Origin of the sequence: Corynebacterium tuscaniense (genome assembly GCF_008693065.1) — a bacterium.
Lineage (GTDB): Bacteria > Actinomycetota > Actinomycetes > Mycobacteriales > Mycobacteriaceae > Corynebacterium > Corynebacterium tuscaniense.
In genome coordinates, this window is record NZ_VXKH01000004.1 from 1 (window position 1) to 57,671 (window position 57,671).

Genomic DNA, 57,671 nt, shown 5'->3' on the forward strand with positions numbered 1-57,671 from the left:
CGCAGCCACCAACACCACAACCGCCGGCACCGCAGCCACCAACACCACAACCGCCGTCTCCGTGGCCGTGGCAACCGGCACCGACACCAACGCCGACGCCCCCGCCGACTAAGCCGAAGCCGCCTAGGGATGACTGGGACGACTGGGACAATTGGGACGATTGGGATGACTGGGATAGCTGGGATCCTTGGAAGGGCTTGAACCCGTGGCCTCGGTTCCCGTGGGTTTTCCGCCCATAGATGATTGATTCACTCGTCTAATTCCACAGAAGGACGGGGCACCCCTAGTAGTGGGGTGCCCCGTCTACTGCATTAAAAAGCTGTTTAGTTAGGACTCTCGATTTCTCCGAACCATTCACCGAACGCACTACAGGAAAACGTCAACGCTCCGAAGACTGTTTAGGCCCGGCGTCTGCCTGTGCACCCCGCTTTCAGCGATCGCCCCGTTGCTCCGGTTTTACTCCAGGATAGCGGAGCTTTGTGCTGTAATAATCCATGCTTGCCCCGTGATGCTGCCACGGGCTGGAGGAGGGACATGGTGCATTTGGCGGCGGAAAGGCCTAGAAGCACATGGCGCTGCGCGTTGGACAACCGCCATCCGCGGGAGCCAGGCTTTTCTTTGAGCGTGCTTTTTCAGGCAGCAGCCGAAGATCCGGAGCGATTCAACCCTACGGATCCGTTCGAGCAATCCCGTCGGCTTGATATGCCGGCCATTCGGCAGCTCTTTGGGGTCAAATACAGCCTGATCATCCTCGGCGTGTTTCTAGGTTTCATGATTATCTTCAATGTGGTGGGCATGATGGTCGTTGTGGGGCGCGAGAACTGGCTGTTTGCGGGCCTCAATACAGCGGTGGTTGGGTTGAGCCTCTTTTACTACCTTCGCCTCGACAGTGGCGGAAGAAACGGCGCGCATTCTCAGCTGGGAGCTTGGAGGCGTTGCGTCCTCTTGTAAGGCAGGTCCAGCGCGACACATTCAATGGCTTCGACGCGTACCCATATGCCCGGACGTTTGCGGAGGCCACATATCGCCGGCAGCAGTTGGGGCTGGATCTAGAGAATGCTTTACCCTTTGAGGTGCAGATCTGCCATGACGTCGGGGTACTCCTGCGGAGTAGGGCATCAGTCAGACGTGCCCACGAGAATGACGTGCGGGCAGTAGACCCGATTATCTTCTCTGGCCTCGATTTTTCCACCGACAGAAGACAGGAGCGGAATCGCTTCCTCGGCTCTCTTCTGGAGCAAGCTCAAAAGGAAGAAGCACTGCGGGTGGGAGAGATAATTTCCACCTGTGGCGGAGTGGTCGTCGCTGATATTAAGTGGTGGAACGGCACGCTGAGCTTAACGCGGGACGGCACCATCGTGGATGACAACCTCGGTTCGGAGGAGCTGTCCCGCTACCGTTCGATCTGCGCGCTGGCGGATGCTGCCCGCCTTGTGGGCGGTGGGGATATCGAGTTCGTACTCGTCATCGTTTCTGGCGGCAACGTCAAGGGCGGAAAACTGGAGACCAAGATAAGAAAGCAGCGCGTTATCGTCGCCGAGTGGACTGAAGCTATGGGGGAGCTCATTCACCTGGATGCCCGCAAGTCGGTGGTGCCCCCGATCACAATCGATGACATCTTGGAGCGCACACCCGTTGCGAGGCCAGAGCATTAGCACGGCCGGAACGCTCTAGTTATACGCTTGGTTGCCATGAGTCTTGATTTCTCCCAACCATTCACCGAGCGCACCCCGCGCGTGGTCAACGCCGCTAAGTTAAACCGGGCTGCGGGCAGGAAGAAAGCAAAGGCTTTCCTGGCGGAAGGGGAGAACTCCGTGGAGGCCGCTGTGGCCACCGGTGCGGCCACGGACCTGTTTGTCACGGAAGCCGCCGCTGACCGCTTCGCCGACATTGTCACCACCGCCGGCTACATGGATGTGTACAGCCACGCTATTACGGACAAGGCTGCGCAGTCCCTCACGGACACCGTGCGCACTACCGGTATCTTCGCCGTGTGCAAGCCGGTCACGTGGACGCTCGGCTCGATCCTCAAAGGTCGCCCCAAGCTCGTCGCCGTGTGCGTGGAAACCAATGATCCCGGCAATGCCGGCACGATCATCAGGCTTGTCGACGCACTCGGAGCCGACGCCGTTGTCTTCGCCGGCGACACGGTTGACCCGGAATCACCGAAGGTTGTGCGCTCCTCAGCCGGCTCACTGTTCCACGTTCCCGTCGCTCGCGAGCGCGACATCAAGGGAGTCCTCGGTCAACTCCGGGCAGCAGGCTTATCGACGTTGGCCACCACCATGAACGGCAACCTCGATCTGACCAATCCCGGTGACGCACTGAACAAGCCCACCGCATGGCTGTTCGGCAACGAAGCCCACGGTCTGCCTGATGGCATCCTCGCCGTGGCCGACGACACTGCCTCCGTCCCGATCAAGGGCTCCGCCGAATCGCTCAACCTGTCCACCGCAGCCTCGATCTGTTTGTGGGAGTCTGCCAAGGCGTTGAACCAGTAATAGCCGAACGAACAGAAAACTAAGATCCCCGCCCAGAATTGTGATGCGGAGCACATTTTCCCCGTTATCATTCACCTATGGCAGACACCGTTAAAGAAGGGGCGGGAAGAGTCCTCCTCTTTGGCATGTTCCAGGTGGTGCTGGGCAGCACCGTGCCGTCTGGCCTTTACGCCATTTATGAACGTGAGTGGGATCTCGCGCGCATCCAGACAACGCTCGTCTTCGCCGCGTATGTGGCCGGCGTCCTGTTCAGTCTCATCTTTCTTGGTGGACTAGCCGATCGGTTCGGCAGAAAACCCGCGATCCTTTTCTCCGTTGTCGTTGGTGGCCTATCCAGCATCGCCTTCCTAGTGGCATCAGGATTACCCTTACTCGTCTTAGCTCGCTTCCTCAGCGGTGTATCTGTTGGCGCATGTACAGGTGCCTTCACCTCAGCGTTGAACGACTACTACGGCCGCACTCATGGCTCGGCGTTGAGCGCGATTATCACCTCTGCTGCTCTCGCCTTCGGACCACTGGCCTCCGCAATATTGGCCGTGACACTCCCACTCCCACTGCGTCTACCTTTCATGGTGCATCTAGCGATGATCGCCATCGTTCTAATCAGCTGCCTGCTGCTACCGGAAAGGCCGCAACATGAGGAGCATGTCCACGCTCACGAATCAACAGAGCATAGTCGGGGAGTGTTCCCAACGCGGTCTGCTCTCTTTGTATTCTTGGTCTGCGCATCAGTCATTGGCTGGGCATACGGGGCAAATGGCATGTGGCAGTCGGTGGTGCCTTTGTCCATGCACGTGGTGGACAATCAACTGCAGATCGCATCAATCACTGCCTTGATGTTGGGAGCTTCCGCTGTGACGCAGTGGTTGACACTCAAGCAAACGCCAGAAAAAATCCTGCCGGTTGGACTGGTTCACTTGGCCGTTGGTTTAGCAACCACCGCGTATGGCGTTCATGCTCAATTGGTGTGGCTTGTCATCGCTGCCACTTGTCTCGTCGGTGTCGGGCAGGGCATGTCTTTTAGGAGTTCGCTTGGCCTCGCCGCCAACAGCGCCTCTCCCCACAAACAGGCAACCGCAATCTCTATGTACTACATCTTCGGCTATCTCATGACGGCTGTGCTGCCCCTTCTCACCAACGCGGGCGGTGTCATCGCCGTCCTGTGCATCATGGTGGTGCTGACGGTGGGGAGCCTGGTGGCATCGCGTTTCATAGCGAAGGTGCGGCTTGATTAATCCCACGGGTTGAAACGAATAGGCTAAGAAGGTCGCCCAGGAAGTTGCAGTTCACCAGTCGCTTCATGAGCTACAACGATCTGATGAAGCCGACGCAGCGGATTCTGGGGTCTGACTCCCTTGAACAAAATCTCCTTGACCTCTGCCTCCAAAGTGCGTCCGTTGAGCGCTGCCCGCTCGGTGAGCGCGTTTAGAAGATGGTCATCGATATTGCGTATGACGAGTGATTCCATTCTCCTGACCTCCTGCACGCTGGTTAGAAGCATCGTATGGCTAGTGCGGGTTCTGGGGCAATGGTCAATCCTTCATTTCAGAACGTATGGCATCCCGTCGAGTAGCAAAAGCTATGGTGCTTTCCGCAGGCCTTGCCGTGGGAAGTTGGAGGTGCACGGGTATGCTGGTGACCGTTTTGAAAACGTCTATCTGGAAAGGCGCGGGTGAACGGTAGCGTGGCTGATCAGAGCAACCCCACACCGGAAATTGAATTGACCGAAGAGGGCTTGAATGCTGCTGCAGATGCGGCGATTGCTGCCTTTGAAGCAGCAGCTGATCTGGCCACGCTTGAGGCAGTGAAGCGCGCTCACCTGGGCGAGCAGTCGCCGATCATGCACGCTCGGAAGTCCCTGGGTTCGATTCCGAAGGATCAGCGCAAGGATGCCGGTCGCTTCGTGAATATGGCGCGTGGGCGTGCAGAAAAGCGTTACAGCCAGTTGTATGCAAAGCGAGAAGCGGAGCATCGTGAGCAGCAGCTGCGTGCGGAGACGGTGGATGTCACGCTGCCGACGACGCGTGCACAGGCGGGTGCGATGCACCCGATCACCGCGTTGAGTGAGCAGATCGCGGACATCTTTGTTGGTATGGGTTGGGAAGTTGCGGAAGGCCCGGAGGTCGAGGCCGAGTACTTCAATTTCGATGCGCTGAACTTCATCCCGGATCACCCGGCGCGCACCTTGCAGGACACGTTTTACGTGAGCAAGGAAGGCTCGCGCCAGGTGATGCGCACGCATACGTCGCCAGTTCAGGTGCGCACGATGCTGGAGCGGGACCTGCCGATCTACATTGCGTGCCCGGGCCGTGTGTTCCGTACCGATGAGCTTGATGCCACGCACACGCCGGTTTTCCACCAGGTGGAGGGTCTTGCAGTGGACAAGGGACTGACTATGGCGCACCTGCGCGGCACGCTAGATCACCTGGCCAAGGTGCTGTTCGGGCCGGAGACGAAGACGCGTATTCGCACCAACTACTTCCCGTTCACGGAACCGTCCGCTGAGGTAGACGTGTGGTTCCCAAACAAGAAGGGTGGCGCCGGCTGGATTGAGTGGGGTGGCTGCGGCATGGTCAACCCGAATGTGCTTCGTGCGGTTGGTATTGATCCGGATGAGTACCAGGGCTTCGCCTTCGGTATGGGCATTGAGCGTACGCTGCAGTTCCGCAATGGTCTGACGGACATGCGTGACATGGTTGAAGGCGATGTGCGCTTCACACAGCCGTTCGGCGTCCAGGCGTAGCAGGGAAAGGTTCAAGGAGAGTAGAAAATGCTGATTTCTCAGAAGTGGTTGACGTCCCTGCTGAACAACGCTGGTAACCCTGGCTGGTCTGTCAGTGCAGAGGAGCTGGACGCTGGGTTTGTGCGTGTCGGTTTTGAAACCGAGGGCTATGAGCCCCTGCCGGAGACCACCGGCCCGCTCGTCATCGGTCGCGTAGAAGAAATTGAGGAGCTCACGGAGTTCCGGAAGCCAATTCGCTACTGTCAGGTGAACGTCGGCAAGGCGAATGGCACTGGTGAGCTGCAGGGCATTATCTGTGGTGCGCGCAACTTCAAGGAGGGGGACTACGTTGTGGTGTCCCTTCCGGGTGCCGTGCTGCCTGGTGGTTTTGAGATCTCCGCGCGTGAGACCTACGGCCACATTTCTAACGGCATGATGGCGTCTGAAGCTGAGCTTGGGTTTACGTCCAAGAGCGATGGCATCATTGTGCTGCCTGAGGGTGCAGGCGAGCTGGGCCAGGATGCCCACGAGGTGCTCGGTGGTCCGGACACGATCTTCGAGGTCAACATCACGCCGGACCGTGGTTACGCTCTCTCCGCACGTGGCTTGGGTCGTGAGGTCGCGTCTGCCTTTGATCTTGAGTACAAGGATATGGCGGATGATCCGTCGATTGCGGGTATTGATGTCGCCGGTGTCCCGGCACCGACGGGTGATCTTATTTCGATCACCCTGGAGGAGTCCGCGAAGGTCCAGCGTTTTGGCTTGCGCAAGGTGGAGGGCATCGATCCTGCGGTGGAGGCACCGTTCTGGATGAAGCGCGTGCTCATGCTCGCTGGTGTGCGTTCTGTTAACGCCGCCACCGATGTGACCAACTACGTCATGCTTCTCCTCGGCCAGCCGATGCACGCTTTTGATGCGGACAAGGTCGCTGGTGGTCTGCGCGTGCACAATGCGCAGGGTGGGGAAGAGTTTGAAACCCTCGACCACATCAAGCGCACGCTCACCCCAGGTGATGTGGTCATCTCCGATGACACCGGCATCCAGTCACTCGCAGCCATCATGGGGGGTACGACCTCGGAGATCAGCGAAGACACCACGAACGTCTACTTTGAGGCTGCTTCCTGGGATGCACTCACCGTTGCTCGTTCCGCACGCCACCACAAGTTGAGCTCGGAAGCTTCTCGGCGCTTCGAGCGTGGCGTCGATCCCACCATCATTGAGGTAGCCCTGGACATGGCGTGTGCTTTGCTGGTGCAGATCGCTGGAGGAACCATTTCCGATAAGCGCACTCTCGTTGAAGGCGCTCTTCAGAAGCGTGAGCCGATTAACCTGCGCGTGAAGCACCCGTCCGAACTCATTGGTGTGGAGTACTCCAAGGCGACCGTGATTAAGCGCCTACAGGAGGTCGGTTGCGAGATCACGGATAACGGTGATGTCCTCGTAGTCACTCCGCCAGCGTGGCGTACGGACCTCAATGAGCCGGTGGAGCTCATCGAGGAGATCGTCCGCCTAGAAGGCCTGGACGATATTCCGTTGGTGCTGCCTACTCCGCGCGGTGGCCGTGGACTCTCCCCAGTACAGCGTCGTCGCCGTGCAGTGACGCATGCTTTGGCCTACTCCGGCTATGTGGAGATCATCCCGACCCCGTTCATGTCCAACACCGTTGTGGATACGTGGGGCCTGGATGCAGACGATCCGCGCCGCAACACCGTTGGTGTGCAGAACCCGCTCGATGCGGATTATGCAGTGCTGGCCACCACGCTGCTGCCAGCCATGCTGGAAGCCGTCGGCCGCAATGTCGCCCGTGGCCGCCATGACCTCAGCCTGTACTCCGTGGCACAGACCGCGGAGAAGACTGCTGATGAATCGCCGATGCCAAGCGTGGCGGAGCGTCCGAGCGACGCCGTGGTGGAGGAGCTCGTTTCCTCGCTGCCGGTGCAGCATCTGCACGCAGCCACCGTGGCTATCGGCAATATTGAGCCCGAAGGTCCGTGGGGCGATGGCCGCGCATACACGTGGGCTGACGCCATTGAATCCGCGCAGGTTGTTGCACGCGCGTGTGGCGTGACTCTGGACATTGAGTCCGTTGACCACCTTCCGTGGCACCCGGGCCGTTGCGCCCAGCTTTCTGTCGATGGCGTTGTCGTCGGCTACGCCGGTGAGCTGCACCCGCAGGTCCTGGAAGCCCTTGGCCTGCCGGAGCGCACCTGCGCGATGGAGATTGATCTCACCGCCGTGCCCTTCAACCAGACCCTGCCGGCACCGGTGCTGTCATCCTTCCCGGCTCTGCACCAGGACATCGCATTGGTTGTGGATGAGGCAGTGCCGGCGGAGTCCGTGCGCCGCACGATCGAGCAGAATGCTGGGGACTTGCTTGAGGCAGTTGAGCTTTTCGACGTCTACCGGTCCGAGTCCCTCGGCGACGGCAAGAAGTCTCTGGCTTTTGGTCTGATCTTCCGTGCGCCTGACCGTACGCTGACGGATGATGAGGCATCGGCCGGACGTCTTGCGGCAGCAGAAGCTGCTGAAAAGGAGTTCGGTGCGCAGATGCGTGCTTAGGGTTACGGTCCCCCGCCATAAATTTATAAAATAAAACTCACGGAATAGTTTACATTCGTGCGCTTGGGGGAGTAGCCTGTCCGCTATGGCTATTTCTGTCGCTGTGGCGGGTGCTACCGGTTATGCCGGTGGCGAGATCCTGCGCCTGCTGCTGAACCATCCGCGGTACCTTGACGGCACCTTGAGCATTGGTGCACTGACCGGCAATTCTAATGCCGGTCAAAGTGCTGCGGTGGTGCTCCCGCACCTTCCGCAATTGGCGGATAAGACGATCCAAGAAACGACCACAGAGATTCTCTCCGGTCATGATGTTGTCTTCCTGGGGCTCCCGCATGGCTTCAGCGCATCGATCGGCGCTGCTCTTCCGGAAGACACTCTTGTTCTGGACTGTGCCGCTGATTTCCGTCTGCGCTCTGCGGATGATTGGGAGAAGTACTACGGCAGTGACCATGCTGGCGCCTGGCCCTATGGCATCCCGGAGATGCCCGGCCACCGTGAGCAGATTGCGGCTGCTCGCCGCATCGCCGTACCTGGCTGTTTCCCCACTGGGGCAACGCTGGCCGCGTTGCCCGCTGTTGCCGCCGGTCTCATCCAACCAGCCCTGAACGTGGTATCCGTGACCGGTGTTTCAGGTGCCGGCAAGAAAGCGAACGTGGACCTGTTGGGTTCGGAGATCATGGGCTCTTTGAAGGCTTACAACACGGCTGGCAAACACCGCCACACCCCAGAGATGGTGCAGAACCTCAGCGAGGTCACCGATGAGGATGTGACGGTGAGCTTCACTCCGGTACTTGCACCGTTGCCCCGCGGAATTCTCACTACGATCACCACGCCTTTGAATGGTGATGTCACTGAGGAAGCAGCACGCGCTGCTTATGCAGAGTTCTATGCCGATGAGCCGTTCATGTACCTGCTTCCGCAGGGCATCCAACCGCAGACGCAGAACGTGGTTGGCTCCAACATGTGCCACATCCAAGTTGAGGTCGATGAGGGGGCAGGTGTTCTGGTGCTCACCTCGGCTATTGATAATTTGACCAAGGGCACGGGAGGCGCTGCCGTCCAGTGCATGAATATCGCGCTTGGTTTTGAAGAAACAGATGGTCTGCCACGTGCAGCCGTCGCGCCATAACCATTAACTAATCACTACTGAAAGAGAGTCCGATCACTATGGCAACCACAGGCGTGACTGCCCCAGCAGGTTTTGTGGCCGCAGGAGTTACAGCAGGTATTAAGCCTTCGGGCAATCCGGACATGGCCCTCGTCGTCAACACTGGCCCAGAGTATGTGGCAGCTGCTGTGACCACGCGCAACAAAGTTGTGGCTGCGCCCGTGAAAGTAACCCGCAAGGCTGTAGCCGACGGTGTGCTCAGGGCAGTGGTGTTTAACTCCGGTAACGCTAATGCCTGTAATGGCCGACAGGGCGATGAGGATGCGGTGGCGATGCAAGAGCACACCGCGGCCGCCCTTGGTGTTGCCGCCGATGATGTGGCTGTGTGCTCCACCGGGCGCATTGGTGATCTGCTGCCCATGGATATCATCCGCAAGGGTATTGATCAGATGAGTACATCGCTGGGTGATGATGGCACGGCTGCCGCTACCGCAATCATTACCACGGACACCGTGGCAAAAGAAGCAGTTGTTGTCCGTGACGGCTGGACCGTCGGCGGCATGGCTAAAGGCGTGGGCATGATGGCACCATCCTTGGCCACGATGCTCACGTGTATTACTACTGATGCGTTGGTCACTCCGGAGGTACTGGATCGTGCGCTGCGTGCGGCGAGTGCCGTCACCTTTGACACCCTGGACATCGATGGCACAACCTCCACCAACGACTCTGTGGTGATCATGGCCTCCGGCGCATCTGGTGTGACGCCTTCCGCGGAGGATCTTGCGGACGCGGTGCTGGACATCAGCCGTGATCTGGCACGCCAGCTGCAGTCAGATGCTGAAGGTGTAACCAAGCGCGTGTCCATCACCGTGGAAGGCACCACTACTGATGAACAGGCGCTCAATGCGGCCCGCACGATTGGTCGGGACAACCTGTTCAAGTGCGCGATGTTTGGTTCTGACCCGAACTGGGGTCGCGTTCTCGCCGCCGTCGGTATGGCCGAGGCCGACATGGACCCAGACAACATCAGCGTGTACTTCAACGGCCAGCCAGTGTGCGAGGGAAGCACTGGTGCTCCGGGCGCACGAGAAGTGGACTTGAGCGGTGCGGACATTGAGGTCCGCGTGGACTTGGGCACCGGTGGCTCCGGTATCGCGACCGTGAGTACCACCGACTTGTCCTACGCCTACGTGGAGATCAACTCAGAGTACTCGACCTAAAAAAGCTGGGGAATAGACAATGGACAGCAGTATGAACGCAGTAGCGGAACTCACCCGTGGTTTGACCAACCAAGACCGAGCCCATGTGTTGGCGGAGGCTCTGCCGTGGCTTCAGCACTACCGCGACAAGATTGTTGTGGTGAAGTACGGCGGTAATGCCATGATCGATGATGACCTCAAATCGGCATTCGCAGCTGACATGGTCTTCCTGCGCACCGTGGGCGCCAAGCCGGTGGTGGTGCACGGCGGTGGTCCGCAGATCACCACCATGCTTGGCCGGCTCGGTCTTGACAGTGGTGAATTTATTGGTGGATTCCGCGTGACCACGCCAGAGATTCTGGACGTTGTTCGGATGGTTCTCTTCGGCCAGGTCGGGCGTGACCTCCTCGGGCGCATCAACTCCCACGGCCCGTACGCGGTGGGCACCTCAGGAGAGGATGCTGGTTTGTTCACTGCTGAGAAGCGCCTGGTTGAGGTCGATGGTCAGCTGAAGGATATCGGCCTTGTCGGTGAGATTGTGGATGTGAACCCCGCCGCTGTGATGGATATTATCGACGCTGGCAGGATTCCCGTTGTCTCCGGTATTGCACCTGGTGTGGACGGCAATGTGTACAACATCAACGCCGACTCCGCTGCGGGTGCGCTCGCGGCAGCGCTGAAAGCAGAGCGCCTGGTGGTACTCACCAATGTCGAGGGCCTGTACACCGACTGGCCGAATAAGGATTCGTTGCTATCCAAGATCGAAGTCAACGAACTGGAAAAGATCGTGCCCAACCTCGATTCGGGCATGATCCCCAAAATGGAAGCATGCCTCACCGCCGTGAACGGGGGAGTGGCAGCAGCACATGTGATTGATGGGCGTATCCCGCACTCGGTTCTCTTGGAGCTGCTCACCATGGGTGGCATCGGCACCATGGTGTTGCCGAATGACTATGAGCGGGAAAACTACCCGGATGGCACCGTGTTCAGGAAGGACGATGTGCAGTGAGTAACGCAGTGTCGAACACTTCGCTTTCTAACGCGAAGGCGCTGGCCGAATGGTCGGGCGTGTTCATGGATTCCTACGGCACCCCACAATTGCACCTTGTATCGGGCAATGGCGTCACCGTGACGGACGCGGATGGCAAAACCTACATCGATATGTTGGCGGGCATTGCCGTGAATTCCTTGGGGCATGGGCACCCGGCGGTTGTGGGGGCCGTCGAGAAGCAAGTGCGCACCCTCGGACACATTTCTAATTTCTTTGGCTCTTACCCAGCTCTGGCGGTGGCTAAGGAGCTGCGTGCGCGCTTTGGTGATGATCAGGCGCGGGTGTTCTTCTGCAATTCCGGTGCAGAGGCTAATGAGGCGGCATTCAAGCTATCGCGTTTGACGGGGCGCACTCGGGTGCTGAGTGCCGTGCATGGGTTCCATGGACGCACCATGGGTGCGCTGTCTTTGACCGGGCAGCCAGCGAAGCAGAAGCCCTTCGAACCGCTGGTGCCGGGCGTGGAGTTCTATACCTACGGGGATATTGAGAACCTGTGTGAGCTCGTAGAACAAGACCCAACGAGCACTGCTGCTATTTTCCTGGAACCGATCCAGGGCGAGACCGGTGTGATCCCGGCGCCGGAACGCTTCCTGGAAGATGTCCGCGCGCTGTGTGATGAGCACGGGATACTCATGGTGGTGGATGAGGTGCAGACGGGTGTGGGTCGTACCGGAGACTTCTTTGCTCACCAGGCAGCGGGGATCACCCCGGACATTGTCACCATGGCTAAGGGGCTGGCCGGCGGCATGCCTATAGGCGCGGTGATCGCCCGCGGTGAGGCGGCGACGCTGTTTACCCCTGGCTCCCACGGAACGACTTTCGGCGGGAACCCGGTGTCCTGCGCCGCGGCGAAAGCAGTTCTGGGCGTTGTGAACGATGAGTTCTGCCAGGCGGTAAGGATGAAGGGGGAGAGGCTCGCACGGAGCGTCGAAAAGCTATCTGGCATTAACCACGTGCGGGGCCGCGGGCTCATGCTTGGCGTTGTATTGGACGCGCCTGTGGCAAAGAAGATGGTGGTGCGGGGACTGGAAAACGGCGTGATCCTCAACGCACCCACGGACAACGTTGTGCGCCTGACCCCGCCGCTGACCATCACGGATGAAGAACTGGATGCGGCAGTAGAAGCATTCGCAACAACCCTGACGGAGTGCATCCGCGCGGAAGCTGGAGGAGAGTAAACATGATTCATGCAGCACCACGAAACTTTCTGGCGGACGATGATCTTTCGCCCGCTGAGCAGGCAGAAGTGCTCGCTCTTGCGGCAAAGATGAAGCAGGACCGCTACGCATATCGCCCGTTGGAAGGGCCACAATCCGTCGCCGTGCTCTTTGACAAAACCTCCACGCGCACCCGCTTTTCGTTCATGACGGGTATCGCGGAACTTGGCGGATTTCCCATCGTGGCGGAAACTGGCAATTCGCAGATGGGCAAAGGCGAGACCTTCCAGGACACAGGTGCAACCTTGTCGCGGTACGTCTCCGCGATAGTGTGGCGCACGTACGCGCACTCCAACTTCCTGGAGATGGCGCAGGGATCCACCGTGCCCATCATCAACTCCCTTTCAGATGACTTGCACCCCTGCCAGATTCTTGCTGATCTGCAGACCATTATTGAAAACCTCTGCCCTGAGGAAGGGGCCGCGGGTCTCGCTGGTAAAAAGGCTGTGTACCTCGGTGATGGGGATAACAACATGGCCAATTCCTACATGATTGGCTTTGCCACAGCAGGGATGGATATTTCCATCGTTGCGCCGGAAGGTTTCCTGCCCAAGCCGGAGTTTATTGATCGTGCACACACCCGTGCACGGGAGACCGGTGCCACGGTCACGGTGACGACCGATTTGGCTGAGGTTGACGGCGCTGATGTTGTGATCACCGATACATGGGTGTCCATGGGTATGGAGGAAGACGGCAAGGATCGTCGCACGCCTTTCATGCCATACCAGGTCAACCAAACGGTCATGGATCGCGCTGCCAAGGATGCGATCTTCCTCCACTGCCTTCCGGCGTACCGCGGCAGTGAAGTCACCGCTGAGGTCATTGATGGCCCGCAGTCGCGTGTATTCGATGAGGCGGAAAATCGCCTGCACGCACAGAAAGCCCTCCTTACCTGGCTTCTGGAGAACCAGTGACATGACCACACCGAATTCACGCGCCGTGCGCCAGGCAAAAATCCTGGCCATCTTGGATCACACTCGAGTCTCCTCCCAGGTGCAGTTGTCGGAGTTGCTTCTGGACGAAGGCATTGACATCACCCAAGCCACCCTGTCCCGTGACTTGGATGAGCTGGGGGCCCGCAAGGTCCGCCCGTCCGGTGGTGGTCGCTCATACTACGCGGTAGGGGAGGAAGCACAGTCCTTCCAGGCTGCGCCTAAAGGTCCACGGGACAAATTGCGCCGTATGCTCGCTGAGTTGGTAGTCTCCATCGACCACACTGGCAACATCGCAGTGCTGCGCACGCCGGCCGGTGCGGCACAGTATTTGGCCAGCTACATTGATCGCGTGGCGCTCGACCAAGTGGTGGGTACCATCGCGGGTGATGACACGGTGTTCGTGTTGGCCCGAGAACCCCTTACCGGCAAAGAATTAGCCGAGGAGTTCATGGGGGACCGGGACGAGCATTCCGACGGCGATGAGCCCGGGGCCGGGTAGTACGCTGTCATACATTCTTTACTAAGCATTCAACAGAGCTAAGGAGCCCTTAAAACATATGACCAATCGCGTCGTTCTTGCTTATTCCGGCGGCCTGGACACGTCCGTCGCAATCCCGTACCTCGCTGAAATGACCGGCGGTGAGGTGGTTGCTGTTTCCCTCGACCTCGGCCAGGGCGGCGAGGACTTGGAGTCCGTGCGTCAGCGCGCCCTTGACTGCGGTGCGGTGGAGTCCATCGTTGTGGATGCCCGCGATGAGTTCGCCGAAGAGTACTGCCTGCCCACCATCAAGGCGAACGGCATGTACATGAAGCAGTACCCGCTGGTGTCTGCGATTTCCCGCCCGCTGATTGTCAAGCACCTCGTCGAAGCTGCTAAGGAGCATGGTGGCACCCACGTTGCACACGGCTGCACCGGTAAGGGCAACGACCAGGTGCGTTTCGAGGTTGGCTTTGTCAACATGGATCCGAACCTGGAGATTATCGCTCCGGCACGTGATTACGCATGGACCCGTGACAAGGCGATCGAGTACGCCGAGGGCAAGGATCTTCCGATTGAGCAGTCCGCTGCATCGCCGTTCTCCATTGACCAAAACGTTTGGGGTCGTGCGGTTGAGACCGGCTTCCTCGAGGATCTGTGGAACCCGCCGACAAAGGACCTGTACGCCTACACCGAGGACCCGGCCCTGGGGAATGCTCCGGACGAGGTGATCATTTCCTTCGAGGGCGGCAAGCCCGTTGCCATTGACGGCCGCAAGGTGACCATGCTCGAGGCCATCGAGGAGATGAACCGCCGCGCTGGTGCGCAGGGCGTTGGCCGCCTGGACATGGTGGAGGACCGCCTGGTGGGCATCAAGTCCCGCGAGGTCTATGAGGCTCCGGGCGCTGTTGCACTCATCACCGCACACGAGGCACTTGAGGATGTCACCGTCGAGCGTGAGCTTGCACGTTACAAGAGGCTTATCGACGCACGCTGGTCCGAGGAAGTCTACGACGGCCTCTGGTTCGGCCCCTTGAAGCGCTCCTTGGACGCTTTCATTGAGTCCACTCAGGAGCACGTCACCGGCGATATCCGCATGGTTCTGCACGCAGGCTCCATCACGGTCAACGGCCGTCGTTCCAGCCACTCGCTGTATGACTTCAACCTGGCTACCTACGACACGGGCGATACCTTCGACCAGTCCCACGCCAAGGGTTTTGTCAAGCTGCACGGTTTGTCTTCCGAGATCGCTAACAAACGTGACCGCGAAGCTGGGAAGTAAACAGAGCACGGTCAAAAACACGCTCAAGGACGCGAGGGAAGGACGATAGGAATGGAACAGCACGGTACGAATGAAGGTGCGCTGTGGGGTGGCCGATTTTCCGGTGGCCCATCGGAGGCAATGTTCGCACTGTCAGTGTCTACCCATTTCGACTGGATCCTCGCTCCATATGACGTATTGGCGTCCAAGGCTCACGCCAAGGTGCTCAACCGCGCGGGCCTTTTGACCGATTCGGACTTAGAAGCGATGCTCGCTGGCCTGGATCAGCTTGGCCGTGATGTAGCTGATGGCTCTTTCGGCCCAGAACCCTCCGATGAAGATGTGCACGGAGCGATGGAGCGTGGCCTCATTGATCGGGTTGGCCCCGAACTCGGTGGCCGTCTGCGCGCTGGACGTTCCCGCAATGACCAGGTTGCAGCCATGTTCCGAATGTGGCTGCGCGACGCCGTGCGCGCTATCTCCCTCGATGTCACAGACCTCGTGGATGCCCTGAGTAAACAGGCGGCAGCTCACCCGGATGCCATTATGCCGGGCAAGACCCACTTTCAGGCAGCCCAGCCCATCCTGCTAGCCCACTCACTGCTGGCCCACGCACAGCCTTTACTTCGTGATCTTGAACGCGTCCGCGATCTAGACAAGCGGCTGGCAGTCTCGCCGTACGGTTCTGGTGCGCTCGCCGGATCTTCGCTGAAGCTCGACCCCGAAGCCATTGCCGAGGAGCTCGGTTTCGACTCCGCTGCGGATAACTCCCTGGATGGCACCTCCTCCCGCGATTTTGTGTCGGAGGCAGCATTCGTCCTTGCTCAGATTGGGGTGGATATTTCTCGCCTTGCTGAGGAGATTATCGCGTGGTCAACGCCAGAATTCGGCTACATCACGCTTGATGACGCGTGGTCAACGGGATCTTCGATCATGCCGCAGAAGAAAAACCCGGACGTTGCAGAGCTTGCTCGCGGTAAGTCCGGCCGCCTCATTGGTAACCTGACAGGTCTTCTGGCTACGTTCAAGGCCATGCCGCTGGCCTACAACCGTGACCTGCAGGAGGACAAAGAGCCGATCATTGACTCAGTCAATCAGCTTCGGATCCTCCTACCAGCCATGACTGGTTTGGTGTCCACCCTCGTTTTCCATGAGGATCGCATGAGGGAGCTCGCTCCGGCGGGCTTCACCCTTGCTACAGATCTGGCGGAGTGGATGGTGCGCCAAGGCGTTCCGTTCCGTGAAGCACACGAGGCGACTGGTGCCTGCGTTCGCATTGCGGAGTCTCGAGGAGTTGATCTTGTGGATTTGACGGATGAGGAGCTCGTTAGCGTCGATAAGCGACTCACCCCTGACGTCCGTAAGGTGCTCACTATTGATGGTGCCGTGGCCTCCCGTTCTACCCGTGGCGGCACAGCTGGCGTTCGCGTTGCGGAGCAGCGCCAGCGTGTTGATGAGGCGAATGCACAGGCCCGCGCATGGGCCCGATTCCGTCCCACGGGGGCTTAATTAGCACGACGCACCCCCTCAGCCTGCAAAGTTAACAAGCGCACCTTAAACTGAGAACATGTCCACACAAAAGCCTTACGCCGACCTCGGAAGAAACAGTCCCTCCAGCTTTGGGGCACACCGTGCTGCTAGCCCAAGAAGTAGTTCATCCGGAAAGAGTCGTCAGAGATGGTCCATCGGCCTCGGTAGTTTGCTCGTGATTGTTGCGGTTATCGCCGTGCTCATGGGCCGCGGCATCATTCCCGGATTTACCGGCGCCACCGATCGTTTCGGTCCTGGCGGAAATGGGAGCGCTGGCCCAGCCAAGGGCACACAAGCGGTACACGGTGTCGTGGGTTCTGAAAAGCGGGAGTACTTTGAGGATCCGGCCGTGGTGGAGCGTCTCCGGGAGCTTGGCTACACAGTCACGGTTAACACTGCTGGCTCGCGACGCATCGCAACTGAAGTAGACCTCAAAACAGAGGACTTTGTTTTTCCGTCCTCGAGCCCCGCGACCCAGAAGATTACGGATCAAGGCTTAGGCTATTCCGCCGATTACCCCTTCTTTTCCCCCATGGCGGTGGCCACTTTCCAGCCAATCGTGGACTTGCTTGTTGGGGCTGAAGTGGTGCGAAAAGAAGGGGACACCTACGTCCTGGATATGAACAGGTTCATCGAGATCACCCAGGAGGGGAAACGTTGGCGCGACTTCGGCGATAGTTTCCCTTCACCGCGCAATGTCCAGATTTCCACGACGGACATACGCTCCTCAAATTCCGCGGCGATGTTCTTGTCTATCTTGGCGTGGCAGTTCGGTGAACGTGAACCGGACAAGGCAAACGATGTTGACTGGCTCACGCAGCAGGTCGCTCCGTTTTTTACCGATCAAGGCTATACCCAATCTTCTTCCGCAGGGCCCTTCAATGACTACTTAAGCCAAGGTATGGGGTCCTCGCCGATGGTGCTTGTCTACGAGGCCCAGTTCCTTGGGGAGCAAATGAAGCCGAACTCCCGCATCAAAGACGATATGGTGCTTGTCCAGCTAGACCCGACGGTGCTGGCTAACCATGGCATCGTAGGAATTAGCCCAGAAGGCAAGGAGCTCGGTCGTCTCTTGTCTACTGATGAGACTTTGCAACGGCTGGCTGCTCAACATGGCTTCCGGCCAGCTAGCCACGATTACCTCACGGAAATTCTGGGAGAAAAGGGCTTCCCGCCACCATCGAGTTATGTGTCGTCGGTTGACCCACCGAACTATGACCGGTTGGAAGCACTCATTGAAGGGACGGGTAAACGCTTTGGCTCCATCCCGCCGCGGCAGTAGGAGGAGCAGGAGAAATGAAAAAATTAGTAGCACTGCTTGTCGCTTCGCTCATGAGTTTGACGCTCACCGCGTGCGAGTTGACAGAAGAAGCAAGCCAATCGTTGGGGTCCAACTCAGATACTCCATTGAGCATTGTCGCTGCAACTGAGTTGGAGGACTTGGAACCCCTAGTCCAGCAGGCCGCCGAAGAACTTGGATTTCCCATTAATTTGGAATTCCATAAAGGCACGCTTCAGAACTCCCAAGACCTAAGGGACGGGAAATTTGATGGCTCAGTAGATGCCACGTGGATGGCCACCAACCGCTACGTTGACCTCATTGGTGCGCGTGGTGCGCTTGCGAATGAGACGAAGATAGCCACGAGCCCTGTCGCCTTCGGTGTGCAAAAGGCAAAGGTCCGCGAGCTTGGCTGGGATCAAAAGCAGCCCACGTGGAGTGAATTCGCAGCTGCTGGCCGCGAAGGTAAGTTCACATTCGGTATGACGGACCCGTCAGCGTCTAACTCAGGCTTCTCCGCGCTCGTCTCCGTAGCCACTGCAATGGCTGACACTGGTTCCGCGCTGACGGACCAGGATATTGAGAATGTGGGACCAAGCCTCCACGAACTTTTCCAGGCTCAGTCTCTGGTTTCTGGATCATCTGGGTGGCTCGCTGATTCTTTTCTGGAGGATCCGACAGAGGCAGATGCGATTATCAACTATGAGTCCACATTGCATCAGATGCGCGCCGAAGGAGCTGATATTGATGTCATTGTTCCTGCTGATGGGGTGATTTCCGCAGATTATCCGTTGTCCACGCTAGCTAATCCAGTTAGTGACGATGGTGCGGAGAAGGTTAAGGCACTCGCGGACTGGCTGCTTGACCACCAGCAATCTATCGCGGACTCTTACCGTCGCCCCGTACACGATGTGGAGAATATTCCGGCTGAGCTGCAGAGCCAAACCGTTATTGAACTGCCATTTCCAAGCAACTACGGAACGGTGCAGCACCTCGTCCAGCGCTACAACAATGAGTTCCGTACAAAGGGCAACACCACATTCGTGTTGGATATCTCCGGTTCGATGGAGGGTGAGCGCCTTGATTCGCTCAAACAAATCATGACGTCTCTGGTGGATGGCACTGCAGCAACGACCATTGGAAACGTGTCGTTGCGCGATGGGGAGACGGTGACCTTCCAGAAATTCTCCGCAGAACCGGGAGAGTCATTTACCGGCACGTACAGCACGACTGATCCGGCAGTGCAGCAGCAGTTCCTGGACTATATCAATAGCCTCGTCGCTTTTGGCGGAACGAACATCTACGACACGATTCTGGATGTGACGGAGACGGCGGACCCTAATGCGGGCATCACGTCGATCGTGTTGTTGACGGACGGGGAAGTGACGGCCGGGCGTGGCATGGCTCAGTTCAAGGACGATTACGCGAGGGTGACCGCGGATAAGGGGGTCGTCCCTGTGTTTGTCATCCAGTACGGTGAAGCCAACGTGGAAGAAATGAAAGAACTGGCGGACATGACCGGCGGCGCTGTGTTTGATGCGATTAACGGTGACCTCGCTGACGCGTTCAAGGAGATTCGTGGGTACCAGTAAACACTCCGCCACACCCGCACGCGGCGATAGCTTCTTCACCTCCAACAAGAACTTGGTGGGAATGGGCCTTGCCATTGCGGTTATCGGCGCGCACGTGATTATTGGCCTTGGCTTCCTATGGCCGATTGTTGCGGCCGCTGCTTGGGGCGCTGGCGTGATGCTGACACCTGCGCCATCGCAGAAAACTCTTCCGTCCGTCGCTTCACCACCTCTTCCATCGGGGGAGCAGTTGGAACAAAAGCTCACGGAAAACCTTAGTTCTCTCTATAACGTAGATCCTCCGGTACCTGTTGCTGTACAGGCGATGAAGTTAGAGAACACGCTGAGATTTGTCTTTGAGGAGTGGGATGACCTGGAATCGGCCCCGCAGCACCAGCAGACCATTTGGAGCATTGTGAATATCTACCTCCCTGAGGTGATCACGACTTATCTGGATGCGCCGCAGTACCGAAGCCCAGAAGCCGCCGATGTGGTCACTGGCTCACTAGCCACGTTGACCACCGCTGCCGCGAAAGTGAAGCGGGGCATCTTGGACCAGAACCTGCGTGCTTTGGATTCTCAGGCCCGAATGTTGCGGGAAGCCTTCGGCGACCTGCCTGGGTTGGATAAGAATTAGACAAGGTACGATGAGGCACCATGACGTCCAACACTCCAACGCTTGACCCACTGCTTCTTGACATCCTTGCATGTCCGAAGGACAAGGGGCCCTTGGAGTATCTCAAGGACGAGCAGTTGCTGGTCAATCGTCGTCTTGGCATTGCCTATCGTATCGATGAAGGCATTCCAGTTTTGCTTATCGACGAAGCTGTGCCGTATCCCGCCGAGTAGCACCCGAATTCTGGCTATTTAACCTTGCTAAAGTAATTCCATTTAAAACTCAACGAGGCTTGAAAGAACTGTTCTATGGCTGACAGTGCAAACATTATTGATGAACTAGAGTGGCGCGGACTGATCAATCAGTCCACTGACTTGGATGCCCTGCGGGAAGTCACGGCAGCGCCGATCACCCTGTACGCAGGATTTGACCCGACGGGACCGTCCTTGCACGCCGGCCACCTCGTCCCGTTGCTCATGCTGCGTCGTTTCCAGGAGGCTGGTCATCGTCCGATCGTGCTCGCTGGTGGTGCTACAGGCATGATAGGGGATCCACGTGATGTGGGGGAGCGCTCCATGAACTCGGCCGACACTGTCGGTGATTGGGCGAAGCGTATCGCTGGTCAGCTCGAGCGCTTCGTCTCCTTTGAAGGTGAGAACGCCGCGATTATGGCGAACAACGCTGACTGGATCAATGAAATGTCCGTGATCACCTTCTTGCGTGATGTGGGTAAACACTTCTCCCTGTCCACCATGTTGTCTCGTGACACGGTGAAGCGTCGTCTGGAAAATGACGGCATCTCCTACACCGAGTTCTCCTACATGCTGCTGCAGGCAAACGACTACGTGCAGCTGCGTCGCCGCTACGACTGTGTGTTGCAAGTTGGTGGCTCTGATCAGTGGGGCAATCTTGTTGCTGGTGTGGACCTGAACCGGCGCATTGACAGTGCGTCCGTGCACGCTCTGACTGTGCCGCTAGTGACGGACTCTGAGGGCAAGAAGTTTGGCAAGTCCACCGGTGGGGGCTCTCTGTGGCTCGACCCGGAGATGACCAGCCCATACCGCTGGTACCAGTACTTCATTAATACTGCCGATGCTGACGTGATTCGCTACTTGCGTTGGTTCACCTTCTTGACCAAGGAGGAGCTGGATGAACTCGAAGTTGAGGTCAAGGAGCGCCCATTTAAACGCGTCGCGCAGAAGAGGCTTGCGCAGGAAATGACGGATCTGGTCCACGGGCCGGAGGCTACAAAGAACGTTGAACTGGCATCCCAAGCTCTCTTCGGCCGTGCCGAGCTGACGGACCTCGATGAGGCAACCCTGGCTGGTGCAGTGTCTGAGACCGATGTGTTTGAGATTGGTGCGGGCGAACCACGCGGAATCGTCGATATGCTCGTGGGAACTGGTTTGGCCGAGTCCAAGGGCGCTGCACGCCGCATCATCAAGGAAGGTGGCGCATACGCCAACAATCAGCGTATTGATTCAGAGGACTGGGAGCCGACAGCCGCGGACTTGCTCCACGGTTCCTGGATTGTGCTGCGCCGCGGTAAGAAGAATTTCTCCGGCGTGAAGGTGAATGGGTAGGTGACGCAATGAGCGAGGACAACAACCAGACACACGGGCGCGTGGGCCGTGAAGGCCGCCCACGTCGTACGCACGCGAACCGTGGTGGCGCCGGACGCGACGGCAGCAACGGCAAAGTGCGCCATGATCGCTCCAACCCTTATCGCCAGGGTTTCCGTGAGGACCGTATGGCACAGAAAGAAAATGAGCCGGCATTGCCGGACGATATTGATGCGTCCGACCTTGACCCTTCGGTGCTGCAGGACCTGCGCGTATTGGCTAAGGACAACGCAGACAAGGTGGCCAAGCACATGATCATGGCGGCATCCTGGATGGCCGATGATCCGCAGTTGGCTCTGAGGCACGCGCGTGCAGCGAAAAACCGCGCCGGACGTGTTGGTGTGGTCCGCGAAGCAGCAGGTATTGCTGCGTACCACGCTGGTGAATGGAAAGAGGCTTTGTCGGAGCTGCGAGCCGCACGCCGCATGAGCGGTGGCCCAGGCCTCTTGGCTGTTATGGCGGATGCGGAACGTGGACTCGGTCGGCCGGAGAAAGCAATTGAGATCGGGCGTAGCCCGGAAGCGAAACAGCTGGATCCCGATTCCCGGATTGAACTGGCCATTGTGGTTGCTGGTGCACGCCACGACCTGGGTCAGCACGAATCTGCGTTGGCAACGTTGCAGCAGATGAACCCGTCGTTAAGTGCCCAAGGTTTCGCGCAGACCCGTCTTGCCTACGCTTACGCGGATGCGTTGCAGCAAATTGGTCGTACGGACGAGGCGCGCCACTGGTTTGAACACGTCGCCGCGGTGGACGAGGACTCGTGGACTGACGCCAGCCAGCGTCTCAAGGAACTGAGCTAGGGGGCTGCGATGAGCGTGATTGCGCCATATGATGCGCTGTTGCTCGATCTTGATGGCACCGTATGGGCTGGTGGTAGCGCTATCCCGCACGCGGTTGAGAACATCAATGCGTGTGCGGCGTCGCAGTGCGCCGTGGCCTACGTGACGAATAATGCGTCCAAAGGCCCGGATGAGGTAGCTGGCAAGCTCCAAGCCATTGGTCTTGAGGCCACCCCGGCTGATGTATTGACCTCAGCGCAAGCTGCCGTGGTGCTTGCACAGCGTCACGCGCAGCCCGGCGCGAATGTTCTCGTGGTTGGGGCAGATTCTTTCAAGGAGTTGGTGCGCGACGCAGGGTTTGTCGTTGTGGACTCCGCTGACGACAATCCGGCGGTGGTTTTGCATGGGCACAATCCGGACACCGGGTGGCGGCAGCTCTCCGAAGCGGCCTTGGCTATCCGCAAGGGCGCGGTGTACCTGGCCAGTAACTTGGACTCGACTTTGCCTGCGGAGCGTGGATTCATGGTGGGCAATGGTTCCATGGTCGCCGCGGTGACTAATGCCACCGGTGTTGTGCCTGAAGCTGCCGGCAAACCAGGGCGCGCCATGTTCGATCTGGCGCAGGAAAAGCTTGGCGGGCACAAGCCATTAGTGGTGGGGGACCGCTTGGATACGGACATCGCCGGTGGTGTGGCAGCGGGGATGGATACCTTGCACGTGCTTACCGGCGTGTCCGGTCCGCGGGCGCTCATTTCTGCACCGATGGAACAACGCCCAACATTTATCGCTGAGGATCTGCGTGTGTTGAACAGCTGTGCAGGAGACTTTAGCTCTTTGGCTCCGGCTGCTCAGGGTGGTTTCACCGCAGAGGTTGAGCAGCAGACTGCCGATGGCGTTGTTATCGTTCTCGATGGTGGCAATGCGGACGCTACATGGCTCCAAGCGCTACGCACTGTTCTGAGTGTGGCTTGGTCTCTTGAGGGCGCGCCCACAATCATCGATGTGAGGTCAGCTTCCCCTGTGGCAGGTACGGCGATAAAGGCGTGGTGGTAATCCTCATGCAACCTCATAACACCCCGGTTCCGAAACCGCGCGATCCCCGTAAGCCTGAGATAACACCGGATGAGTTGTCCACGCGTTTTGAGGCGGTGCTCTCCCGTCCGATGGATGATCTGGCTGCCGAGTTGGTTGAGTATGAGGCGGCGTATGAGGTGCTTGCAGAAGCACTCCAGGACCGGGCTTGAAGGGGACAGGCATGACGCCAGGGCGGAGACGTTTGGACGCGGAACTCGTGCGCAGAAAGATCGCACGTTCACGCGATCAGGCTGTGGAGTGGATTAAAGCTGGCCGAGTTGAGGTTGGCGGTTTTGTGGCTCAGAAGCCGGCCACCGTTGTGGAACCGGATGTGTCCATCAAGGTTGCGGAGGCTGACGGAGATGATTGGGCTTCACGCGGAGCCCACAAGTTACTTGGGGCACTAGATGCCTTCGAACCCCTTGGCCTCAGTGTTGCTGGTAAACGAGCCCTTGACGCTGGTGCCTCCACCGGCGGGTTTACCGATGTGCTCCTGGACCATGGTGCAAAAGAAGTCATTGCTGTGGATGTGGGGTATGGCCAGTTAGTGTGGCGTCTGCAAAACGATGAACGCGTGACAGTGTTAGACCGCACCAATATCAGGCACCTCACCCCAGACATGATGGGCGGGCCCGCGCAGGTGATGGTGGGTGACCTCTCATTCATATCCCTGGAGTTGGTCCTTCCGGCTATCACGAACTGCCTAGAAGACGGTGCTGACCTGCTTCCTATGGTGAAGCCACAGTTTGAGGTGGGAAAGGAGCGCCTGGGCAGCGGGGGAGTTGTGCGCTCCCCGGAACTGAGAGCAGAGGTGACCTTGGGGGTCGCGCAATTCGCTCATACTTTAGGCCTAAGTTGTCGCGCTGCAGTGGCTTCTCCGCTTCCTGGGCCGAGTGGGAACGTAGAATACTTCCTATGGCTGGTTAAGGATGATGTCCACAGCGCCCCGAGCGATGGCGAGTTGGCCGCTATGATTCAGCGGGCAGTAGAGGAAGGACCGAAAAACTAATGGCTACAAGCAGTGACCGTGCTGTTCTTTTGGTGCCCCATACTCGCCGTGAAGGCAACATTGCTTCTGCTGCCCGAGCAACTGAGCTGCTGCTTGAGGCCGGCTTCACTGTCCGTTTGTTGGGTGATGAGGAATTGCCTTACGCCGGTAACTACCCGGCTTTGGATGAGCTATGCCGAGTTGAACCGGATGATCATGCTGCGGAAGGGTGTGAGCTTGTCCTCGTCCTTGGCGGTGATGGAACGTTCCTGCGAGCTGCTGGTTTTGCCCGCGCCCAGGATGTGCCTGTCTTGGGCATCAACTTGGGCCACATTGGCTTCTTGGCAGAGTGGGAAGAAGATAGCCTGGAAACCGCTATCCGTCGCGTCATCGACCGCGAGTACTCGCTAAATAGCCGCATGACCATTGATGTCACTGTTCATGACCATAACAATGATTTAGTGGGCACTGGTTGGGCTCTGAACGAGGCTAGCTTGGAGAACTTGGATCGTCGTGGTGTCCTGGATGCGATCCTTGAAGTTGATCTTCGCCCGGTGAGCTCCTTTGGTTGCGATGGTGTGCTGATTTCCACCCCGACGGGTTCAACGGCCTACGCGTTCTCCGCCGGAGGCCCTATTTTGTGGCCAGAGTTGGATGCAATTCTGGTCGTGCCGAATAACGCGCACGCGCTGTTTACTAAGCCCCTCGTGGTGTCGCCTAGTTCCAAGGTCGCGGTTGAGTCCCTGATCACTACCACGCCAGCCGATGTCGTGCTGGATGGTTTCCGCCACCTGGAAATGCCACCTGGTTCGCGCCTTGAAGTTGTTCGTGGCGAGCGCCCGGTGCGTCTCGTGCGCCTGGACGATAGACCATTCACGGACCGTTTGGTGAGCAAGTTGCACCTGCCGGTCAATGGCTGGCGCGGTCCTGTGGTCAAGGATGATTTCTCTTACGCCGATAACGTGACGCAACGGTAGGTCTATGCTCACCGAAATCACTATCGATAACCTTGGCGTTATCCCGCATTCATCCGTCGAATTCTCACCGGGTCTCAATGTCCTCACCGGTGAGACCGGTGCGGGTAAAACAATGGTTGTTACCGGTTTACGTTTGCTCACCGGGGGCCGTGCAGATGCGTCGAAGGTGCGCACTGGGGCTGCGCAAGCCACTGTTGAAGGTGCCTTCAGCACGAACATGCTTATCGACGATGCTCTGGCCGCCATCACCGCCATCACCGACGAGGCCGGGGCGCAACCGGATGAGAACGGTGAATACCTTATAGCCCGCTCGGTGAAAGCTTCTGGCCGTTCCCGTGCGCACCTTGGTGGCCGAACAGTCCCGGCGGCAACTCTGGCAGAGTTCACCTCGCACTTATTGACTATTCACGGTCAGAATGATCAGCTCCGCCTGCTTGCGCCAGCAGAACAACTCGCTGCATTGGATGCGTTTGACCCGGCGATTGCTCCGTTGAAGGAGCGCTACCGTAAGGCTTACACGCAGTGGCGCGCGACGTCGAAGGATCTGCGAGAAAGAACAGAGAAGCGCCGTGAGTTGGCCCAAGAAGTTGATCGGCTCCAATTCGCCGTCGAAGAAATTGATGGCATTGATCCCCAAGAGGGGGAAGACACCGATCTGGTAGCAACGATCAACCGCTTGCAGGACGTGGATGCGTTGCGCGCATCTGCGCTTGGTGCACTCGTGGACATCGATGGGGCGGAGGCTGCTGGCGACTACGGGGCTGGTGCTGAAAGCACCGATCCTGCTTCCACGCTTATTGGCCAAGCTGCATCATCTTTGCAGCAAGCAAGCGATGGTCATCTGCGTGAGCTAGGGAGCCAGTTGGCGGATGTCGCGGCGGTGCTTACGGATGTCTCCGGTGAACTCGGTACGTTCTTGTCTGATCTGCCGAGTGATCCGGATGAGTTGGAACGGTTACTCCAACGCCAGCAGGAGCTTAAAACCCTCACACGTAAATATGCCCCCGATATCGCAGGTGTGCTCGCTTGGCGTGCGAAGGCAGCAAAACGCTTAACCTCGATTGATACCTCTGCGGAGGCGATCGAGGAGTTGAAGAAGCGCGTTGCAGCCAGCGAAAAAGAAACGACTACTGCAGCGAAAGCCCTCACTAAAGCGCGTACCTCCGCAGCGAAAGCGTTGGAAAAGGCGGTGACCGAGGAGCTGCGTGGGCTGGCGATGCCGAAAGCGCGGATAACCGTGGCCGTCGATAAGCAAGAATTCGACCGTAACGGTGCGGACAGCGTTGAGTTGCGATTAGCGCCGAATGATGCGCTTGAGCCACAACCCTTGGCATCCAGTGCTTCAGGTGGTGAGCTTTCTCGCGTCATGCTTGCCTTGGAGGTCATTCTGTCCAGCAAACAGGGTGGTGCAACGTTGGTTTTTGATGAGGTGGATGCCGGTGTCGGTGGCCGTGCTGCTGTCGAGATTGGGCGACGCCTAGCCCGCTTAGCGCAAAACAACCAGGTCATTGTGGTCACACACCTGCCACAGGTTGCCGCATATGCCACAACCCACCTGCATGTGTCCAAGAACGTGGGGGATGAATCCGTGACTTCGGGCGTAGACGTCCTTGAAGGTGATGCCCGGATCGATGAGCTCGCTCGGATGCTCGCCGGCATGGATGATTCTGAGACGGGTCGTGCACACGCTACCGAGCTTATGAAGCGAGCCCAGACTGAGATCGCTTCATTCTAAAAAGAGGGCAGTTCTTACAGCGCGCCTCCACCAATAAAGCTGGTTGATGCAGCAAGATCGCGTGTTATGAGCTCTACTTCCAACGCCTCCGCGACGAAAGAACCTACCCCTCAGAAGGTTGGCTTTCCCAATGTCTCAATCCATGCACACCTGCGCGATTGCACACCGCAGGGAAAGGGCCTGCGCAAGTTCAACGCGGGCGATATTGCCGTGGTGGATGCGCCGGACTTGACTCGTCGTGAGGCGCAGGCGCTGCTTCGGAAGCGCCCGGCAGCTGTTGTGAACATTGGAAAGTTCTCTACCGGCAACATTCCTAACTATGGGCCACAACTCTTGCTGGACGCCAACATCCCGCTGTATGAGGAGGCTGGCGCTGCTACGCGCGAGTACTTCCGTGATGGCAAAAAAGCAACGCTTGCCCCTAACGGTGATGTCATCGTGGGTAAGAAGGTGATCGCGCAGGCGACGTATCTGAGTCGCGACAACGCTAACAAAGTTTTTGATACCGCTCAGCGCACCCTCGTTGACAATATGGAAGCTTACTTTGGCAACAGCATCGAGTTCATTCATTCCGAATCGCCGCTGCTTGTCGACGGCGTCGGAGTCCCCGAGCTCGGCGATGTCATGGATGGCCAGAAAGTCCTCATTGTTGCTCCCACCCCCGATGCGCGTGAGCGAGTGAGGAATCTACGAAACTTCATCCGCGAGTACCGTCCCGTAATCATCGGTGTTGGTAGTGCTGCTGACACGTTGCTGGATTTGGGTTACGCCTGCGAGTTCATCGTCGGCGATCCGGCCGATATCTCCACGGATGCGCTGCGTGGCGACGCACGTGTGATCCTGCCGGCAGACCCGGACGGGCACGCCGCTGGGCTTGAGCGCATCCAGGATCTTGGCGTTGGCGCGGTGACATTCCCCGCAGCCGCTGATTCGGCTATGGACTTGGCTATTTTGCTGGCTGTCTTCCACGACGCTGAAACAATTGTCACCGTCGGTGACCTCGTCGATCTGGACCGTATCTTCGCCAACGACTTAGCAGCCTCCCCAGCCGCAATGCTCACTCGCCTCAAAGCGGGGAATCGCATTGTGGAATCCACGGTGGTTGAGAACCTGTACAAGACCAGCTCTGGTTCTGGTGCGGCATGGGCCTGGGCAATTCTTGGCCTGTTCGTGGCAATCGCAACAGTGGTCCTCATTGTCGGTTTCATGGGTAACGGCACGTTCGTTGACAACCTCGCCGACACGTGGGACAACTTCGCCCTGACCGTCCGGAACCTTTTTAACCGCTAGAAGGGGTGCAACAACATGTCGAAAAAGAAGACAGGCAGTGCTGGATTGGTTGCCAGTGGCCTCGCATGGGGGCTTGCGGGTGGACTCGCACTGGGCACCCTCGTGGTTGCTCCCTCCCTAGCACCGATTTCTGATTACGCGTTTAACAACATCGACTCCACCAGCGGGGGCGGCGCCGAGAAAAACGAGCAGGAGGGCGAGGCCCCAGGTAACCCGGAGGCGAACTCCGCTAACGCTCTTCTGGCCGGCCACTCCACGCGCATCGTGGAAAGCACGTTGGAGCAGCGCCCCTACATCATCGTACGTGCCCCGAACGCAGATGAGGAGGATGTGAAGGCCATCGAAGCTCTCGCTCAGCAGGCGGGCGCCACGGCTGCGGGAGAAATCTTCCTGACGGACAAGTTCCTCTCTCAAGACGGAGCCGATGAGCTGCGCTCCATCATCGCGAATACTCTTCCAGCCGGTGCTCAGCTGTCAGTGGATAATCAGGCACCAGGCATCCATGCCGGTGAGTCCCTGGGGAGCGCGTTGATGTTCGATGTAGAGAAAAATGAGCCGATTGCAACGGTTGAAGACCGTGCTTTGGTTTTACACGCGCTGCGTGATGCTGGATTCATCGAATACGCTGACGGCACCATAACCCCGGCGCAGGGCATCATCGTGGTAACCGGCGGGAGTGTTGAGGAAGGCGAGGGCACCCAGGACGATGCGGAAGCCTTTGCCGCCACAGTCCTGGCTGATTTTGTCCAGGGGTTGGACTCCCGCGGGGGTGCTGTTGTGCTCTCTGGTCGCCGCGGGGCAGCAGCGCCGCATGGTTCCATTGAGCTCATTCGTTCCAATGCTGAGGCGAGTGCTGCAGTATCTACCGTGGATTCGGTCGACACCGAGACCGGGCGCATCTCCACCATCCTCGCACTAGCGGAGCAGCTCAACGATAAGTCCGGTGCCTACGGGGCAGCCTCGAATGCGCAGGCACCAGCGCCGGAACGTCCGCGCACTGAGCCAGCTGAATAAAACAAAGGATCCGGCCCGAACTGTGCCTCCGCGCTGGGCTTAGATTGGTGTTATGACTTCCCACTCACAATCACAGCGACACGAATTCAGTGTGACTAGCTCTGAGCTGCTGGTGGACGCACCTATTGTGGCGCTCCGCCGTGACTCCGTGACCATGCCGGGTGGTGGCAGCGCTCACCGCGAGATCGTAGAACATTTTGGGGCTGTTGCTGTTGTCGCTGTGGATAATCAAAATCGCATTGCACTCGTGGAGCAATACCGTCATAGCGTAGGTCGGCGTTTGTGGGAACTTCCCGCAGGTTTGTTGGACGTTGCGGGTGATAGCGAATTGACCACAGCGAAACGTGAACTGGTGGAAGAAGCCGGACTCAAGGCGCAGGACTGGTCACTCCTGCTTGACCTGGCCACCTCCCCGGGTTTCGCCGAGGAAGCTGTACGTGTATTCATGGCTACTCGTTTGAGTGAGGTTGAACGCCCACCAGCTGAAGATGAAGAAGCAGATATGGGCTTCACGTGGATGCACATTGAGGACGCACGAGAAGCCGTCATGTCCGGCCGGATTGTGAACTCGATTGCCGTTGCTGGGATTCTCTCTGCGGCAGATGTACTTTCAGGACAGTCCAAAACCCGGCCCATCGACACACCGTTTGAGGTGCGACCCACGCATTTGGCCAAACGGCGTCAGCGCCAAGGCGTACAACCGGACATGAAAAAGATCGGACAGTAGTGAAAGCACAGGCTGTTGGTCAACTGTGGCTTGATCACCTCGCTGTGGAGAGAGGTGTTTCGGAGAACACGCTGAGCAATTACCGTCGTGATGTTAAGCGCTATGTTTGTTGGCTCGAGCACGCCGGTAAAACGGACCTCGTATCGGTGACTACAGCGGATCTCGAGGCCTATGTCGCGGATCTGCGCCGCGGCGATGAGCACCGGAAACCACTCGCGGCATCCTCCACGAACCGGGCGCTCGTTGTTGCCAGAGGCCTGCACAAATTCGCCACCGTTGAAGGCATCGTTATTGCGGACGTTGCGGCACGCGTGTCTCCGCCGAAACAAGGTGACAAGCTGCCAGACACTTTGAGTATTGATGAGGTGAGCAAACTTCTCGACGATTGCCCGACCGATACCCCCATCCAATTGCGGGACAAAGCGTTGTTGGAGATTCTTTATGCCACGGGAGCGCGTGTTTCGGAGGTGCTGGGGTTGGTTGTGGATGATGTCTCCCAGATGCCTGGGTACATCAAGGTCACTGGAAAAGGGGATAAGCAACGCATCATCCCGGTGGGGCGCACAGCGAATCACGTTTTAGATGCCTACTTGGTGCGCGGACGTCCTGCGCTATCGCAGGGCAAAACTCATGCGTTGTTTTTGAATAAGCGTGGGGGAGCGCTGTCACGTCAGAGCACGTGGACAATTATCAAGGATGCGGCTTCACGCGCGGGGATTGCAAAGGAAGTCTCACCACACACGCTGCGCCATTCCTTTGCAACACACCTTCTTGAGGGTGGGGCAGACGTCCGTACGGTCCAGGAGCTACTCGGTCACGCCAGTGTGACAACAACGCAGATCTATACTCATGTCACTCCAGAGAACTTGCGTGAAGTCTGGCGCACCGCGCACCCGCGTTCCTAAACCACTCCGAAAACACGGCGATCAGACGCATTACGCGGTAAATAACACCTGTGTAAGATGACGGACAGTAATGTTTTGGTCGACCTGATGATGAAGGGCGGGACCGTGGCAGACGAAGGACTCTTCGATGCGGAGCAGGCGGCAGTCGGACTGACTGGACGCCCACTGCGCGATCTCCCTCAGCCGGAGCCACTGGAGAAGCATGGCCCGGCCACGATCATTTCTATGGTCAACCAAAAAGGTGGAGTGGGTAAGACCACCTCATCCATCAATCTCGGTGCCTGCCTTGCGGAGCAGGGCCGAAAGGTTCTACTAGTTGACCTGGACCCGCAAGGCGCTTTGTCCGCTGGTCTTGGAGTCACTCAAGATGAGGATCAAGTCACGGTATATGACTTGATGTTGGACAATACCTCCACAATCCACTCCGCTATTAAGCACACGAATGTGCCTGGCCTCGATCTCGTGCCGGCCAATATCGATCTGTCAGCGGCTGAAATCCAGTTGGTTAATGAGGTTGGCCGTGAACAAACCCTCGGCCGTGCACTGCGCCCGGTGCGCGGGGAGTATGACTTCATCATCATTGACTGCCAGCCGTCGTTAGGTTTGCTAACCGTGAATGCGCTTGCGTGTTCCCAAGGCGTCATCATCCCGATGGAGTGCGAGTACTTCTCCCTGCGTGGGTTGGCTCTACTGGCGGATACCGTGGAGAAAGTCCGTGACCGTATCAATTTTGACTTGGACATCGTAGGCATCCTGGTCACCATGTTTGACCGCCGTACCACGCATGCTCGTGAAGTCATGGAACGTGTAGTAGAGGTCTTCGGCGACCGTGTCTTTGACACAGTGATTACCCGTACCGTTCGCTTTCCGGAAACCTCAGTTGCCGGTGAACCAATTATTACGTGGGCGCCTAACTCCCCGGGTGCGGAACAATACCGGCGTCTGGCGCTAGAGGTCATCGAGCGCGCGTCCCAGCACTAGTAAGGGAGCCGTTGATCGGGCATGACAACAACGCACACAAATCAACCGGTGGATGGTCATGAGGGCTATCAGCCAGAGATTACTGGTTTCACCATTGTCCTTAACAACTTTGAGGGCCCTTATGACTTGCTGCTAAATCTCATTGGTGCCAGGAAACTCGATATCACCGAAATTGCTCTGGCTGAAGTCACCGATGAGTTCATTGAATATGTACGTTTGTTGGGGGAGACGGCACAGTTAGATGAAGTCACTGAGTTTCTGGTCACGGCAGCAACGCTGTTAGCGCTGAAAACACAGCGGCTCTTGCCACGCAGCGGTGAGGACGAAGAGGAAGATCTGGAGCTTCTGTCATCCCGTGACCTCCTGTTCGCCCGCTTGTTGCAGTACCGGGCCTACCAACAGGTGGCCGACCGTTTTGAGAAATGGCAGGCGAATGCGCGGCGGCGCTACCCCCGTGCGGTGGGAATAGAGGAACAGTTCCTCGACCTCATTCCACCAGTGGATTTGGGGCATTCAGCGGGCAGTTTTGCCGAGTTAGCGGCATCTGTTTTTCGTCCTAAGCCACCAGAAACGGTGCGTACTGACCACGTGCATGCCCAAGCAGTATCTGTGCCGGAGCAGGCCGGCAAAATCTTGGACACGTTGAAACTCGCCGGCCCGGATCATTGGCTGACCTTCACCGCACTGACACGTGACTGCACCAAAACAATGGAAATTGTTGGTAGGTTTTTGGCGGTCTTGGAGCTATATAAAGCTCATGCGATTGATGCGCAACAGGAGGAAGCCCTTGGACAACTGGACATCGCGTGGACCGGTAAAAATGTTGATCCCGCGGTGGTAGCCGCACAGAACTGGGAGTAGGGACGATGGAGAGTTATTCAGACCAGCCCATGGTGTCGCAGCTGCGTTCACAGATTGAATCCATCCTCCTGGTGATCGATACACCCGCCACCGTTGCGGACCTGGCTGGTGCTTTACATGCCGTCCCAGCAGATATTGCCTTAGTTCTGAAAGAGTGGGCGGAAGAACTGGATCACCGCGGTTCCGGGATGGACTTGCGTGAAACCGCCGAAGGTTGGCGGCTGTACACCCGGCCAGAGAATGCAGATGCTGTAGAGGCATTCCTGGTGGATGGCACCCAAACCAGACTCAGTCGCGCCGCGATGGAGACACTGGCGGTGGTTGCGTACCGGCAACCGGTCACCCGAGCCCAAGTAGCGGGTGTCCGCGGAGTGAACGTCGATGGTGTCATGCGCACGTTGACCCTGCGAGGGCTTATTGCGGAAGTGGAACCTGATGAATCGTCTGGCGCTCACCGCTACGTCACTACTGAACTGTTCTTGGAGCAATTAGGCATTGACTCTTTGGACAAGTTGCCGGACTTAGCTCCGCTGCTTCCGGAAATCGATTCCATAGAAGATGCCTGGTAGGTTCGGGGACTATGAAACCTACCGCTCGCCGAGAAGGCTCACCGGATAAGGGGCCTAATAAAGGCCACAAGAATCAACCTGAACGGGGCAAGGACCAAAAGTTCTTGCTCTCAAACGCAAAGCCCGCCAAGCACCAGAACGTTAGCTTGAGCGAGCGACGCGCGGCCGCTGGGAAATCCGCAGAAGAACCACACCCGCTCGCTGACAATTGGTGGGACCATCGTGAAGATCCCGTTGCCCCGGAGGGCAAGTCCATCGAACTGGGTGGCCCAGGTAACCAGGAGAATCACTGGGGGGCGGGCAGGAAACGTCGACAAGCAGAAGGCGTGCGCTTGCAGAAGGTCCTGGCGCAGGCCGGCGTGGCATCGCGTCGGAACTGTGAGGTGATGATCGATGAGGGCCGCGTTGAGGTCAACGGCAAGATCATTCGCCAGCAAGGCGTGCGGGTGGACCCGAACGTGGACATCATCCGCGTTGACGGTGTACGTGTGAATGTGAATGAGGAACACCAGTATTTCGCACTGAATAAGCCACGCGGGATGCACACCACGATGGAAGATGAATTCGGCCGCCCGTGCGTGGGCGATGTTGTGGCAGACCGTGTTGTAGCCGGCAATCGCCTCTTCCACGTGGGGCGCCTGGATGCGGACACGGAGGGCCTGCTCATCCTCACCAACGATGGTGAATTGGCTAATCGCCTCATGCACCCGCGTTACGGCGTGTCCAAGACGTACCTGGCCACTGTGCTCGGTGAAGCGAAGCCGGCGCTGGTACGCGAGCTGAAGGACGGTATCGAGCTCGATGACGGTGTAGCCAAGGCTGACTACGCGCAGATTGTGGATACACACCAGGGACAATCGCTCATCCGCCTGGAGATTCATGAGGGCCGCAAGCACATTGTGCGCCGCATGCTCAAAACGGCCGGTTACCCAGTCCAACGTCTCGTCCGCACCAAGGTGCACACGGTGCAGCTGGGTGAGCTGAAGCCGGGCGCGATGCGCGCGCTCAATGATTCGGAGCTGACGGCCCTGTATAAGGCAGTGGAGATGTAAATGGCTAGCACTGAGAGTTTGACAAACATGCCCGATGGCGGCTTGATCCTCGCTGTCGATGGGCCTTCAGGGACCGGCAAATCAACAACGTGCCGTGCGCTGGCTAAACTGCTCAGCGCTAAGTATGTGGACACAGGAGCAATGTACCGTGTGGCCACCTTGGCTGTGCTGCGTGCTGGCGTGGATCCTGCTGATACCGCTGCGGTCATTGACGTGACCCGCAATCTTCCGCTTGAGGTTTCCGATGATCCGGATTCCACCGAGGTGATCCTCGCGGGTGAGGATGTCTCGCGTGAGATCCGTGAACGCGACGTCACGCAGAATGTTTCTGCCGTCTCAGCCATTCCGGACGTGCGCGTGAACCTCGTGGAATTGCAACGCAAGCTCGCACGCGATGCGCATCGCGCCATCGTGGAGGGCCGCGATATCGGCACCGTTGTACTTGTAGACGCCCCGGCGAAGGCCTACCTCACCGCCTCACCGGAGGTCCGTGCGCAGCGCCGCTACGACCAAGATGTCGCTGCAGGCCGGGAAGTCGATTTTGACACGGTGCTCGCGGACGTCATTCGTCGCGATGAGCTGGATTCCTCACGTGAGACAAGTCCACTGCGTCCTGCTGAGGACGCGGAGATCATTGATACTTCCCAGATGAGCAAGGATGAAGTCCTGGCTACCCTTATCGCGTTGATTGAAAGGAGTGCATGATGGCTGACCAGCGCAGTAACAACGAGTATTCAGATGATGCGCCCACACAGTTCCAGTACACCGAGTTCAACCCCGCGGATTATGAGGGTGAGGAATACTTCATCTCCGAGTACGGGGAGGAAGCTGAGCAGCTTTTCGACGACTCGGGGTTCGGCCCCGCTGATTACGGCGACGATGCTGGTGCAGCCGAACTGCATGACGATATGTCGGAGGAAGACTGGGCCGAGGTCGAGGCAGCCTTCGGCATCCAGCGTATCAACGCCGATGGGCACCTGGAGGAAGCGCTGCCCACGGTTGCGATTGTCGGTCGCCCAAACGTGGGTAAATCTTCATTGGTGAACCGTTTCTTGGGCCGTCGTGAGGCCGTGGTGGAGGACCACCCTGGCGTCACCCGTGACCGCGTTAGCTACCTGGCGGACTGGGCAGGCCGTCGCTTTTGGGTGCAGGACACCGGTGGATGGGACCCGGATGCGAAAGGCATTCACGCGTCCATCGCCCACCAGTCTGAAGCAGCAATGCACGATGCGGACATCATCCTCATGGTTGTGGACTCCCACGTTGGTGTGACGGAATCTGATGCCGCGATGGCGCGTAACCTGCAGCGCTCCGAAGTACCGATCATCCTGGTGGCTAACAAGTTTGAGTCCGAGTCCCAGTGGGCGGATGTCGCGGAGTTCTACTCCCTTGGCCTGGGTGACCCGTGGCCTGTCTCAGCATTGCATGGCCGTGGTGGTGCGGATGTTCTGGATGAGATCATTCGCCTCTTCCCAGAGGTGCCCAAGTCCGCCAACTCAATCACCGAGGGCCCGCGCCGCGTGACGCTGGTGGGTAAGCCGAACGTGGGCAAGTCCTCGCTGCTGAACAAGCTGTCCAAGTCCGATCGTGCTGTTGTGGATAATGTCGCTGGCACGACTGTTGACCCGGTGGATGAGCTCATCCAGCTGGACCAAAAGCTATGGCGCTTCATTGACACGGCCGGCCTGCGTAAGAAGGTCAAGAACGCGACTGGACACGAGTATTACGCCTCTTTGCGTACACGTGGCACGATCGATGCGGCTGAAGTATGCGTCGTGCTTATCGACGCATCGCAGGAGATCACCGAACAAGACCAACGCGTCATCTCCATGGTGTTAGATGCGGGCAAGGCCATGGTCATTGCTTTCAACAAATGGGACCTCATGGATGAGGACCGCAGGTATTACTTTGACCGTGAGTTCGACATGCAGCTAAGCCAGTTGCCCTGGGTGTCCAAAATCAATATCTCCGCCGAAACCGGGCGTGGCCTTCACCGCCTGGAGCAGGAGATGATCACGGCTCTAGAGAACTGGGATCGCCGTATCTCCACTGGTCAGCTGAACAACTGGCTGCGTGAAGCGATTGCTGCCAACCCACCGCCGATGAAAAACAACCGCCTTCCTAAGGTGCTTTTTGCCACGATGGTGGGTACTCGTCCGCCAACCATTGTTCTCTTCACCACAGGTTTCTTGGATGGTGGCTACCGCCGTTACTTGGAGCGTAAGTTCCGTGAACAATTTGGCTACCACGGCACTCCCGTCCGTTTCGCAGTGCGCGTGCGTGAACGCAACCCGAAGCGACGCTAAGAGCTACTGACCGTGCCACACCCTCGCAGAGCCCGCACCGTTACCGTTGACTCACCCAATGGCGGACCACTCGAGTTTTGCTATCACTGCTCTGTGCCACAGATAGAAGAAGGCGAGTTATTGCCACTCATCGTGGGAATCCACGGCAGGGGAGATAACGGCTACGACTTCCTCGTTGGCACCAACCTTGGCGTGGCCAACGCCGTGGTGGTCACCCCCACGGGCCGGGGTCTGGCATGGAGTCCTGCACCTTATGCCATCACCACAGTTGAACAAGACACCGCACTGATTGAAGCGATCATCGCTGACATCAGTACGGCCTATCCGATTGATCCGCATCGCGTGTACCTCGCCGGATTTTCCAATGGTGGGGGACTCGTTGCCGTTCTAGCTACGAACAATCCAGAAAAGTACGCCGGAGCCGCTACCGTTGCTGGCGCCATCCGGACGACACCGGGTGAACTGACAGCGGGCGCTCCCATCGACTACCTGAACATTCACGGCACATGGGATGACGTTGTGCCGTATGCCGGTGAGAATCGCGGTGGCGGGGGAGTGATCCAACCAGCGCGGGACGTTACGGCTGCCTTTGCGCAACGCAACGGTGATGCGGCACGGACCGTACACATTCCCGTCGAAGGCATGGGGCATGAATGGCCGGCAGGTATCTGGGCACCCAGCAGGGGTATAGACGTGACTGAGACTATTCTCGATTTCTTCAGTGTCTCGTGGGATACGGACTAGACACGCTCATACACAAACGCGTCTGTGCGATAGGGCAGAGGAATCACATCATCATCTTCAAACCCCAGGCGTTCATAGAGATACCACTGCAGATTCGACTCCACTTTTGATCGTGTCGTTTCTGATGCACGCAACCAGTAAGACCGCGTCTTCGCCAACGCGATTAAATCCGTGATGGTCGCCTCCTGGTACCAACGCAAGCGGAGTTCCTCGGCCAGAATCCACGGGGGGTGCACCTCTGGGTAGAAGCCTTCTCGGTGTACATCTCCGGAATGGGAAATGCGTGAATACCGCAGTACCCACGGGTGGGAAACATCCAGTGTGTTCCAACACAACATGAGTTTGCCTCCTGGCACCACAACGCGGTCAGCCTCAGCGCTTGCTGCACGTGTATCCACCCAATGCCAGGTCTGCGCACTAACGTACGCGTCCACGGAGTGGTCTTTCACTGCAGTTGCCTCAGCCGTGGCGCGCCAGGTGAACACCTCTGGGTGGCGCTGCTTCAACACGGCGAGCATGTCGGCGGACGGGTCCACGGCAAACACCGTCCGTTCAGCACTGAGTAAATCAGCCGAGAGTTTACCCGTCCCGGCACCAACATCAATGACGGTGTGTGCGGAATCGATGAGGTTGGTGACGGCGGATGGGTATGAGGGCCGGACGTCATCATAAAGCGATGCCCCTGATTGAAACGCATCCGCCGTGCGCGCGCGTAACGCTGCGTCGCTGAAGCCCGGCGCATTCTTCTTGCTTGGAATGAAGCGACGTGACTCCGGGCGGAAACTCATGGGGAGGAATGTACCTGGTGCCGGGGCATGGAGCGAACTTTTGGGTGAGTAGCGTAGGTTAGATTGAGTGAAAAACGCCCATCTGAAAACCGCTTTCCGCCCAGCAGTAGCTGCTGCTGTGGTGCTGTTGAGCAGCTTTCATACGGGCGCATGTGGCTTGCTGCCGGCTACACAGACGGTTGAAGACAAGGTGGTGGAAGTCTTCAGCGAACCTCCGGCATACCGCCCCTTGGCTAACGGCCCCACCACGACACATCGTCGCACAATGCAGATTGGTGGGCATGAACGCGAGTATCTCGTCTCCACACCGACGGACGTTTACGCGCTCGAAGGGTTGCCGCTCATCTTGGTGTTCCACGGCTACCGCATGACCATGGATCAGATGCGTGCCACCACGGATTTTGATTCCGCCCACGCCGTTGTGGTGTATATGCAGGGTGTAGATACCGCCTGGGCTCCCGCGCCCTATGCAACGACAACGGGGGAGGAGGACCTGGCATTTTTCGACGCCGTGCGCGAGCAAATGTTGCGTGATTTCCCGGTTAATCCCTCGCGCGTGTTTGCCGCCGGTCACTCCAACGGCGGTGGTTTTGTGGCGTACGCGGCATGCCATCGCCCACACCATCTCACCGGAATAGCTTCAGTGTCTGCCGCCTATTACGAGACGGTTTTTGAGGGCTGTGCGCCGATACCCATGAAACAGATTGATTTCCACGGCACAGATGACCCTGTCATCGACTATGAGGGCGGCTGGCGGTACCACACCCGCTATGAGCCAATACCGCGTGTACTTGCTGAAGCAGAAAAACGGAACCACTGCGATGCTCAACCCATCTCTGCCCCCTTTGAGCGCCCAGGACAAAAACTCACCTGGCAACACTGCGATGCGCCACTGGAGCACTACCGCCTCGAGGGCAGCAGACACGTGTGGCCCGGCGGTCTTATCGACATCGGGCCGGGCGCACTAACAAGCAAGAACTTTGCTACAAAGACGATACTCGACTTCTTCCGCATCCCCCGGCGCAATTAAACACCGGGGGATGAAAACCGAGAATTACTCCGTTTCAGATGACCCATTTCCCTTGTTAGAGGACAGTTCCTCCGTGGCGGCCTTACTCAAAGACTTCTCACCGCACACACCTGGGATCAGAGCCAAAGTGAGCAGGGTTAGTCCACCGAAGGCAGCCGCAATCGCCTGACGGTTGTCGTCGACAGCCTTTGCCAAATGCGGGTTCCAGATACCCATCTGCTTCTGGGTCTCTGCAATGAACTGGTCGATGGCAACGTTCTTCGATCCGCCGACAAGTTGCGACACAAGCGCAACTGCAGGAAGCAGGAACAGCAGCGTCCCACCAACGGTGCCGATGCAGCGACCCAACCCCGAATTCAAGCGACCTTCCAGCTCACTGAGCCTGTCGTTCAGATCCTTATTGGTGTTCTCAAGGTCCGTGATGGCTTTGTCAGCGTCCTTGATGCGATCCTCGAGCTCCTTATTCTTGTCCTGCGCATCCTTGATCGCGTCTTCAGCCTCCTTGATGGCATCCTCCGCGTCCTTGATGCGACCATCGAGCTCTTTATTCTTGTCCTCAAGCTCCTTGTTCTTGCCCTTGAGGTCCTCCGCTTCCTTTTCAGCGTCTTCAAGGCGCTTATTCAGGTCGTCGATGACATCTCGGACGGGCTTTTCTTCACCTTGGTACTCAACAGTGCAGTCGCAGCCGCTTTGTTCAACCCACGTGGATGCTTCAGCCGACTCATCCGTCTCGTAGGTGACGGTGAACTTGAGCTCGCTGTCCTCCTTCGTAGGGGTGTACTTGAATGTGATCTCTTTTTCTTCACCGGGCAAGAAGGAGATCTTCTCGTCTTCGGCCACAACGTTGCCGGCTGCATCCGTCACCTTCGGGTGGGTAATACGCGCGTTACCACCCAAACCGAGCTTCATGGTTAACTCGATTTCCTCGCCAGGCTTAGCCTTGTATGGGTTGTCCTTCGTCCACTCTTTTCCGTTAATGAGGACCTTTGCTGTTGGCTCACGAGTGGCATCGACGGATCCATCAATGCCACTGACCTTTGCTGCAGAGTTCGCTGATGCAAACCCAGCTGAGGTACCTATCTGCGGGTCAAAATCAGTTGGCGCCAAGCGGTAGTTCGTTGACTTGGCTGCAGGTACGAGGCCAATCTTCTTGATATCGTAGCTCACCCGGGCATCCTGCGGAATATTCGAAACCGTCACGCGGAATCCACCGTCTACGGGAGTTACATCAAGCTTAACCGCATCCTTCTGCTCCTGAGTGAGTGGCGGTTGACCAGAACCAGTGATCAACGTGACCCCGGTGATCTTCGGTTCCCAGGAATCCTTATCGGTCATCTTCCACGGTTCGTCGCCATTGTTACCGTCGTTCTTGGGAACGTAAGTCACCGCAGCGGTGCCACTCGGAGGGTTGACGGGAGTAATCGCGTGCATTCCAAGATGCACGTCAAAGCCATTGGGATCAACAAAAGCATCGGTCCAGGATTGGTACTTTTTGTCGTTCTCATTCTGGCCACTGACAATTTGCTTGTATGTGACGCTGAACCCGAATGGAGTTGTATCGGCGGAGCTCACGGTGCCGTCAGTCAGTCGCGTCCAGTACTTCACTGGCTGGTCCTCAAGGACACGGGAACTACCAGTCGGGCCTGACTCTAAACCATCACCAGTACCGTAGAAGGACCCGTGTACGGAAATGGGGACACTGACTGGGACGATGCCCGATACGTCGTCGGCGTTATCCAAGCCCGTGATGGAAATGCCGTTAGCAATTTTGCCGGCGCCGAACCGAGCATTCGTGTTCTTAACTTGAAGGACTTTATTCGAACTTCCGGGAATGCCAAACGTCGCGTCTGCAGTGCCCACGGAGACACCACCGCCAGAGTGTTCTTCTTTAGCAGCACCGAAGAAGACCTCGATTGTGGAACCCTTGGACACCTTTGCCATATCGACATTCAAACGGATCTTCCAGCCCGCCTGCAGTTCAACATTGCCGTTAGCCAATGCGTCATAATCCGCGGTGATCTTGTTGCCGTCCTTGTCAAAGATGCCTTCAACTACGACCGCATCAGCCGGGATATTTGTATTGCTCTGAGCAATAGCCGCCGGCGCACCAAGCGGAGACGCGGTGTCAAGCACCTGGACACCAGAGACAGCGAGGCCAGCGGCAACCGCGATGGACATGACACGGTTGAAGCGGAACGTTGTATCGCGGGGGATACGCATATATGAACTCCTAGCGTTGGGGACCACAAAGGGAAGTGGTAGTGGATCTAGCTGTTCACTGGGCCTGACCCCCGTGGTCAGCATGTAACATCCACGGTTTTGCCAGCACAGTTCCAGCCAGATATAAGATTCCAGTGCAACATAATAGTGGAACTGGTAACTACTGGCATAGCTGGTGGCTAATTGGGGGTAGTTGACGCGGAATTGTCTGTCGGCGGCCCAGCAGATTCGGCACGCAATTGACTCCGCCTGTTCTCAATAAAGGTGCGCTCCGCCAAGGACTCGCCAGCACCATCCTGAAGATGCACAACTACATTAAGGCCAAGGGCTTCGAGGTCTTCGACATCTTCGCGGTACATAGCAACGGAACTGATCGTGCATTCATCCGTATTGATATTCGAGGCGCGGATCTCCTTCACGGTGTCCACGTTCGCGTGTTGTGAAGGCATAGCCAGCATGATCATGTCGATCTGGTGACTGTCTTTGACGCGCTCCCAGAAATCAATATCCGTCGCATCGCCTTCAACAACGTTGTAGCCACGTTCCTGGAGGTGTCGCACACGTGCCGGGTCATGCTCAACACCAAGGACCTTTGCGCCGTACACCTCACTTAGTTCGGTGTAGCAGGCTAAACCGAGTCGGCCGACACCGAGGACGAGCGCGTGGGCGTCGCCAAGTTCGATAGGACGATCCTCTGGGTGCGTCTTGTGCGGCGGACGCGTGGGCAAACGCTTAGCCAAATGGGCAGCACGGGAAACACTTTGTGGGTTAAGAATTGCGGAGATAACAAAACTCATCGATACCGCGAGCACAAGGGAAAGCAGCCAACGTTGGTCGAGCCAGCCATCCTCAACACCGAGTGTCGCAATGATGAGTGCGAACTCGGAGTAGTTCGCTAATAGGAGCGCAGTAAGCACCGAAGTACGGTTACGCAAGCCGAGAAGCCACAAAATTGCCCAGTAGGCGACGGCTTGGAACGGTAGCAACAGGAGCAGCAAGCCAGCATCGATAACGTTTTCCCACGTAGGCAACCCGAGGAAGCCAATGTTGACAAAGAAGCCGACCAGCAACAGCTCCTTCAGGGTGAACAGCGAATGGCTCAGTTGTTCCGCGCCAGGGGAGCGGGAGAGGACAACACCCATGATTAGGGCACCGAGGCTTCCGGAGAGACCGACCAATTCGAAGAGCGCGTAGCCGGGGAGCAGCGCCATGACGATGCCAAAAAGTGCACCGAGTTCGCCGTGGCCAAGTTTGTACCAACGACGCGTTGTCAATGCGAGCAACGGAACGATGGGGATAAGGAGCAGGGCAGCTAAGTGTGGCGGCTGGCCGCGGAGCACACTCATGAAGGCAACAGCAAGGATGTCCTGCATGATCAGCACGCCGATGCAGATATTGCCGTACAGTGCTTGCTCATCACCGCGGTCCTGCAGGATCTTGATCACCACAATGGTGCTTGAGAAGCTCAACACAAGGGCAATATCAACTGCCACCTCAAAAGTGGTGGGGCCAAATGCGCCAAGAGCCCCGAGGCCGGTAATGAAGCCGGCACCGACCACCGTCATGAGAAGCACGTGACTGGTTGCTGTAAGCCACATCGCCTTATCTGTCAGTGCCTTCAGATCCAGGCGCAGACCAATGGCAAAAAGCATGAGGGTTACACCGATATCGGCGAAAAGATCAAGCGCCGCAACATGCTCAACACCCATCGCGTTGAGCGCAAAACCAGCAGCGAGGAATCCAATGAGCGGTGGCAGACGCACTGCCCACGCGATGAGACCGCAGCCAAAAACGACTGCGAGGTACGTGAGTAACAGATCCACGGATAGAAGTGTGTCTCACCGGCAGGTTTTTCCGGAGCATGAAACTCGGACTACCCCAAAAGGGGAGGAACGACCCGCCCGTACGCAGGGTGATAGCAAGGTCTAGCATGAGACGCGTGAAAAAACAGCGTCAAACTCGCGAACAAGAGACACCACGGAGCCAAACCTCAGACTCCACACCAAAGAACCCGCGTGAGCAGCTGACTGCTCGCGCGCTTGTCGTGTGGGTGGCGGCTTTGCTGACGTACGTCGTCGCCATCGTCGGCCGTACCTCCCTCGGTGTTGCAGGCGTGGAGGCTCTTGATCGCTTCCACATCAATGCTTCGCAGTTGGCAGTGTTTACCGCTGTTCAGGTCGGTGTCTATGCACTGGCGCAGATCCCTACCGGCATCATCATTGACCGCATTGGCCCCAAGAAGACAATGGTCGCAGGCGCGCTCATCATGGCCATCGGCCAAGTGATCATCGCTTTCACAACCTCGTACCCACTCGCCGTCGCCGCACGTGTGTTCATCGGTGCGGGCGATGCCACAGCTTTCTTGGGAGCAATGCGCCTGTTGCCGTTGTGGTTCCCGTTGCGTCTGACTCCGCTGTTTACGCAGCTCACCGCCGGCCTAGGGCAGCTGGGGCAGTTCATCTCCGCCGTGCCCTTTCTTGCCATCCTGCATGCCGCCGGGTGGGTTCCTGCGTTCCTATCCATCAGTACAGCGGGCCTCATCATCGCTATCGTGGGCGTCGTCGCACTTGCCGACGCCCCCGGGGCCCGCAAAGACAAGAACGCCCACCGCAGCACCGAATCGGAGCGTCTTACTATCGGTCAAACCTTGAAAATGGTCCTGACACATCCGGTGTGCTGGCAAGGCTTCTTCACTCACTGGACCGGACTCATGCACCAGTGCATCTTTACCCTTCTCTGGGGGATGCCACTGATGACATTGGGTCTAGGACTCAGCCCCGCTCAGGCGAGTGCCGTGCTGGTGATCAACACCGCCGCTGTGATTTTCGCCGGCCCGCTCATGGGCATGATCTCCGCCCGTACTGGGCGCAACCGCATCAATGTTGTGGCTGTCATCGCAGTCATGGATCTTGTGGTGTGGGTTGCATTCCTGTTGCCCACCAATCCGCCTGCCTTCTGGGCAGTCATTGTGTTGAACATCTTGATGGCCGCTCTCGGCGCCAAGTCCAACTTCGGCTTCGACTCTGTCCGCGAGGAAGTTGATCGCAAGATCCTTGCAACCGGCACCGGACTGGCCAATATGGGCGGTTTCGTAGCCACCATGATCGCCGCGCCCTGTGTTGGTTTCCTCCTTGACGCCACCTCCCACGGCAGCAACTACACCTGGGAATCCTTCAGGATCGGTTGGCTCGCCGTCATCGCAGTGTGGGCTTTTGGTTTCATTGGCCTCCTCGCCGCAAAGCGTGCAACGTCCAAGTACGTCAACGGGGCTAATTACCGCGTCATCGAATCGGACAGTTAGTTCGCTTCACTCCTGCAATACCGATCTCTGGAAACGAACTATTCTTCATCAAAGAAGAGCTTTTCAAATGGAATACAAGCCCCCGAAAAGATTTTGTCGGACTGACAGGATTTGAACCTGCGACCCCCACACCCCCAGTGTGGTGCGCTACCAAACTGCGCCACAGCCCGTTATTCGGCGTTAATTGCAAGCGTGTAGCTTGCTCGCATCGAACGTCCGATAGATTACCCCACGGGGGGTTGATAGACGTAATCGGCTGGTCACGTAAAGTTGTCCCATGAGCAAGTTTGACTGGTTCTGGAAAGCTATGGGCTCAACCGCCGAGCGCAACAACAAGAAGTCGAAAGGCATTGTGGCGCAGGCGCACGCGCTGATCGCTGGATACGAGCAGTACAGTGACGCGCAGATCGCTGAGGCGGTGCGGAGGACTGTTGTTAACGGGGAAATCCAGAAGAAGCCGGAGTTCCTGGCATTGCTCACCGTTGCCTCGACCCGCACGCTCGGTATGACCCCGTTCGAGGTGCAGAACCAGGCTGTGCTTCGCCTGCTCGAAGGCGATGTCATTCAGATGGCCACCGGTGAAGGTAAGACTCTCGTTGGTGCCATGGCTGCCACGGGTTTCGCGCTCACCGGTAAGCGAGTCCACGTCATCACGGTGAACAACTACCTCGCCGCCCGTGATGCGGAATGGATGCGGCCGCTCGTGGAGTTCTTTGGTTTGTCGGTGGCGTCGGTCACCGAGGCGTCGTCACGCGAAGATCGAGTGAGTGCGTACAGGAGTGACATTGTGTACGCGCCTGTCGCTGAGATTGGCTTTGATCATCTCCGCGACAACCAGATCACGCACCGCAGCCAGATAGTCCAGCTGCCCGCCGATGTGGCGCTCGTCGATGAAGCAGACAGTGTGCTTGTCGACGAAGCCTTGGTCCCCCTCGTCCTCGCCGGCTCAAAGCCGGGGGAGCAGGCGACCGGCCAGATCACTGAGGCTGTATCTCACCTGGTTGAAGGGAAGGATTACACCATTGATTCGGACCGCAGGAATGTCTTCCTTACCGATAATGGTGCGGCGAAGGTGGAGAAATCTCTTGGAATTGATTCGCTGTATTCCGATGAGAACATTGGCACGATCCTCGTGCGTGTCAACCTTGCTTTGCACGCAAAGGCCTTGTTGATCCGCGATGTTCATTACATCGTGCAGGACGGCAAGATCGACCTCGTGGATGCCTCGCGCGGCCGCGTCGCTGAGCTGCAGCGTTGGCCTGATGGCCTGCAAGCCGCTGTCGAAGCGAAGGAAGGCCTGGATGTTTCCGAAGGCGGACGGATCCTCGATTCCATCACACTTCAGGCACTTATGCGCCGCTACCCGCTGGTGTGTGGCATGACGGGCACTGCGGTAGAAGCCACGGATCAGCTTCACCAGTTTTATGACCTTGGCGTTTCCACGATCGAACGCGCGAAGCCATTGCAGCGTTTTGATGAGGCTGATCGGATCTACGCCACCATGGACGATAAGTTCAAAGCTCTGGTGATGGAGATCGCCTACATCCATTCCACCGGCCAGCCAGTGTTGGTGGGTACACATGATGTCGCCGAATCGGAAGCGCTCGCGGAAGCACTTGAGTCCCAGGGGATTACCGTCAACGTGCTAAACGCGAAGAACGATGAGGAAGAGGCGCGCATCGTTGCCGAGGCCGGCGATCTCGGCCGGGTAACTGTATCCACCCAAATGGCAGGTCGCGGTACAGATATTCGCTTGGGTGGTGCTGATGAGTCTGACCGTGATGCCGTTGTGAAACTCGGTGGCCTAGCTGTGATCGGCACCGCACGTCACCGCACAGCAAGACTAGACAACCAGTTGCGTGGCCGCGCTGGTCGCCAGGGCGATCCGGGACTAAGCCTGTTCTTTGTCTCCCTCGAAGATGACATTGTCACCGCAGGTGGTGCCGGTGAGCAGATCACTGCGCAGCCTGATGAGAATGGGCAGATTGATACCAAGCGAGTGCGCGATTTCATCGCTCATTGCCAGCGTGTCACCGAAGGTCAGTTGTTGGAAATTCATGCGCAGACGTGGAAATACAACCAGCTTTTGGCTGATCACCGCGCAATTATTGATGAACGCCGGAACACTCTCCTTGACACCAATCGCGCCTGGGAGGAACTAGCACAGCGCAGTCCGGAACGTGCCACCGAGCTCAAGGCCGCCGGAATCAACCAAGAAGTCCTAGAGCAAGCCGCCCGAGAGATCATGCTCTTCCACTTAGATGATGAGTGGTCGGAGCATCTGGCACACATGGATGAGGTACGCGAATCCATTCACTTGCGCGCCATTGCGCGTGAGACCCCACTGACGGAGTACCACCGCATTGCGGTACGCGAATTCAAAGACCTGGCCAATCGAGCTGTTGAGCAGGCTGTAGAGACGTTTAATAGCGTGCTTATCGACGCCGCCGGGGCCCACATGGCAGACGCCGGCTGGAAGCGCCCCAGCGCAACGTGGACGTACATGGTCTCGGACAATCCATTGTCAGGCGGTGGCAACTCCGTTATTTCGGGCATCGCCAACATATTCAGGTAGGGAAGCGGCATCGAATTAGCGTGTCGCACGTGCTTCTTTCCAGGTAAGACTGGGAAAACTCTGCGACTCAACTGGTTCTAACTCGCAGTGATCCAAGATGCCGGTATGATGATCGTGGACTAAATTTTGTACTGAAATTTGTTCGGTAAGTTTAATTCCGTCGATAGCGTCAGGAGAAGACATGAGCGAGAAAACCGGTACGCCGGAGGCACAGGTAGAAACCACTTCGGTATTCCGTGCCGATCTTCTGAAGGAGATGGAGACGGGAGCTACCGCCTCTGAGAACGTAGGCGGCGTTGAAGGCCTGCCTGAGGGCGCAGCCCTGCTCGTAGTGAAGCGTGGCCCGAATGCTGGTGCACGTTTCCTGTTGGACCAGGACACCACCACCGCCGGCCGCCACCCGGAGGCCGACATCTTCCTCGATGACGTGACTGTTTCCCGCCGTCACGCAGAGTTCCGCCGTAGCGCGGGTGAGTTCGAGGTTGTGGATGTCGGATCGCTCAACGGCACCTACGTCAACCGTGAGCCGCGTAACTCTCAGGCCCTGTCCACAGGTGATGAGATTCAGATTGGCAAGTTCCGTCTCGTATTCATCGCGGAAAACGCCTAAGCCACGTATCCGCATCCGCCACTTTAGAGGCGACTTTGTTGTACCCCTAGCCCCCCCTGCAAGGTGAATTAAACGCCGTGAGCGCAATCCGGAAGACTACCCCCGCATCGCAAGCCCCCCGCACGGGCATGAAAACCATGTCTATCGGCGTGGTGATTAAACGTTTGCGTGAGGAATTCCCGGATGTGACGGTGTCAAAGATCCGATTCTTGGAGTCAGAGGGCTTAATTTCCCCAGAGCGCACCCAATCCGGATACCGCCGTTTTACGGACGCGGATGTGGAGCGCCTGCGGTACATTCTGGTGACCCAGCGCGATAACTATCTACCGCTGAAGGTCATCCGTGAACAGCTTGAAGCCATGGACAATGGCGCAGTGGCAGCTCTTGTCCCTGGGCAGCCTGCGGAGCAGATCTACACCACAGATAGCCTTGCATCCCAGGCACCAGCACGTTTTTCTGATGACATGTTGGCGGAACAAGCCAAGTGCGAGCCTGCATTGGTTGATTCTTGCATCAAGGATGGTCTGATTAGCCCCGATTCTTCGGGCCTTTTCTCTGTCGATGATGTCCGCGTTTTATCAGCCGTTCATGGCTTGTCCCAGTTTGGTGTGGATCAGCGCCATATCAAGACATTGCGCCAAGCGGCAGTGCGCCAGGCTGATCTGATCACTAGTGTGACCCAACCTTTGGCAAAATCTGGCAAAGCCTCGGCTGCACAGGAAGCTGAGGAGATGGCACAGAACATGATGAGCCAAATTCTTGCGCTGAATACTTCTTTGGTGAAGAACGAGCTTCGCCGCTCAAACGGTAGGTAGTAGCTCTATGAGCACTATTCCTGTCAGACTTTGCGGCGTTTTTCCCATTGGACCGGAGAACTTCTTGTGCGCCGTTCTGCTTTGGGAGGAACGCCAAAGATTCCTTCCCGTCTGGCTACCACCCGTTGAGGGAGCGCAGTTGGTCGGCCGGATTGCCGAATGGGAGCCAAAGCGCCCGGATACTCACGATGTGCTGGTAGAGATCATCGAGCAATCGGCTAATGGCATTTCTGCCCTCGAGATTAGTAGCTACTACAACGGCGTGTTCATGGGGCAAATCACCATGGACAATGGCACGGAAATTGATTGTCGCCCATCTGACTTGCTCGTCATTGCTTCGATGATGGATCTTCCCATCGAGGTAGATGAGCTGGTAGTCAATCAAGCTTCTATCTGGTTATCTCCAGAAGACGCCGCTGATTACTTCGATGTCCAGCTTGACACGGACACCCAGCCGCAAGATCACCCCGAATCCGCAAGCGGAGACGCCCAGGCTGATGCTGACTTCCAGCAGCTCATGCGCGATCTTGGTGTTGAGGAAGGCGATCTCGGTTTTGATCAACCAGGGGAGTGACAATTTCCACCTACTCCGCACGAGACATGCTTCCCTGTAACCTCTGTTAACCAATGTGATTAAAGGTACGAACGATATTATTGTGATTTAAGATGACAATGGTGCAAGATTAGTCTAAACTTAAAGTAGAGGTTGAAGTTACGGCGTGTTGTTCGTCGCAGTCTTGACCGAAGCTTAAGCTTGGCATTTAATAACTAGTGCGCCCTATTTGACACTTCATGGGAGTAATTACGTGAGTACGTTTGACACCTCCGCCACCAACGGCGAGATCGAGGCCCCAGTCCAGGAGACCCTGTTTGATCTGGGTCCCTCCGATGAGGTCGGCTACCGTGTGCCTATCGCTTGCCAGGTTGCCGGCATCACGTACCGCCAGCTCGACTACTGGGCCCGCACCGACCTTGTGCGCCCCTCCATCCGTAATGCAACGGGGTCAGGCTCCCAGCGCCTGTACTCCTTCAAAGACATTCTTGTCCTCAAGATCGTGAAGGGCCTACTGGATACCGGTATCTCCCTGCAGAATATTCGCCTCGCTGTGGACAATCTGCGTGACCGTGGCGTTGGTGAGATATCCGAAATCACCCTGGTGTCTGACGGGACAACGGTCTACGAATGCCGTAGCAATGATGAGATCATCGACTTGCTCGGTGGTGGACAAGGCGTGTTCGCCATCGCTGTCCCGCAGATCGTCAAGGAACTCACCGGAACGATCTCTGCCTTCCCGTCCGAGCGCATCGGAAACGTCGAGTCCACCGAAGATTCCGGCAACGTGGTTGCTCTGGACGAGCTGGCTGATCGTCGCCGTCGCCGTAGCTCCTAGAGTCCTAAATCTTCCAGAACAAACCTGCTATCTCACTGGGATAGCAGGTTTCGTTTGGTTAGGGGGTGAGTGTACAAAGACCTCATCCATTTGTGCCTCACACACTCTCGGTGTTGGGGGGCGGCTTGCTTTCTTATCGGAGAAGCGTCCTGGAAAAGTTAGCGCACGGCAGCAGCATCGACGATAGCTTTAGGCAGTGCCTCAGCATCGGCAGCGACCGTAGCGGACTGTGCGCCAGAGTCAAGCTCCTCGTCTTGCTCGCCGCCACCTACATGGACGACAGACAGCTCAACGTTGGATGTTTCAGCTTGTTTGATGGCATCTGTAATTGGAGTGGAAGCATCAGTGGTGCCAGAGGTAATCAGAACGATGCGCACTGGGTTATCAGTGCTTGCAACTTCTTGAGCGTATGCAAGCGCTGCCAGGACAACCTCATGGGTTTGCGGGCTGCCACCATTGAGGAATCGGCTGACCACGGTGCCGATTTCGTAGCCATTATTAACCACCATCGCAAGGTTCTGGCGGTAGCCGTTGGTCACACCGGGCGTCAGGGGAGAGGAGTAGTTCCACAGGCCAACGCGGTGTCCTTTGTCAGCAAGCTTCTCCGCAGCTTGGGCAATACCGTCCTCGGCAGCAGAGGCATAGCTGACCATGCCAGAAGAAGTATCCAGAACAAAGAGGGTATCTGCGGCAGATGCTGGTGCAGTGGTCGCTGCTTCAGCTTTGTGAGTGCCGCCCCCGCCAGTCTTGATACGGCTTCCCTCAGGCAGGGCAGCAGCCCAGACTGATTCGCCAATGACCGGCAGCTTGGCTGCGCCATCGCCGGTAAAAAGCTTGCCGGTGGTATCAGCAAAGGCTTGGCCGGCACGAACTTGGTCCTCGGTGACGTTGTCGGACGTGGTCAAAGGAATGGCGGAATAGACAATATCGGCTCCCTCGACGCGGCTGAATTTGAATCCTTCCGGAACTGCGTTCTCTGCAGTGGCGATGAGTCGCGTGGAATTCAATTGGGCATCTGCCGTGGAGGCAATACGATTATCGGTTAATACGGCAACGGCCTCACCCTCGGATGGGGCCAACTTTGCGGCCACGAGGGTTGAGGCTTCCGGCTGATCGCCGGTGGGGAAATCAACCGTAGCCAAATCCACGGTCTCCGGCTTGACCTCCGTCGAACCAGCAAGTCCCGCGTGGAAGGACGCAACGGTTAACGGCTCATTCGTTGCCGCAGCACGTCCAGCGTCGTCTAACTCCGCGTGGGAGATGGAAGTATTAGGCGCAACGTACACCGCCGCGTCCTCTAGCTGGTCTACATAAACTGGGCGCACACAGTAGTCGCGGACGACGGGGTGAGTCTCCACGTAAGCGTCGATAAGCATGCGTCCCACCTTCTCCGACGACGCGGCGACTGGCAGTGAGAGATCCCCCGCGACACACGACTGCTCATCCGCACCATCGGCACTATGCTCATCGCCTGTTTTGCCACGGTTAGAAAACATATACGCAGCCAGAAGCCCAAGAATCGCAATCAACACCACGAAGGCGGTGGCCCCCTTCGACAGCGCGTAGTGATGCTTCCCCGAGGAGTGGCGTCCCATCTGGCGGTCCCTTTCGTGAAGTTAGTTTCCGCCCTAAACTTTACCGCTTGAAAGCGCGCGCTCGTAGAAGCACACGAGCTGGTGTCGCAATGGTTCAGCCCGCTCCGAAAAAGCCCGTTGCTTTGCCACGTACTCCGCTTTCCCCTCAGCCGTCTCGATGGGTACGACTCCATAGCCAAGTGGCCGGCAATCATAGGGTGAGGCTTCCATGTCCAACAGGCGTATATCCATGGCTAGCTCGAGACAGTCTAGGAGTAACGAGCCTGGGATGAGCGGGCCTGCTTTGAAAGCCCATTTGAACAAGTCCATCCCGGTGTGGAGACAGGCACACTGATCATGGGCAGGACGCGAATCATTGCTCAAAACGGTGAGGTTCAACGGCTTTGCCGGTGGGGTGAAAAAGCGATACGCATCAAAGTGCGTGCACTTAAGCGTGTGCGATTCCACCACCTCAGCTGTCCCGGCGGAGCCCAAACGTAGAGGAAGATCATGTCGCGGTTCCTTGGAACGGTACACCATCGCCCACTCATGCAGCCCGAAACAATCAAACTGCTCGCGGTTGCTCTCCATCGCAATGAGCAACTCTAACGTTTTGGACAGACTCGCTCCACGATGCGCTACAAAGCTCGAGACATCCACACAGACAGTTCCATCGCTACTGATTGAGTAATCACGCCATTGGGAATACGGGGCATCAGCTGCATCCGCCAAAGCTACGCCTACCCCTGGGTGCCAGCGATACAAATGCGTAGGGCGGACAACGTAATACTCGAAGACGAAGTCCCAGATTGGATGTTTTTCTCCCCGCGCTCGGCGCTGAAGGTTCGGCTCAATCCACTGGCGTGCGCGAGCTTCATGTGCCTCCGCGGCAGCTTCCCACTGTGCGCGGGGGAGAACAACAAACTCCACTAGTCTTCCTCGTGCGTCCAGTCCGTCACAGTGCCCACATATTCCTCGATGAGATCTTCGAGCGCAAGCACTCCAACGAGCTCGCCATTATCGCGCACCTGAGCCATGTGGGCAGAACGCCGGTGCATGGCCGTCAACGCATCGTCGAGGCTGCCCGAACCATCCACAATGCTCAGTCTGCGCACGCGGTTGTAGGGAATGACGGGGTCCGTGACACCAGATTCATCTGTGCCCAACAAATCCAGCACATCCTTGACGTGAAGGTATCCCACCAAGGCGCCACCCGCGCCCTCTACTGGGAAGCGGGAGTAACCTGTTTCGCGCACCGCGTTCTCCAGAACAGACAATGGAATACCAGCAAGCGAGTAGGGGAGCGTGACCAGTTGGTCGATCGGGATCATCACTTCTTTGAGGTTGCGCGATTCCGATTTCAGTGCATTAGCCAAACGCAGAGTTTCCTCCGCATCAAGCAAACCTTCTTCACGTGACTCCAGGATCATGGAAGCCAGCTGTTCCTGGTCCACAGTGGCATCAAGTTCATCACGTTGTTCAATGCCGAACATACGGAGCGTGAGGCGCGCGATTTCGTTCAGGCAGTAAATCAGCGGTCGTGTGACCTTCACCCACAGATCCATCGCGGGTGTGAGCCATACCGCCAGGGTTTCAGGCCCTGCGATGGCCACGTTCTTGGGCACCATCTCGCCGAAGATAATATGCAAAACGGTGATGAACAGCAGCGCGATGACGAAGGATAGTGGGTGCACCAAGTTGTCTGGCACGCCAATGAACTCAAATGGACGCTCCAGGAAGTGGGCGATGGCAGGTTCAGCGACCTTACCCAGGATCAGCGATGCGATGGTAATACCAAACTGGGCACCGGCGAGATAGAGAGAAAGATGCTCCGAAGCGTCGAGGGCTCTCTTCGCACCCGTCTTGCCTTGGGCGATCATCGATTCGAGGCGATCACGACGGGAAGATACCAGGGCGAACTCAGCGGCAACGAAGAAAGCGTTTGCCGCAAGCAAAACAACGATAAGAATTGTTGCTACACCAAGGCTCATGACTGGTACCTCGCAACCTCCGCATGGGAGATGGGGGTAAGAATCGCCTTATCCAGGCGACGCCCATCCATCTGGGTGACACGGGCAATCCAGGCGCCCGCATTGCCAGTCTCAAAATCCTCATGGACCTCCTGGTCATTCCGTGGCAGTACCACCGTGTCCCCAACCTCGGGAATGCGACCTAGTGCGAACATGATCAAACCGCCCAGCGTTTCATAAGGCCCGTCGGGGGCAAGGTAGCTGATGCGCTCACTCAATTCGTCCAGACGCACGAGCCCGGACACCTCCCACGAGGAGCCGAATCGCTGAAAATCTCGCTCTGATTCGCGGTCATCGTATTCGTCATACACCTCGCCGAGGATCTCCTCCACAACATCTTCAATAGTGACCAAACCTTGGGTCCCGCCGTACTCATCAGCAACCAGGACAACCTGAGAACCTGCGGAACGAACTTGGTTGAGCACGGCATCACCATCCAGGGTGCCCGGCACAGTGGCAATCGGCTTAGCCAGGTCTTCTACCTTGGTGGTAGCACGCAGGTCACGGTCGACTGAAAAGGCGTCCTTGATGTGAACAAGCCCGATTGTGTCATCCAGATCTCCGCGGCGGACCGGGAAGCGGGAGTGACCCGTTTCCATGGCCAGAGAAATGAGGTCACTGACTGTGTCCTCCGCATCGAGGGAATCGATGGTGGACCGCGGTGTCATCACTTCTTCCGCAGTGGTCTCACCGAACTGGAGGGAGCGATCAATCATCCGTGCGGTCTCTTTATCTAAACCTCCCGCCTGGGCAGAACTGCGCACCATCGCGCCGAGTTCAGGGCCGGAGCGTGCAGAGGCCAACTCATCAGCCGGCTCGATGCCCATCTTGCGCACGAACCAGTTGGCTGATGCGTTCATGGACCTAATAAACCAAGTGAAGACGGTGTTAAAAGCATTCACCGGTGGCACCACAAAACGTGCGGTGGCCAGGGGATTGGTGATGGCGATGTTCTTGGGCACGAGCTCACCAAAAACCATGGAGAGAATAGTGGCCACAATGAGCGCCAGTACGATAGCCACTGCGCGTGATGCAGATTCATTCAGGCCAACGAGTTGCAGTGCGGGCCCGAAGAATTGGGCCAAAACAGGTTCTGCCAAAAAACCCGTGGCCAAGGTAGTGAGGGTGATGCCTAGCTGTGCCCCAGAGAGCACGAAGGAAAGGTTCGAGTGGTCGCGTTGAACGGCCTTGGCTGTTTTATCGCCTTTTTCTTGGACATGGGCTTCAAGCACAGAGCGTTCCAAGCCCGTCATAGCGAATTCAATGGCGACGAAAAGACCAGTTGAGGCCGTGAGCAAAACAAAGCCCAATAGTGCGAGTATGGATAAGAGAATGTCCATGGGCTGGGGCGCTAAAAGGAGCGGTTGTTGCCGCGTGTGTTGCGCCCTGAACTCCTTTTCTGGCGGCGTGCGCCTGAGCGGTTAGATTGGTTGCCCCCGCGTCGACGTTTGTTGCCGCGCGCCGACCGGTGGTTGGGTGACGAGGATTGTCCTGCCTTAGCCTTCTGACCTGGTGGGGGCAGTGGGTTTCCGGTGGGCTTTCTCGCTCCCGTAATTTTAGCTAATTTTGCATCTCCTGCACTGACTTGAACCTTGGTCGCGTTTACACCAGCTTTGCGGAGTAACTGATCAACTTCTTTACGTTGGTCATCCATAACCAAGGTGGCTACTGTGCCGGAGGTTCCAGCACGCGCTGTCCGCCCAGCGCGATGAAGATACGCCTTGTGCTCCGCGGGCGGATCGATATGCACGACGAGTGAGACATCAGAAATATCAATGCCACGCGCTGCGATGTCGGTAGCCACAAGGACCGGGATGGATCCGTCCGCAAAACCTTCGATCGCACGCGTGCGGGCACCCTGTCCTTTGTCACCGTGCAGCGGAAACGCATTGATACCCACCCGACGAAGCTTCTTCACTTGCCGGTCAACACCATGTTTCGTGCGCATGAACATGACAGTTTTTCCATCACGCGCCGCAATGTAGGGCACGATGTCGTTTCGTGCCTCGCGTGTTCCCACGAGCAGCTGATAATGCTCCATCGAATCCACCGCCGCTTGCACAGGCGCGGTCGAATGAGTCACCGGGTCGTGCATGAATTGATGCACAAGCTTATCGACGTCCCCATCCAGCGTCGCAGAAAACAACAACCGTTGGCCACGCTTCGGGGTTTCAGAAAGGAGTTTCCGCACCTGGGGGAGGAAGCCCATGTCCGCCATCTGATCGGCTTCGTCGATAGCCGTAATCTCTACAGCTGAAAAGTCGAGCTTCCCTTGATTAATCAGGTCCTGGGCGCGACCTGGTGTGGCCACAAGAAGATCAACAGGAGAGGCCAGGGAACGGATGTGGTTGTTGATATTCACACCGCCAACAACTTCAATAACACGCAGACCGAGTGCTGCCGCGGGATCATCCAAACGCTGCCGGATCTGTGCCGCTAATTCGCGGGTTGGTGCAAGAATCAAGCCACGCGGCTTACACGGGCGCGATGGCGCACCAGACAGCAGACTGAGCATGGGCAGTCCAAAACTAAAGGTTTTACCGGAGCCAGTCGGCCCTCGTCCAAGAACGTCTTTGCCAGCAAGAATGTCAGGAATTGCCGCGGCCTGAATAGGAAAAGGTTCCGTGATGCCCTGTTTCTTCAGAACACTAACAATGGGGGATGGTAGTCCCAGCTGGGCAAACGTAAGCACCGGAGAAAGTCTAGTATCTCCTCCGGTGCTTACGTGAACCCAAACCGCTTTAGTAGGACACTTCTTCGCGGTCACCAGACCAATTGGTGTGGTAGGTGCCTTCCATGTCCACGCGCTTGTACGTGTGAGCACCGAAGAAGTCGCGCTGCCCCTGAATCAGTGCAGCGGGGAGACGCTGTGCACGCAAGGAGTCGTAGTAGGACAGGCTGGAGGCAAAGACCGGGATGGGCAGGCCCAGCTGAGTTGCCACCACCACGACGCGGCGCCAAGAATCAATCAAGCCATTCTCCAGCTCACCGCGGAAGTACGGGTCAAGCAGAAGGGACGGCAGTTCCGGATCGTTGTTGTACGCCTCCGTGATGCGGTTGAGGAACTTGGCGCGGATGATGCAACCGCCCCGCCAAATCGTGGCTAAGTCTTGCGGCTTGATGTCCCAACCATGCTCCTGCGATCCCGCGGTAATCTCATCAAAGCCCTGCGCGTAGGCCACCAGCTTGGAGGCGTAAAGCGCACGGCGAACGTCCTCCACGAACTGATCCTTGTCCACGCCAAGGGCGTTTAAGTCAACGACATGGCCGGACGGCAAGCCCGTCTCCTGAACAGCCTGTCGCTGAGCAAGGGAAGAGGACAGCGCGCGGGCAAACACCGCTTCACCGATACCTGTGGTGGGTACGCCTAGATCCAATGCTTCCTTTACGGTCCAGCGACCGGTGCCTTTTTGGCCGGCAGCATCCACCACAACGTCAATAAACGGCTTGCCCGTCTTTGCATCAACCTGGCGCAGAACTTCAGCAGTGATCTCAATGAGGTAGGAGTCCAGGTCGCCCTGATTCCACTCGGAGAAGATCTCTGCGAGCTCAGCTGGCTCGATTCCCGCTGCGTAACGCAGTAGGTGGTAGGCCTCACCGATGACCTGCATGTCTGCGTACTCAATGCCGTTGTGCACCATCTTGACAAAGTGGCCCGCACCATCTGGACCAATGTGCTTAAC

At 57.5% G+C, this 57,671-nt stretch carries 52 protein-coding genes, 1 tRNA gene and 1 pseudogene (1 of these 54 running past the window's edge); 43 read left to right on the forward strand and 11 right to left on the reverse strand.

What is annotated here, in order from left to right:
• Window positions 1–534: 534 nt before the first annotated feature.
• The 4 genes from F4V54_RS02065 to F4V54_RS02080 all read left to right on the forward strand — a co-directional run bounded on the left by F4V54_RS02065 (window position 535) and on the right by F4V54_RS02080 (window position 3,736).
• Window positions 535–951, forward strand: coding sequence for a hypothetical protein (locus F4V54_RS02065; RefSeq protein ID WP_211359445.1), 417 nt, complete (start codon window positions 535–537; stop codon window positions 949–951).
• Window positions 936–1,655 carry a hypothetical protein gene (locus F4V54_RS02070; protein WP_150386078.1) on the forward strand — a complete coding sequence of 240 codons (720 nt, stop codon included), beginning with the start codon at window positions 936–938 and terminating at the stop codon, window positions 1,653–1,655. The genes F4V54_RS02065 and F4V54_RS02070 overlap by 16 nt, the downstream gene beginning before the upstream one ends.
• A 36-nt stretch (window positions 1,656–1,691) precedes the next feature.
• Window positions 1,692–2,501: a TrmH family RNA methyltransferase gene (locus F4V54_RS02075; RefSeq protein WP_150386079.1), complete on the forward strand. Its 810-nt coding sequence runs from the start codon at window positions 1,692–1,694 to the stop codon at window positions 2,499–2,501.
• Between the two features lie 77 nt (window positions 2,502–2,578).
• Window positions 2,579–3,736, forward strand: a complete 1,158-nt coding sequence (locus F4V54_RS02080; protein WP_150386080.1) for an MFS transporter — start codon at window positions 2,579–2,581, stop codon at window positions 3,734–3,736.
• Between the two features lie 23 nt (window positions 3,737–3,759).
• On the opposite strand, the gene F4V54_RS11890 is transcribed toward F4V54_RS02080, so the two are convergent.
• Window positions 3,760–4,002 (reverse strand): FitA-like ribbon-helix-helix domain-containing protein, encoded by a 243-nt coding sequence (locus F4V54_RS11890; protein WP_376997668.1) that lies wholly within the window; start codon window positions 4,000–4,002, stop codon window positions 3,760–3,762.
• Between the two features lie 183 nt (window positions 4,003–4,185).
• On the opposite strand from F4V54_RS11890, the gene pheS reads away from it, so the two are divergent.
• The 32 genes and pseudogenes from pheS (at window position 4,186) to F4V54_RS02240 (ending at window position 37,654) form a co-directional block, all read left to right on the forward strand.
• The gene (gene pheS / locus F4V54_RS02085; protein ID WP_150386081.1) at window positions 4,186–5,244 is read left to right on the forward strand and encodes a phenylalanine--tRNA ligase subunit alpha; all 1,059 of its coding nucleotides are present in this window, start codon (window positions 4,186–4,188) and stop codon (window positions 5,242–5,244) included.
• Between the two features lie 27 nt (window positions 5,245–5,271).
• Entirely contained in the window at window positions 5,272–7,782 is a 2,511-nt protein-coding gene (gene pheT, locus F4V54_RS02090) for a phenylalanine--tRNA ligase subunit beta (protein WP_150386082.1), read from the forward strand.
• A gap of 85 nt (window positions 7,783–7,867) precedes the next feature.
• Complete coding sequence (gene argC / locus F4V54_RS02095) at window positions 7,868–8,911, forward strand: N-acetyl-gamma-glutamyl-phosphate reductase (protein WP_150386083.1); 1,044 nt, start codon at window positions 7,868–7,870, stop codon at window positions 8,909–8,911.
• A gap of 38 nt (window positions 8,912–8,949) precedes the next feature.
• A complete protein-coding gene (gene argJ, locus F4V54_RS02100; protein ID WP_034662921.1) occupies window positions 8,950–10,110 on the forward strand; it encodes a bifunctional glutamate N-acetyltransferase/amino-acid acetyltransferase ArgJ in 1,161 nt (386 codons plus the stop codon).
• A 31-nt stretch (window positions 10,111–10,141) separates the two neighbouring features.
• The gene (argB, locus tag F4V54_RS02105) at window positions 10,142–11,098 is read left to right on the forward strand and encodes an acetylglutamate kinase (protein ID WP_150386084.1); all 957 of its coding nucleotides are present in this window, start codon (window positions 10,142–10,144) and stop codon (window positions 11,096–11,098) included.
• On the forward strand, window positions 11,095–12,318 hold the full coding sequence (locus F4V54_RS02110) for an acetylornithine transaminase (protein WP_376997672.1): 1,224 nt from the start codon (window positions 11,095–11,097) through the stop codon (window positions 12,316–12,318). The genes argB and F4V54_RS02110 overlap by 4 nt, the downstream gene beginning before the upstream one ends.
• A gap of 2 nt (window positions 12,319–12,320) precedes the next feature.
• A complete protein-coding gene (gene argF, locus F4V54_RS02115) occupies window positions 12,321–13,271 on the forward strand; it encodes an ornithine carbamoyltransferase (protein WP_034662917.1) in 951 nt (316 codons plus the stop codon).
• A 1-nt stretch (window position 13,272) separates the two neighbouring features.
• Window positions 13,273–13,791, forward strand: a complete 519-nt coding sequence (locus F4V54_RS02120; protein ID WP_034662915.1) for an arginine repressor — start codon at window positions 13,273–13,275, stop codon at window positions 13,789–13,791.
• A 58-nt stretch (window positions 13,792–13,849) separates the two neighbouring features.
• On the forward strand, window positions 13,850–15,052 hold the full coding sequence (locus F4V54_RS02125) for an argininosuccinate synthase (protein WP_034662912.1): 1,203 nt from the start codon (window positions 13,850–13,852) through the stop codon (window positions 15,050–15,052).
• A 51-nt stretch (window positions 15,053–15,103) separates the two neighbouring features.
• Window positions 15,104–16,540, forward strand: a complete 1,437-nt coding sequence (gene argH, locus F4V54_RS02130; RefSeq protein ID WP_150386085.1) for an argininosuccinate lyase — start codon at window positions 15,104–15,106, stop codon at window positions 16,538–16,540.
• Window positions 16,541–16,736: 196 nt separating this feature from the next.
• Window positions 16,737–17,843 (forward strand): hypothetical protein, encoded by a 1,107-nt coding sequence (locus F4V54_RS02135; RefSeq protein ID WP_232218077.1) that lies wholly within the window; start codon window positions 16,737–16,739, stop codon window positions 17,841–17,843.
• A gap of 14 nt (window positions 17,844–17,857) precedes the next feature.
• Window positions 17,858–19,432, forward strand: coding sequence for a VWA domain-containing protein (locus F4V54_RS02140; protein ID WP_034662907.1), 1,575 nt, complete (start codon window positions 17,858–17,860; stop codon window positions 19,430–19,432).
• The gene (locus tag F4V54_RS02145; RefSeq protein ID WP_052092584.1) at window positions 19,419–20,048 is read left to right on the forward strand and encodes a hypothetical protein; all 630 of its coding nucleotides are present in this window, start codon (window positions 19,419–19,421) and stop codon (window positions 20,046–20,048) included. Before F4V54_RS02140 ends, F4V54_RS02145 begins: the two co-directional genes overlap by 14 nt.
• A gap of 20 nt (window positions 20,049–20,068) precedes the next feature.
• Window positions 20,069–20,260, forward strand: a complete 192-nt coding sequence (locus tag F4V54_RS02150; protein ID WP_034662905.1) for a Trm112 family protein — start codon at window positions 20,069–20,071, stop codon at window positions 20,258–20,260.
• A gap of 75 nt (window positions 20,261–20,335) precedes the next feature.
• Window positions 20,336–21,610, forward strand: coding sequence for a tyrosine--tRNA ligase (gene tyrS, locus F4V54_RS02155; RefSeq protein ID WP_150386086.1), 1,275 nt, complete (start codon window positions 20,336–20,338; stop codon window positions 21,608–21,610).
• Window positions 21,589–22,452 (forward strand): annotated as a pseudogene (locus tag F4V54_RS02160) (tetratricopeptide repeat protein); the annotation flags it as partial. The gene tyrS and the pseudogene F4V54_RS02160, both read left to right, overlap by 22 nt.
• A 9-nt stretch (window positions 22,453–22,461) precedes the next feature.
• Window positions 22,462–23,484, forward strand: a complete 1,023-nt coding sequence (locus F4V54_RS02165; RefSeq protein WP_150386087.1) for an HAD-IIA family hydrolase — start codon at window positions 22,462–22,464, stop codon at window positions 23,482–23,484.
• 5 nt (window positions 23,485–23,489) lie between these two features.
• Entirely contained in the window at window positions 23,490–23,675 is a 186-nt protein-coding gene (locus F4V54_RS02170) for a hypothetical protein (protein WP_146014928.1), read from the forward strand.
• Between the two features lie 11 nt (window positions 23,676–23,686).
• Complete coding sequence (locus tag F4V54_RS02175; RefSeq protein ID WP_150386088.1) at window positions 23,687–24,514, forward strand: TlyA family RNA methyltransferase; 828 nt, start codon at window positions 23,687–23,689, stop codon at window positions 24,512–24,514.
• Window positions 24,514–25,470, forward strand: a complete 957-nt coding sequence (locus tag F4V54_RS02180; RefSeq protein WP_034662893.1) for an NAD kinase — start codon at window positions 24,514–24,516, stop codon at window positions 25,468–25,470. The genes F4V54_RS02175 and F4V54_RS02180 overlap by 1 nt, the downstream gene beginning before the upstream one ends.
• A gap of 4 nt (window positions 25,471–25,474) precedes the next feature.
• Complete coding sequence (gene recN, locus F4V54_RS02185; RefSeq protein ID WP_150386089.1) at window positions 25,475–27,205, forward strand: DNA repair protein RecN; 1,731 nt, start codon at window positions 25,475–25,477, stop codon at window positions 27,203–27,205.
• A gap of 66 nt (window positions 27,206–27,271) precedes the next feature.
• Window positions 27,272–28,495 carry a putative cytokinetic ring protein SteA gene (gene steA, locus F4V54_RS02190; RefSeq protein WP_034662889.1) on the forward strand — a complete coding sequence of 408 codons (1,224 nt, stop codon included), beginning with the start codon at window positions 27,272–27,274 and terminating at the stop codon, window positions 28,493–28,495.
• Window positions 28,496–28,510: 15 nt separating this feature from the next.
• Window positions 28,511–29,509: a copper transporter gene (locus F4V54_RS02195; RefSeq protein ID WP_150386090.1), complete on the forward strand. Its 999-nt coding sequence runs from the start codon at window positions 28,511–28,513 to the stop codon at window positions 29,507–29,509.
• A 52-nt stretch (window positions 29,510–29,561) separates the two neighbouring features.
• On the forward strand, window positions 29,562–30,236 hold the full coding sequence (locus F4V54_RS02200; protein WP_150386091.1) for an NUDIX domain-containing protein: 675 nt from the start codon (window positions 29,562–29,564) through the stop codon (window positions 30,234–30,236).
• Complete coding sequence (xerD, locus tag F4V54_RS02205; protein WP_150386092.1) at window positions 30,236–31,141, forward strand: site-specific tyrosine recombinase XerD; 906 nt, start codon at window positions 30,236–30,238, stop codon at window positions 31,139–31,141. Before F4V54_RS02200 ends, xerD begins: the two co-directional genes overlap by 1 nt.
• Window positions 31,142–31,246: 105 nt before the next feature.
• Window positions 31,247–32,122 (forward strand): ParA family protein, encoded by an 876-nt coding sequence (locus F4V54_RS02210; RefSeq protein WP_034662946.1) that lies wholly within the window; start codon window positions 31,247–31,249, stop codon window positions 32,120–32,122.
• 21 nt (window positions 32,123–32,143) lie between these two features.
• Entirely contained in the window at window positions 32,144–32,983 is an 840-nt protein-coding gene (locus F4V54_RS02215; RefSeq protein ID WP_150386093.1) for a segregation and condensation protein A, read from the forward strand.
• Window positions 32,984–32,988: 5 nt separating this feature from the next.
• Window positions 32,989–33,552 carry an SMC-Scp complex subunit ScpB gene (gene scpB / locus F4V54_RS02220; RefSeq protein ID WP_249041203.1) on the forward strand — a complete coding sequence of 188 codons (564 nt, stop codon included), beginning with the start codon at window positions 32,989–32,991 and terminating at the stop codon, window positions 33,550–33,552.
• Between the two features lie 11 nt (window positions 33,553–33,563).
• Window positions 33,564–34,604 carry a pseudouridine synthase gene (locus F4V54_RS02225; RefSeq protein ID WP_034662876.1) on the forward strand — a complete coding sequence of 347 codons (1,041 nt, stop codon included), beginning with the start codon at window positions 33,564–33,566 and terminating at the stop codon, window positions 34,602–34,604.
• Complete coding sequence (gene cmk / locus F4V54_RS02230) at window positions 34,605–35,309, forward strand: (d)CMP kinase (RefSeq protein WP_034662873.1); 705 nt, start codon at window positions 34,605–34,607, stop codon at window positions 35,307–35,309.
• Window positions 35,309–36,910: a ribosome biogenesis GTPase Der gene (gene der / locus F4V54_RS02235; RefSeq protein ID WP_102723348.1), complete on the forward strand. Its 1,602-nt coding sequence runs from the start codon at window positions 35,309–35,311 to the stop codon at window positions 36,908–36,910. Before cmk ends, der begins: the two co-directional genes overlap by 1 nt.
• Before the next feature lie 93 nt (window positions 36,911–37,003).
• Entirely contained in the window at window positions 37,004–37,654 is a 651-nt protein-coding gene (locus F4V54_RS02240) for a CE1 family esterase (protein ID WP_170253091.1), read from the forward strand.
• Here the strand turns inward: F4V54_RS02240 and F4V54_RS02245 are convergent.
• Window positions 37,651–38,442 carry a class I SAM-dependent methyltransferase gene (locus F4V54_RS02245; RefSeq protein ID WP_102723346.1) on the reverse strand — a complete coding sequence of 264 codons (792 nt, stop codon included), beginning with the start codon at window positions 38,440–38,442 and terminating at the stop codon, window positions 37,651–37,653. The genes F4V54_RS02240 and F4V54_RS02245 overlap by 4 nt on opposite strands.
• A gap of 67 nt (window positions 38,443–38,509) precedes the next feature.
• Between F4V54_RS02245 and F4V54_RS02250 the strand changes: the two genes are divergently transcribed.
• Complete coding sequence (locus tag F4V54_RS02250) at window positions 38,510–39,472, forward strand: CE1 family esterase (protein ID WP_102723345.1); 963 nt, start codon at window positions 38,510–38,512, stop codon at window positions 39,470–39,472.
• 24 nt (window positions 39,473–39,496) lie between these two features.
• Here F4V54_RS02250 and F4V54_RS02255 read toward each other — a convergent pair whose 3' ends face one another.
• Both F4V54_RS02255 and F4V54_RS02260 read right to left on the reverse strand, forming a co-directional pair.
• The gene (locus tag F4V54_RS02255) at window positions 39,497–41,692 is read right to left on the reverse strand and encodes a hypothetical protein (RefSeq protein ID WP_150386095.1); all 2,196 of its coding nucleotides are present in this window, start codon (window positions 41,690–41,692) and stop codon (window positions 39,497–39,499) included.
• A 179-nt stretch (window positions 41,693–41,871) separates the two neighbouring features.
• Window positions 41,872–43,515: a cation:proton antiporter family protein gene (locus F4V54_RS02260; protein ID WP_150386096.1), complete on the reverse strand. Its 1,644-nt coding sequence runs from the start codon at window positions 43,513–43,515 to the stop codon at window positions 41,872–41,874.
• Between the two features lie 107 nt (window positions 43,516–43,622).
• On the opposite strand from F4V54_RS02260, the gene F4V54_RS02265 reads away from it, so the two are divergent.
• Window positions 43,623–44,993 (forward strand): MFS transporter, encoded by a 1,371-nt coding sequence (locus F4V54_RS02265; protein ID WP_052093121.1) that lies wholly within the window; start codon window positions 43,623–43,625, stop codon window positions 44,991–44,993.
• Between the two features lie 96 nt (window positions 44,994–45,089).
• Here the strand turns inward: F4V54_RS02265 and F4V54_RS02270 are convergent.
• Window positions 45,090–45,163, reverse strand: a tRNA-Pro gene (locus tag F4V54_RS02270).
• A 107-nt stretch (window positions 45,164–45,270) separates the two neighbouring features.
• On the opposite strand from F4V54_RS02270, the gene secA2 reads away from it, so the two are divergent.
• The 5 genes from secA2 to F4V54_RS02295 all read left to right on the forward strand — a co-directional run bounded on the left by secA2 (window position 45,271) and on the right by F4V54_RS02295 (window position 50,384).
• Window positions 45,271–47,568 carry an accessory Sec system translocase SecA2 gene (gene secA2, locus F4V54_RS02275; protein WP_150386097.1) on the forward strand — a complete coding sequence of 766 codons (2,298 nt, stop codon included), beginning with the start codon at window positions 45,271–45,273 and terminating at the stop codon, window positions 47,566–47,568.
• A gap of 181 nt (window positions 47,569–47,749) precedes the next feature.
• Window positions 47,750–48,178 carry an oxoglutarate dehydrogenase inhibitor Odhl gene (gene odhI / locus F4V54_RS02280; protein WP_150386098.1) on the forward strand — a complete coding sequence of 143 codons (429 nt, stop codon included), beginning with the start codon at window positions 47,750–47,752 and terminating at the stop codon, window positions 48,176–48,178.
• 77 nt (window positions 48,179–48,255) lie between these two features.
• Window positions 48,256–48,993, forward strand: a complete 738-nt coding sequence (gene ftsR / locus F4V54_RS02285) for a transcriptional regulator FtsR (protein ID WP_084576802.1) — start codon at window positions 48,256–48,258, stop codon at window positions 48,991–48,993.
• A gap of 7 nt (window positions 48,994–49,000) precedes the next feature.
• Window positions 49,001–49,567 (forward strand): bifunctional nuclease family protein, encoded by a 567-nt coding sequence (locus F4V54_RS02290; RefSeq protein WP_150386099.1) that lies wholly within the window; start codon window positions 49,001–49,003, stop codon window positions 49,565–49,567.
• Window positions 49,568–49,799: 232 nt separating this feature from the next.
• Window positions 49,800–50,384, forward strand: a complete 585-nt coding sequence (locus F4V54_RS02295) for a MerR family transcriptional regulator (RefSeq protein ID WP_052093120.1) — start codon at window positions 49,800–49,802, stop codon at window positions 50,382–50,384.
• A gap of 158 nt (window positions 50,385–50,542) precedes the next feature.
• Here the strand turns inward: F4V54_RS02295 and F4V54_RS02300 are convergent, their stop codons facing one another.
• The 6 genes in view from F4V54_RS02300 to gndA are tightly spaced (at most 49 nt apart) and all read right to left on the reverse strand, a layout consistent with a single transcriptional unit that may run on beyond the window.
• Window positions 50,543–51,979: a vWA domain-containing protein gene (locus F4V54_RS02300; RefSeq protein ID WP_150386100.1), complete on the reverse strand. Its 1,437-nt coding sequence runs from the start codon at window positions 51,977–51,979 to the stop codon at window positions 50,543–50,545.
• Window positions 51,980–52,012: 33 nt separating this feature from the next.
• Complete coding sequence (locus F4V54_RS02305; RefSeq protein ID WP_150386101.1) at window positions 52,013–52,888, reverse strand: 3-methyladenine DNA glycosylase; 876 nt, start codon at window positions 52,886–52,888, stop codon at window positions 52,013–52,015.
• Complete coding sequence (locus tag F4V54_RS02310; RefSeq protein WP_150386102.1) at window positions 52,888–53,949, reverse strand: hemolysin family protein; 1,062 nt, start codon at window positions 53,947–53,949, stop codon at window positions 52,888–52,890. Before F4V54_RS02310 ends, F4V54_RS02305 begins: the two co-directional genes overlap by 1 nt.
• Complete coding sequence (locus F4V54_RS02315) at window positions 53,946–55,328, reverse strand: hemolysin family protein (protein ID WP_150386103.1); 1,383 nt, start codon at window positions 55,326–55,328, stop codon at window positions 53,946–53,948. Before F4V54_RS02315 ends, F4V54_RS02310 begins: the two co-directional genes overlap by 4 nt.
• Before the next feature lie 11 nt (window positions 55,329–55,339).
• A complete protein-coding gene (locus F4V54_RS02320) occupies window positions 55,340–56,680 on the reverse strand; it encodes a DEAD/DEAH box helicase (RefSeq protein WP_150386104.1) in 1,341 nt (446 codons plus the stop codon).
• A 49-nt stretch (window positions 56,681–56,729) separates the two neighbouring features.
• Window positions 56,730–57,671: the 3' portion of an NADP-dependent phosphogluconate dehydrogenase gene (gndA, locus tag F4V54_RS02325; protein WP_150386105.1), read on the reverse strand. Its footprint extends 558 nt past the window's final position; the window shows 942 of its 1,500 coding nt (coding positions 559–1,500); the start codon falls outside the window, past its right edge; its stop codon occupies window positions 56,730–56,732.

Bases quoted from the DNA above. Each gene is read 5' to 3' on its own strand.
- F4V54_RS02065 (WP_211359445.1), top strand. From the start codon at position 535: ATGGTGCATTTGGCGGCGGAAAGGCCTAGAAGCACATGGCGCTGCGCG.
- F4V54_RS02075 (WP_150386079.1), top strand. From the start codon at position 1,692: ATGAGTCTTGATTTCTCCCAACCATTCACCGAGCGCACCCCGCGCGTG.
- F4V54_RS02080 (WP_150386080.1), top strand. From the start codon at position 2,579: ATGGCAGACACCGTTAAAGAAGGGGCGGGAAGAGTCCTCCTCTTTGGC.
- F4V54_RS11890 (WP_376997668.1), bottom strand. From the start codon at position 4,002: ATGCTTCTAACCAGCGTGCAGGAGGTCAGGAGAATGGAATCACTCGTC.
- pheT (WP_150386082.1), top strand. From the start codon at position 5,272: ATGCTGATTTCTCAGAAGTGGTTGACGTCCCTGCTGAACAACGCTGGT.
- argC (WP_150386083.1), top strand. From the start codon at position 7,868: ATGGCTATTTCTGTCGCTGTGGCGGGTGCTACCGGTTATGCCGGTGGC.
- argJ (WP_034662921.1), top strand. From the start codon at position 8,950: ATGGCAACCACAGGCGTGACTGCCCCAGCAGGTTTTGTGGCCGCAGGA.
- argB (WP_150386084.1), top strand. From the start codon at position 10,142: ATGAACGCAGTAGCGGAACTCACCCGTGGTTTGACCAACCAAGACCGA.
- argF (WP_034662917.1), top strand. From the start codon at position 12,321: ATGATTCATGCAGCACCACGAAACTTTCTGGCGGACGATGATCTTTCG.
- F4V54_RS02120 (WP_034662915.1), top strand. From the start codon at position 13,273: ATGACCACACCGAATTCACGCGCCGTGCGCCAGGCAAAAATCCTGGCC.
- F4V54_RS02125 (WP_034662912.1), top strand. From the start codon at position 13,850: ATGACCAATCGCGTCGTTCTTGCTTATTCCGGCGGCCTGGACACGTCC.
- argH (WP_150386085.1), top strand. From the start codon at position 15,104: ATGGAACAGCACGGTACGAATGAAGGTGCGCTGTGGGGTGGCCGATTT.
- F4V54_RS02140 (WP_034662907.1), top strand. From the start codon at position 17,858: ATGAAAAAATTAGTAGCACTGCTTGTCGCTTCGCTCATGAGTTTGACG.
- F4V54_RS02150 (WP_034662905.1), top strand. From the start codon at position 20,069: ATGACGTCCAACACTCCAACGCTTGACCCACTGCTTCTTGACATCCTT.
- tyrS (WP_150386086.1), top strand. From the start codon at position 20,336: ATGGCTGACAGTGCAAACATTATTGATGAACTAGAGTGGCGCGGACTG.
- F4V54_RS02165 (WP_150386087.1), top strand. From the start codon at position 22,462: ATGAGCGTGATTGCGCCATATGATGCGCTGTTGCTCGATCTTGATGGC.
- F4V54_RS02170 (WP_146014928.1), top strand. From the start codon at position 23,490: ATGCAACCTCATAACACCCCGGTTCCGAAACCGCGCGATCCCCGTAAG.
- F4V54_RS02175 (WP_150386088.1), top strand. From the start codon at position 23,687: ATGACGCCAGGGCGGAGACGTTTGGACGCGGAACTCGTGCGCAGAAAG.
- F4V54_RS02180 (WP_034662893.1), top strand. From the start codon at position 24,514: ATGGCTACAAGCAGTGACCGTGCTGTTCTTTTGGTGCCCCATACTCGC.
- recN (WP_150386089.1), top strand. From the start codon at position 25,475: ATGCTCACCGAAATCACTATCGATAACCTTGGCGTTATCCCGCATTCA.
- steA (WP_034662889.1), top strand. From the start codon at position 27,272: ATGAGCTCTACTTCCAACGCCTCCGCGACGAAAGAACCTACCCCTCAG.
- F4V54_RS02195 (WP_150386090.1), top strand. From the start codon at position 28,511: ATGTCGAAAAAGAAGACAGGCAGTGCTGGATTGGTTGCCAGTGGCCTC.
- F4V54_RS02200 (WP_150386091.1), top strand. From the start codon at position 29,562: ATGACTTCCCACTCACAATCACAGCGACACGAATTCAGTGTGACTAGC.
- F4V54_RS02215 (WP_150386093.1), top strand. From the start codon at position 32,144: ATGACAACAACGCACACAAATCAACCGGTGGATGGTCATGAGGGCTAT.
- scpB (WP_249041203.1), top strand. From the start codon at position 32,989: ATGGAGAGTTATTCAGACCAGCCCATGGTGTCGCAGCTGCGTTCACAG.
- F4V54_RS02225 (WP_034662876.1), top strand. From the start codon at position 33,564: ATGAAACCTACCGCTCGCCGAGAAGGCTCACCGGATAAGGGGCCTAAT.
- cmk (WP_034662873.1), top strand. From the start codon at position 34,605: ATGGCTAGCACTGAGAGTTTGACAAACATGCCCGATGGCGGCTTGATC.
- der (WP_102723348.1), top strand. From the start codon at position 35,309: ATGGCTGACCAGCGCAGTAACAACGAGTATTCAGATGATGCGCCCACA.
- F4V54_RS02245 (WP_102723346.1), bottom strand. From the start codon at position 38,442: ATGAGTTTCCGCCCGGAGTCACGTCGCTTCATTCCAAGCAAGAAGAAT.
- F4V54_RS02255 (WP_150386095.1), bottom strand. From the start codon at position 41,692: ATGCGTATCCCCCGCGATACAACGTTCCGCTTCAACCGTGTCATGTCC.
- F4V54_RS02265 (WP_052093121.1), top strand. From the start codon at position 43,623: ATGAGACGCGTGAAAAAACAGCGTCAAACTCGCGAACAAGAGACACCA.
- secA2 (WP_150386097.1), top strand. From the start codon at position 45,271: ATGAGCAAGTTTGACTGGTTCTGGAAAGCTATGGGCTCAACCGCCGAG.
- odhI (WP_150386098.1), top strand. From the start codon at position 47,750: ATGAGCGAGAAAACCGGTACGCCGGAGGCACAGGTAGAAACCACTTCG.
- F4V54_RS02290 (WP_150386099.1), top strand. From the start codon at position 49,001: ATGAGCACTATTCCTGTCAGACTTTGCGGCGTTTTTCCCATTGGACCG.
- F4V54_RS02300 (WP_150386100.1), bottom strand. From the start codon at position 51,979: ATGGGACGCCACTCCTCGGGGAAGCATCACTACGCGCTGTCGAAGGGG.
- F4V54_RS02310 (WP_150386102.1), bottom strand. From the start codon at position 53,949: ATGAGCCTTGGTGTAGCAACAATTCTTATCGTTGTTTTGCTTGCGGCA.
- F4V54_RS02315 (WP_150386103.1), bottom strand. From the start codon at position 55,328: ATGGACATTCTCTTATCCATACTCGCACTATTGGGCTTTGTTTTGCTC.